The sequence below is a fragment of the Thioprofundum lithotrophicum genome, assembly GCF_055387065.1.
In genome coordinates, this window is record NZ_AP042379.1 from 400,767 (window position 1) to 457,310 (window position 56,544).

General features: G+C 67.9%; 51 protein-coding genes, 1 tRNA gene and 1 other RNA gene (2 of these 53 running past the window's edge). 15 read left to right on the forward strand and 38 right to left on the reverse strand.

Going from position 1 to position 56,544, the window contains the following annotated elements:
- Together ACZ5BH_RS01815 and ACZ5BH_RS01820 are read left to right on the forward strand one after the other, a co-directional pair.
- Window positions 1-69, forward strand: partial view of a hypothetical protein gene (locus ACZ5BH_RS01815; RefSeq protein WP_464890216.1) — the end only. Its footprint begins 546 nt before the window's first position; only the last 69 of its 615 coding nucleotides appear in the window; its start codon lies off the left edge, out of view; the stop codon is at window positions 67-69.
- A 13-nt stretch (window positions 70-82) separates the two neighbouring features.
- A complete protein-coding gene (locus ACZ5BH_RS01820) occupies window positions 83-1,696 on the forward strand; it encodes a sensor histidine kinase (protein ID WP_464890217.1) in 1,614 nt (537 codons plus the stop codon).
- A gap of 405 nt (window positions 1,697-2,101) precedes the next feature.
- Here ACZ5BH_RS01820 and ACZ5BH_RS01825 read toward each other — a convergent pair.
- The 9 genes from ACZ5BH_RS01825 to rluD form a co-directional block, all read right to left on the reverse strand.
- Window positions 2,102-2,177, reverse strand: a tRNA-Asn gene (locus ACZ5BH_RS01825).
- Window positions 2,178-2,535: 358 nt separating this feature from the next.
- Window positions 2,536-5,133: an ATP-dependent chaperone ClpB gene (gene clpB, locus ACZ5BH_RS01830; protein WP_464890218.1), complete on the reverse strand. Its 2,598-nt coding sequence runs from the start codon at window positions 5,131-5,133 to the stop codon at window positions 2,536-2,538.
- Window positions 5,134-5,550: 417 nt separating this feature from the next.
- Entirely contained in the window at window positions 5,551-7,041 is a 1,491-nt protein-coding gene (locus ACZ5BH_RS01835) for an FMN-binding glutamate synthase family protein (protein WP_464890219.1), read from the reverse strand.
- A 57-nt stretch (window positions 7,042-7,098) separates the two neighbouring features.
- A complete protein-coding gene (locus ACZ5BH_RS01840; protein WP_464890220.1) occupies window positions 7,099-7,833 on the reverse strand; it encodes a lysophospholipid acyltransferase family protein in 735 nt (244 codons plus the stop codon).
- On the reverse strand, window positions 7,830-8,333 hold the full coding sequence (def, locus tag ACZ5BH_RS01845) for a peptide deformylase (RefSeq protein WP_464890221.1): 504 nt from the start codon (window positions 8,331-8,333) through the stop codon (window positions 7,830-7,832). Before def ends, ACZ5BH_RS01840 begins: the two co-directional genes overlap by 4 nt.
- A gap of 4 nt (window positions 8,334-8,337) precedes the next feature.
- The gene (locus ACZ5BH_RS01850) at window positions 8,338-8,868 is read right to left on the reverse strand and encodes a glycine cleavage system transcriptional repressor (protein WP_464890222.1); all 531 of its coding nucleotides are present in this window, start codon (window positions 8,866-8,868) and stop codon (window positions 8,338-8,340) included.
- An 18-nt stretch (window positions 8,869-8,886) separates the two neighbouring features.
- Window positions 8,887-9,651: a ZIP family metal transporter gene (locus ACZ5BH_RS01855; RefSeq protein ID WP_464890223.1), complete on the reverse strand. Its 765-nt coding sequence runs from the start codon at window positions 9,649-9,651 to the stop codon at window positions 8,887-8,889.
- A gap of 217 nt (window positions 9,652-9,868) precedes the next feature.
- Window positions 9,869-10,687 carry a peptidoglycan editing factor PgeF gene (pgeF, locus tag ACZ5BH_RS01860; protein ID WP_464890224.1) on the reverse strand — a complete coding sequence of 273 codons (819 nt, stop codon included), beginning with the start codon at window positions 10,685-10,687 and terminating at the stop codon, window positions 9,869-9,871.
- The gene (gene rluD, locus ACZ5BH_RS01865; protein WP_464890225.1) at window positions 10,684-11,724 is read right to left on the reverse strand and encodes a 23S rRNA pseudouridine(1911/1915/1917) synthase RluD; all 1,041 of its coding nucleotides are present in this window, start codon (window positions 11,722-11,724) and stop codon (window positions 10,684-10,686) included. The genes pgeF and rluD overlap by 4 nt, the downstream gene beginning before the upstream one ends.
- 82 nt (window positions 11,725-11,806) lie before the next feature.
- On the opposite strand from rluD, the gene ACZ5BH_RS01870 reads away from it, so the two are divergent.
- Entirely contained in the window at window positions 11,807-12,607 is an 801-nt protein-coding gene (locus ACZ5BH_RS01870; RefSeq protein ID WP_464890226.1) for an outer membrane protein assembly factor BamD, read from the forward strand.
- Window positions 12,608-12,713: 106 nt separating this feature from the next.
- On the opposite strand, the gene ACZ5BH_RS01875 is transcribed toward ACZ5BH_RS01870, so the two are convergent.
- The 4 genes from ACZ5BH_RS01875 to sucC form a co-directional block, all read right to left on the reverse strand.
- On the reverse strand, window positions 12,714-13,052 hold the full coding sequence (locus ACZ5BH_RS01875) for a P-II family nitrogen regulator (protein ID WP_464890227.1): 339 nt from the start codon (window positions 13,050-13,052) through the stop codon (window positions 12,714-12,716).
- An 83-nt stretch (window positions 13,053-13,135) separates the two neighbouring features.
- Window positions 13,136-14,779, reverse strand: coding sequence for an NAD+ synthase (locus ACZ5BH_RS01880; RefSeq protein ID WP_464890228.1), 1,644 nt, complete (start codon window positions 14,777-14,779; stop codon window positions 13,136-13,138).
- A gap of 4 nt (window positions 14,780-14,783) precedes the next feature.
- Complete coding sequence (sucD, locus tag ACZ5BH_RS01885; RefSeq protein WP_464890229.1) at window positions 14,784-15,653, reverse strand: succinate--CoA ligase subunit alpha; 870 nt, start codon at window positions 15,651-15,653, stop codon at window positions 14,784-14,786.
- Entirely contained in the window at window positions 15,653-16,819 is a 1,167-nt protein-coding gene (sucC, locus tag ACZ5BH_RS01890) for an ADP-forming succinate--CoA ligase subunit beta (protein WP_464890230.1), read from the reverse strand. The genes sucD and sucC overlap by 1 nt, the downstream gene beginning before the upstream one ends.
- A gap of 113 nt (window positions 16,820-16,932) precedes the next feature.
- Here sucC and ACZ5BH_RS01895 point away from each other — a divergent pair, with 113 nt between their 5' ends.
- From ACZ5BH_RS01895 to yacG, 11 genes are all read left to right on the forward strand, one after another.
- The gene (locus tag ACZ5BH_RS01895) at window positions 16,933-17,187 is read left to right on the forward strand and encodes a PP0621 family protein (protein WP_464890231.1); all 255 of its coding nucleotides are present in this window, start codon (window positions 16,933-16,935) and stop codon (window positions 17,185-17,187) included.
- A gap of 30 nt (window positions 17,188-17,217) precedes the next feature.
- Window positions 17,218-18,870: a sensor histidine kinase gene (locus tag ACZ5BH_RS01900; RefSeq protein ID WP_464890232.1), complete on the forward strand. Its 1,653-nt coding sequence runs from the start codon at window positions 17,218-17,220 to the stop codon at window positions 18,868-18,870.
- A complete protein-coding gene (locus tag ACZ5BH_RS01905; protein WP_464890233.1) occupies window positions 18,867-20,216 on the forward strand; it encodes a sigma-54-dependent transcriptional regulator in 1,350 nt (449 codons plus the stop codon). Before ACZ5BH_RS01900 ends, ACZ5BH_RS01905 begins: the two co-directional genes overlap by 4 nt.
- A gap of 256 nt (window positions 20,217-20,472) precedes the next feature.
- Window positions 20,473-20,934, forward strand: coding sequence for a prepilin-type N-terminal cleavage/methylation domain-containing protein (locus tag ACZ5BH_RS01910; protein WP_464890234.1), 462 nt, complete (start codon window positions 20,473-20,475; stop codon window positions 20,932-20,934).
- A 155-nt stretch (window positions 20,935-21,089) separates the two neighbouring features.
- Window positions 21,090-21,449, forward strand: a complete 360-nt coding sequence (locus ACZ5BH_RS01915; protein WP_464890235.1) for a type IV pilin protein — start codon at window positions 21,090-21,092, stop codon at window positions 21,447-21,449.
- Window positions 21,450-21,692: 243 nt separating this feature from the next.
- Complete coding sequence (gene pilB, locus ACZ5BH_RS01920; protein ID WP_464890236.1) at window positions 21,693-23,411, forward strand: type IV-A pilus assembly ATPase PilB; 1,719 nt, start codon at window positions 21,693-21,695, stop codon at window positions 23,409-23,411.
- A 3-nt stretch (window positions 23,412-23,414) separates the two neighbouring features.
- On the forward strand, window positions 23,415-24,638 hold the full coding sequence (locus ACZ5BH_RS01925; protein WP_464890237.1) for a type II secretion system F family protein: 1,224 nt from the start codon (window positions 23,415-23,417) through the stop codon (window positions 24,636-24,638).
- A 9-nt stretch (window positions 24,639-24,647) separates the two neighbouring features.
- The gene (locus tag ACZ5BH_RS01930) at window positions 24,648-25,517 is read left to right on the forward strand and encodes a prepilin peptidase (protein WP_464890238.1); all 870 of its coding nucleotides are present in this window, start codon (window positions 24,648-24,650) and stop codon (window positions 25,515-25,517) included.
- Window positions 25,469-26,128 (forward strand): dephospho-CoA kinase, encoded by a 660-nt coding sequence (gene coaE / locus ACZ5BH_RS01935; RefSeq protein WP_464890239.1) that lies wholly within the window; start codon window positions 25,469-25,471, stop codon window positions 26,126-26,128. The genes ACZ5BH_RS01930 and coaE overlap by 49 nt, the downstream gene beginning before the upstream one ends.
- A 379-nt stretch (window positions 26,129-26,507) precedes the next feature.
- Window positions 26,508-27,299, forward strand: coding sequence for a cell division protein ZapD (gene zapD, locus ACZ5BH_RS01940; protein WP_464890240.1), 792 nt, complete (start codon window positions 26,508-26,510; stop codon window positions 27,297-27,299).
- Entirely contained in the window at window positions 27,296-27,490 is a 195-nt protein-coding gene (yacG, locus tag ACZ5BH_RS01945; RefSeq protein WP_464890241.1) for a DNA gyrase inhibitor YacG, read from the forward strand. Before zapD ends, yacG begins: the two co-directional genes overlap by 4 nt.
- An 82-nt stretch (window positions 27,491-27,572) precedes the next feature.
- Here yacG and ACZ5BH_RS01950 read toward each other — a convergent pair whose 3' ends face one another.
- The 6 genes from ACZ5BH_RS01950 to ACZ5BH_RS01975 form a co-directional block, all read right to left on the reverse strand.
- Window positions 27,573-28,010: a hypothetical protein gene (locus tag ACZ5BH_RS01950; protein ID WP_464890242.1), complete on the reverse strand. Its 438-nt coding sequence runs from the start codon at window positions 28,008-28,010 to the stop codon at window positions 27,573-27,575.
- On the reverse strand, window positions 28,007-28,918 hold the full coding sequence (locus ACZ5BH_RS01955; protein WP_464890243.1) for a Nudix family hydrolase: 912 nt from the start codon (window positions 28,916-28,918) through the stop codon (window positions 28,007-28,009). The genes ACZ5BH_RS01950 and ACZ5BH_RS01955 overlap by 4 nt, the downstream gene beginning before the upstream one ends.
- Window positions 28,919-28,934: 16 nt before the next feature.
- The gene (gene argJ / locus ACZ5BH_RS01960) at window positions 28,935-30,143 is read right to left on the reverse strand and encodes a bifunctional glutamate N-acetyltransferase/amino-acid acetyltransferase ArgJ (RefSeq protein ID WP_464890244.1); all 1,209 of its coding nucleotides are present in this window, start codon (window positions 30,141-30,143) and stop codon (window positions 28,935-28,937) included.
- Between the two features lie 464 nt (window positions 30,144-30,607).
- A complete protein-coding gene (gene secA / locus ACZ5BH_RS01965; RefSeq protein ID WP_464890245.1) occupies window positions 30,608-33,313 on the reverse strand; it encodes a preprotein translocase subunit SecA in 2,706 nt (901 codons plus the stop codon).
- A gap of 114 nt (window positions 33,314-33,427) precedes the next feature.
- A complete protein-coding gene (locus ACZ5BH_RS01970) occupies window positions 33,428-34,570 on the reverse strand; it encodes a CapA family protein (protein WP_464890246.1) in 1,143 nt (380 codons plus the stop codon).
- A gap of 85 nt (window positions 34,571-34,655) precedes the next feature.
- Window positions 34,656-35,588 (reverse strand): M23 family metallopeptidase, encoded by a 933-nt coding sequence (locus ACZ5BH_RS01975; RefSeq protein ID WP_464890247.1) that lies wholly within the window; start codon window positions 35,586-35,588, stop codon window positions 34,656-34,658.
- A gap of 86 nt (window positions 35,589-35,674) precedes the next feature.
- On the opposite strand from ACZ5BH_RS01975, the gene ACZ5BH_RS01980 reads away from it, so the two are divergent.
- Complete coding sequence (locus ACZ5BH_RS01980; protein WP_464890248.1) at window positions 35,675-36,130, forward strand: DciA family protein; 456 nt, start codon at window positions 35,675-35,677, stop codon at window positions 36,128-36,130.
- Between the two features lie 66 nt (window positions 36,131-36,196).
- Here the strand turns inward: ACZ5BH_RS01980 and lpxC are convergent, their stop codons facing one another.
- The 19 genes from lpxC to rsmI all read right to left on the reverse strand — a co-directional run.
- Complete coding sequence (gene lpxC / locus ACZ5BH_RS01985; protein ID WP_464890249.1) at window positions 36,197-37,105, reverse strand: UDP-3-O-acyl-N-acetylglucosamine deacetylase; 909 nt, start codon at window positions 37,103-37,105, stop codon at window positions 36,197-36,199.
- 240 nt (window positions 37,106-37,345) lie between these two features.
- Window positions 37,346-38,491, reverse strand: coding sequence for a cell division protein FtsZ (gene ftsZ, locus ACZ5BH_RS01990; RefSeq protein ID WP_464890250.1), 1,146 nt, complete (start codon window positions 38,489-38,491; stop codon window positions 37,346-37,348).
- 114 nt (window positions 38,492-38,605) lie between these two features.
- The gene (ftsA, locus tag ACZ5BH_RS01995) at window positions 38,606-39,841 is read right to left on the reverse strand and encodes a cell division protein FtsA (protein ID WP_464890251.1); all 1,236 of its coding nucleotides are present in this window, start codon (window positions 39,839-39,841) and stop codon (window positions 38,606-38,608) included.
- A gap of 7 nt (window positions 39,842-39,848) precedes the next feature.
- The gene (locus tag ACZ5BH_RS02000) at window positions 39,849-40,628 is read right to left on the reverse strand and encodes a cell division protein FtsQ/DivIB (RefSeq protein ID WP_464890252.1); all 780 of its coding nucleotides are present in this window, start codon (window positions 40,626-40,628) and stop codon (window positions 39,849-39,851) included.
- A complete protein-coding gene (locus ACZ5BH_RS02005) occupies window positions 40,612-41,583 on the reverse strand; it encodes a D-alanine--D-alanine ligase (protein WP_464890253.1) in 972 nt (323 codons plus the stop codon). Before ACZ5BH_RS02005 ends, ACZ5BH_RS02000 begins: the two co-directional genes overlap by 17 nt.
- Window positions 41,573-42,484 carry a UDP-N-acetylmuramate dehydrogenase gene (murB, locus tag ACZ5BH_RS02010; RefSeq protein ID WP_464890254.1) on the reverse strand — a complete coding sequence of 304 codons (912 nt, stop codon included), beginning with the start codon at window positions 42,482-42,484 and terminating at the stop codon, window positions 41,573-41,575. Before murB ends, ACZ5BH_RS02005 begins: the two co-directional genes overlap by 11 nt.
- Window positions 42,481-43,923: a UDP-N-acetylmuramate--L-alanine ligase gene (gene murC, locus ACZ5BH_RS02015; protein WP_464890255.1), complete on the reverse strand. Its 1,443-nt coding sequence runs from the start codon at window positions 43,921-43,923 to the stop codon at window positions 42,481-42,483. The genes murB and murC overlap by 4 nt, the downstream gene beginning before the upstream one ends.
- On the reverse strand, window positions 43,916-44,998 hold the full coding sequence (gene murG, locus ACZ5BH_RS02020; protein ID WP_464890256.1) for an undecaprenyldiphospho-muramoylpentapeptide beta-N-acetylglucosaminyltransferase: 1,083 nt from the start codon (window positions 44,996-44,998) through the stop codon (window positions 43,916-43,918). Before murG ends, murC begins: the two co-directional genes overlap by 8 nt.
- Window positions 44,992-46,185 carry a putative lipid II flippase FtsW gene (gene ftsW, locus ACZ5BH_RS02025; RefSeq protein ID WP_464890257.1) on the reverse strand — a complete coding sequence of 398 codons (1,194 nt, stop codon included), beginning with the start codon at window positions 46,183-46,185 and terminating at the stop codon, window positions 44,992-44,994. Before ftsW ends, murG begins: the two co-directional genes overlap by 7 nt.
- Window positions 46,182-47,558 carry a UDP-N-acetylmuramoyl-L-alanine--D-glutamate ligase gene (gene murD, locus ACZ5BH_RS02030; protein ID WP_464890258.1) on the reverse strand — a complete coding sequence of 459 codons (1,377 nt, stop codon included), beginning with the start codon at window positions 47,556-47,558 and terminating at the stop codon, window positions 46,182-46,184. The genes ftsW and murD overlap by 4 nt, the downstream gene beginning before the upstream one ends.
- 131 nt (window positions 47,559-47,689) lie before the next feature.
- Entirely contained in the window at window positions 47,690-48,772 is a 1,083-nt protein-coding gene (gene mraY, locus ACZ5BH_RS02035; RefSeq protein WP_464890259.1) for a phospho-N-acetylmuramoyl-pentapeptide-transferase, read from the reverse strand.
- Between the two features lie 4 nt (window positions 48,773-48,776).
- Window positions 48,777-50,147: a UDP-N-acetylmuramoyl-tripeptide--D-alanyl-D-alanine ligase gene (locus tag ACZ5BH_RS02040; protein ID WP_464890260.1), complete on the reverse strand. Its 1,371-nt coding sequence runs from the start codon at window positions 50,145-50,147 to the stop codon at window positions 48,777-48,779.
- Window positions 50,144-51,664 carry a UDP-N-acetylmuramoyl-L-alanyl-D-glutamate--2,6-diaminopimelate ligase gene (locus tag ACZ5BH_RS02045; protein ID WP_464890261.1) on the reverse strand — a complete coding sequence of 507 codons (1,521 nt, stop codon included), beginning with the start codon at window positions 51,662-51,664 and terminating at the stop codon, window positions 50,144-50,146. The genes ACZ5BH_RS02040 and ACZ5BH_RS02045 overlap by 4 nt, the downstream gene beginning before the upstream one ends.
- Window positions 51,661-53,388, reverse strand: a complete 1,728-nt coding sequence (locus ACZ5BH_RS02050; RefSeq protein WP_464890262.1) for a peptidoglycan D,D-transpeptidase FtsI family protein — start codon at window positions 53,386-53,388, stop codon at window positions 51,661-51,663. Before ACZ5BH_RS02050 ends, ACZ5BH_RS02045 begins: the two co-directional genes overlap by 4 nt.
- Entirely contained in the window at window positions 53,385-53,651 is a 267-nt protein-coding gene (ftsL, locus tag ACZ5BH_RS02055; RefSeq protein ID WP_464890263.1) for a cell division protein FtsL, read from the reverse strand. The genes ACZ5BH_RS02050 and ftsL overlap by 4 nt, the downstream gene beginning before the upstream one ends.
- Entirely contained in the window at window positions 53,648-54,592 is a 945-nt protein-coding gene (rsmH, locus tag ACZ5BH_RS02060; RefSeq protein ID WP_464890264.1) for a 16S rRNA (cytosine(1402)-N(4))-methyltransferase RsmH, read from the reverse strand. Before rsmH ends, ftsL begins: the two co-directional genes overlap by 4 nt.
- Window positions 54,589-55,044, reverse strand: coding sequence for a division/cell wall cluster transcriptional repressor MraZ (gene mraZ, locus ACZ5BH_RS02065; protein ID WP_464890265.1), 456 nt, complete (start codon window positions 55,042-55,044; stop codon window positions 54,589-54,591). The genes rsmH and mraZ overlap by 4 nt, the downstream gene beginning before the upstream one ends.
- 405 nt (window positions 55,045-55,449) lie before the next feature.
- Window positions 55,450-55,795, reverse strand: an RNA gene (rnpB, locus tag ACZ5BH_RS02070) — RNase P RNA component class A.
- Between the two features lie 53 nt (window positions 55,796-55,848).
- Window positions 55,849-56,544 carry the 3' portion of a 16S rRNA (cytidine(1402)-2'-O)-methyltransferase gene (rsmI, locus tag ACZ5BH_RS02075; RefSeq protein WP_464890266.1) on the reverse strand. It continues 123 nt past the right edge of the window, so 696 of the gene's 819 nt are visible here — the last part of the coding sequence; its start codon lies off the right edge, out of view; its stop codon occupies window positions 55,849-55,851.

The following is a 56,544-nucleotide window of genomic DNA, read 5'->3' on the forward strand; positions in this document are numbered from 1 at the left end:
GACCAGGGCGTGATCGACGAAACCGCGCTGCGCAAGGCCCGGGATCGGGCCTTGCGCCTGCAGATCTGAACGGGGCGCCCGGGTGCGCAGTTATCCCCTGTTCCTGCTCGGCACGCTGGTGTTCTTCGCGATCCTGCTGGGCTGGATGGCCTGGGCCCGCTACGAGGATTTCGACCGCCACCATCGCACCGTGGCCCATCAGACCGTTTCGGGGCTGGCCGACGAACTGGCCCGCAACATCGCCAACCGCAAGCGGCTGGTACAACTGTTCGCCCGGGAACAGGCTCCCCTGCTGCGGCGGCTGATCCGGGAGCCCGAATCGGCCCGCCTCCAGCGGCGGGTGGCCGACAAACTGCAGGAATATTTTCCCGATCATTTCGCCTTCACCCTGGCCGATCCCCGGGGCGGGCTGTACATCGACGATTTCGGTGAGCAGATCGGTCCCCTGTGCCGAGAGGACATCGTCACCTACGCCCGCCGGCACACCAACCGCCCCCGGATTCATCCCGGCCCCGGCCGTCACCACTTCGACATCATGGCCCGCCTGGAGGTGGACGGCCAGCCGCAGATCCTGTTCGTGAGCTTCCCCGTGGATCTGCTGGCCAACCTGCTGGACAACGTGCAGCGGCCGGATCACGACCTCTATCTGATCCTGCCTGGCCCGGCGCCGCTGATCGAGGTCACGGCCCAGGGTGCTCGCCATCGCCTCCCCCGGGACGACTACCACCTCGATGGCGCGGAACGCCAGCGCCTGCTGGCCCGGCTGCCCGTTGCCGGCACCCGCTGGGAAGTGTTCGATCTCGCCCGCCCCCGTCTGTTCGCCGCCTTCTCCGGGGCCCTGCTCGCCCAGTCGCTGCTCATGTTCACGCCCTTCCTGCTCTTCACCCTGGCCATGTGGTGGCTGTTCCGCCGCCAGGAACGGCTGCGGCAGGAAGCGGAGATCGCCCGCGACGAGTTCCTTTCCACCGTCAGCCACGAATTGCGCACGCCGCTGACCGCCATCCACGGCGCCCTGGAACTGATCGCCAACGGCATCACCGGCCCCGTGGGCGAACGCACCCGCGAGATGCTGCAAATCGCCTGCAAGAACAGCGACCGGCTGATCCTGCTGGTCAACGATCTGCTGGACATGCGCCGGCTGGAATCGGGCAACCTGGAACTGGACATGCAGGACATCGACCTGGTGAGCGTGATTCGCCGCGCCATCGAGGAAAACAGCAGCTACCTGGAGCAGTTCCAGGTGCGGTGCCAGTTCGACCCGGATCGGGCCTCCATCCCCGTCCACGGCGATCGCAACCGCCTGATCCAGGTCCTGACCAACCTGCTCTCCAACGCCGCCAAGTACGGCCCCGACAACGAAACGGTGCGGATCCGCACCCGCTGCGCCAACGGCGTGGCGCGGGTCTCGGTGATCGACCGCGGCGAGGGCGTGCCGCCGGAATTCCGCCCCCGCCTGTTCGAGAAGTTCACCCGCCACGACGCCTCCGACAGCCGCACCGTCTCCGGCACTGGCCTCGGCCTGTCCATCGCCCGCGCCATCGTCGAAGCCCACGGCGGCCGGATCGGCTTCTTCTCCTACCGCTCGGTGGGCACCACCTTCTATTTCGAGCTGCCCCTCAGGGAGAGGGACGAGGGCCGAGGGACGAGTGGCGAGGGGAGGCAACGAGCAAATCGGGCGGAAGGGAAAAATCGGTAGGAGCGGCGCGAGCCGCGACCTTGCGGTGGCGGGTGGCCGGGAACAGCATGGTTTTCCCAACTGCCCGTCCCCAACCACCCGCCATGACCTATCGCGGCTCGCGCCGCTCCTACCCACCTCGTCCCTCGCCACTCGTCCCTCGGCCCTTGCTCTGGTGAGAGCCCGGCCCCTGGCAACAAGGTGCAATAAAAAACCGGCACTTGGCCGGTTGCGGATCATCTGTGTATGGCTCCCCGGGACGGGCTTGACGATTTCGCCCGGAGCGAAATCGGCCGCGCGTCAGCGCGCCCGAAGGGGGCGGCCCAGGGAGGGGCCGCCGCCACCGCCGCGGCGGTGAGAGCCCGGCCCCTGGCAACAAGGTGCAATAAAAAACCGGCACGAGGCCGGTTGCGAATCATCTGTGTATGGCTCCCCGGGACGGGCTCGAACCGCCGACCCGGTGATTAACAGTCACCTGCTCTACCTGCTGAGCTACCGGGGAATAGGGGCGTGGATGATACTGATGACGGCCCCGCAGGTCAACAATTCCCCCACTCGGCGGAAAAGGGGTGCTCCCCGTGGCGGCCTCCATCCCGGTTCCCTGCATTGCGCGCACGTCCCTGAATCCTTCTCGACCACCACCACGGGGAACCTCGAACGGAGACGTCCCTGTCTACCCCCCACTTCCCTGTTGGCAGTCAAGGTACCCAATCCGGCCCGCCGGCACAGTCGGCGGTTGTTGACACGTCGTGTAGGACGATTCCGATCCGGCCTGTCGGATTTCTTCCCGGCGCCAGGGGACGGCCGGAACGCAAAAACCCCGCCACAAGGCGGGGTTTTTGCGTCGAGTGCCGTCGGGCTCAGGCCGCGGAGGCCTTCTGCGCCGACTTGGTGAAGACGAACTCGCTGCCCTGCACGTCGACGGTGATGACGTCGCCGGGCAGGAACTTGCCGGCCAGGATCTCCTGGGCCAGCGGGTTTTCGATCTCGTGCTGGATGGCCCGCTTGAGGGGACGGGCACCGTACACGGGATCGAAACCGGCTTCGCCGATCTTGTCGAGGGCCGCGTCGGTGACCACCAGATCGATGTTGCGATCGGCCAGGCGCCGGCGCAGGTATTCGAACTGGATGTTGGCGATGCGGCGGATCTCCTCGCGATCCAGCGGATGGAAGACCACCACCTCGTCCACCCGGTTGATGAACTCGGGGCGGAAGTGCTGGCCGACGATTTCCATCACCGCGGTCTTCATGGCCTCGTAGTCCCCGGTGTGCGCCATCTCCTGGATGAGCTGCGAACCGAGGTTGGAGGTCATCACGATAACCGTGTTGCGGAAGTCCACCGTGCGGCCCTGGCCGTCGGTGAGCCGCCCGTCGTCGAGCACCTGCAGGAGGATGTTGAAGACATCCGGATGGGCCTTCTCCACCTCGTCGAGCAGGATCACCGAGTAGGGCTTGCGGCGCACGGCCTCGGTCAGGTAGCCGCCCTCCTCGTAGCCCACGTAGCCGGGCGGCGCGCCGATCAGGCGGGCCACCGAGTGCTTCTCCATGAACTCGGACATGTCGAGCCGCACCATGGCGTCTTCCGTGTCGAACAGGAATTCGGCCAGGGCCTTGGTCAGCTCGGTCTTGCCCACGCCGGTGGGGCCGAGGAACAGGAACGAGCCGTTGGGCCGGTTGGGATCCGACAGCCCGGCGCGGGAGCGGCGGATGGCGTCGGCCACCGCGCGCACCGCCTCGTCCTGGCCGACCACGCGCTTGTGCAGGCCCGCTTCCATGTGCAGCAGCTTCTCGCGCTCGCCCTCGAGCATCTTGGAGACGGGGATGCCGGTCCACTTGGAAACGATCTCGGCGATCTCTTCCTCGGTGACCTTGTTGCGCAGCAGGCGGGTCTCCTGCATCTCGGCCTGGGTGGCCATGTCGAGCTGCTTCTCCAGTTCCGGGATCTTGCCGTACTGCAGCTCGGACATGCGCGCCAGATCACCGGCCCGGCGGGCGGTCTCCAGCTCCTGACGGGCCCGTTCCAGCTCTTCCTTGATGTGGGTGGTGCCCTGCACCGCAGCCTTCTCCGACTTCCAGATCTCCTCGAGTTCGGAATACTCGCGCTCGAGGTTCTCGATCTCCTCTTCCAGCTTCTTCAGGCGCTCGCGGCTGGCCTCGTCGGTTTCCTTGGCCAGTGCCTCGCGCTCGATCTTGAGCTGGATGAGCCGGCGCTCGAGCTTGTCGAGGGCCTCGGGCTTGGAATCGATCTCCATGCGGATCCGCGAGGCGGCCTCGTCGATGAGATCGATGGCCTTGTCCGGCAGCTTGCGATCGGTGATGTAGCGGTGCGACAGGGTGGCCGCGGCGATGATCGCCGAATCGGTGATCTCCACGCCGTGGTGCACCTCGTACTTCTCCTTCAGGCCGCGCAGGATGGCGATGGTGTCCTCCACCGTGGGCTCGTCCACCAGCACCTTCTGGAAGCGCCGCTCCAGGGCGGCGTCCTTCTCGATGTACTGGCGGTATTCGTCCAGGGTGGTGGCGCCGATGCAGTGCAGCTCGCCACGGGCCAGGGCCGGCTTGAGCATGTTGCCGGCGTCCATGGCGCCTTCGGCCTTGCCGGCACCGACCATGGTGTGGATCTCGTCGATAAACAGGATGATCTGCCCTTCCTGCTTGGCCAGATCGGTGAGCACGGCCTTCAGGCGTTCCTCGAACTCGCCGCGGAACTTGGCCCCGGCGAGCAGCGCGCCCATGTCGAGCGAGAGCACCCGCTTGTTCTTCAGGCCTTCCGGCACCTCGGCATTGATGATCCGCTGGGCCAGGCCCTCGACGATGGCGGTCTTGCCCACGCCGGGCTCGCCGATGAGCACCGGGTTGTTCTTGGTGCGCCGCTGCAGGATCTGGATCACCCGGCGGATCTCGTCGTCACGGCCGATGACCGGATCGAGCTTGCCCTGCTCGGCCCGCTCGGTGAGATCGATGGTGTATTTCTCCAGCGCCTGGCGCTGTTCCTCGGCGTTGGGATCCTGCACGTTCTGGCCGCCGCGGATGTTCTCGATGGCCTTCTCGATGGCGCCCTTGCTGGCGCCCGCCTTGCGCAGGATGTCACCGAGCTGACCCTTGTCCTCCACGGCGGCGAGCACGAACAGCTCGCTGGAGATGTACTTGTCGCCGCGCTGCTGGGCCAGCTTGTCGGTAAGATTGAGCAGCCGGTTGAGATCGCTGGAAAGATGCACCTCGCCCGTGGGCTGGCCCAGGGTGGGCAGGTGATCCAGCGCCTCGCCGAGCTGCGAGCGCAGCAGGTTCACGTTGACGCCGGCCTGGGTCAACAGGTGGGAGACGGTGCTCCCCTCCTGATCCAGCAGGGCGGCCATCAGGTGCACGGGCTCCATGTACTGGTGATCCCGGCCCACGGCCAGGCTCTGGGCATCGGCCAGCGCCATCTGGAACTTGCTCGTCAGTTTGTCCATTCGCATGTCGTTTCGTCCCCTTTCAGGTTGGATTTGGGTCAGGTCCGGCCCGGCCGCCGGACCGTGCGAGCGGACCGAAACGCCGGGGACCCGAATTTCTGTTGCAGGGGAGATGGGGGAAAACTCCCCGGGTTTCAAGCGGAAAGGGAGGAAAAAGCGGGCGGGACGTCTCTGGGACGGAGGGCCGTTCCGAATTACGTGAAATCCGGTTGTTTGCAGGCACAAAGCCATCGAGGCCGGGAAGCCGTTTCGGGACCGTCGGCCGCAGGGATGCGGCCGTCGAGCCTACAGGGACGTATTCACGGCGTGTCCCGAAACGGCTTCCCGGCCTCGATGGCGTGCCAGATGCTGGCCCAACTACGGTGGAAAGTGCACAGAAATTCAGAACGGGGGGTTCAGGCCAGAATCGGTTCCGCCCAAGTCTCAACCTGCCTCGCTGCGCCGCATGGCGGCCCGCGTCTGCGGCGGGGGATGCAGCTCGTCGAGGCCCACGCTGTGGCCGGGGGCCTGCACGATGCGCACGTGTTCGCGGGCGAACTGGCGGGCATTGGCCAGCCCGCAGGCATGGGCCAGCACGTTCACCTCGTGATTCACCCAGTGGGCGTAGCGGGCCACCCGCTCGGCCTTGTCGGCCACCACCAGCCCCCGCTGGCGGCGCGGATCGTGGGTGGTGATGCCGGTGGGGCAGGTGTCCCGGTGGCACTGCAGGGACTGCACGCAGCCCAGGGCGAACATGAAGCCCCGGGCGCTGACCACGAAATCGGCGCCCACGCACAGGGCCCAGGCCACCTTCGCCGAGGTGACCAGCTTGCCCGAGGCCACCACCCGGACGCGCTCGCGCAGGCCCGCCTCGAGCAGGGTGTCCACGAGGATGGGCAGGGCCTCGGTGAGGGGCAGGCCCACGTGATCGGCCAGCACCTGGGGCGCGGCGCCGGAGCCGCCCTCGCCGCCGTCCACGGTGATGAAATCGGGTGCCGAGTCCGGGCCGCGGCGCAGGATGGTCTCGCACAGATCGCGGGGGAAGCGTTCCGAGCCGACCACCGTCTTGATCCCCACCGGCCGGCCGGTGACCTCGCGCACCCGGGCGATCATGTCCAGCAGATCGTCCGAGTTGCGGATCTCCCGGTGGCGGTTGGGGCTGCTCGAGACCCGGCCGGGGGGGATCCCCCGGATGCGGGCGATCTCCTCGGTGACCTTGTTCGCCGGCAGCACCCCGCCCCGGCCGGGCTTGGCACCCTGGGAGAGCTTGATCTCGAAGGCCCGCACCGACTCGGCCACCTCGCGCAGGCGGGCATCGCAAAGACGGCCCGCGGCGTCGCGCACGCCATACTTGGCGGTACCGATCTGGAAGATCAGATCGCAGCCGGCCTCCACGTGCCAGGGGGTGAGCCCGCCCTCGCCCGTGTTCATCCAGATCCCGGCCTTCGCCGCGCCCCGGGCGAGGGCCTGCACCGCCGGCCTCGAGAGAGCGCCATAGCTCATGCCGGAGATGTTGAACAGGGATGGCGCCACGAAGGGGTGGGCACAATGGGGGCCGATCACCAGCGGCGGCGCCGGGGCCACTTCCTCTTCCAGCAGCGGATAGGAGGCATTGACGAAGACGATGGAACCCGGCTCGCGCAGATCGTTGGTGGAGCCGAACCCCAGCAGGCCGCCCAGATCCTTGGCGGTGCGATAGACCCAACTGCGGGTGGCGCGGTTGAAGGGCAGCTCTTCCCGATCCAGGGCGAAGAAATACTGGCGCAGATATTCCCCCAGCCGCTCGAGAAAGTAGCGGAAACGGCCGATGACCGGAAAGTTGCGGCGAATGGCGTGATGGGTCTGGAACACGTCCACCACGTACATCCAGACGAGCGAAACCAGCAGGGCACCCAGCAGCGCCACCAGCAGCCACCCGCCATTGAATCCGTCCATCCGCCGCCTCCCGCGAGGGTTTTCCTGAAGACATTGGCGGCCGGCGGGGCGAAAAGTTTATGCCTCGTCCCCCGTCCCTCGTCCCTCGCCACTGTGTGCATTGATGACGGGATCCAGCCTGTCCAGGCATTCCCGCTCCTTGAGGTGGGGACAGTCCACCGGCGGAAAGGCGCGCAACCGGGCGCGGCTGGGGATCAGCACCGCGGGCAGGACATGGCCGGGCAGGCGCACGCCGTCGATGCGGCAGGGGAAGACCGGGGCGCCGGAGAGGCGGGAAAGGCGGGCCACGCCCCGGCGCAGGCGGGCCGGGCCTTCTTCCGGCAGGTGGATGCGGCCGGAGGGAAACAGGGCCACCACCTTGCCGGCGGCCAGGGCATCCAGGGCGGCGCGAAAGGCGCTGTCGTCGCGGCTGGAACGATCCACGGGGATGCATTCCCCCAGGCGAAACAGCCAGGTGAGACCGAAACGCTCGTACTCCTCGCGGGCGATGATGAAGTGCACGGGCCGGCGGCAGGCGGCGAGAATGAGCAGCGGATCCAGCCCCGAGATGTGGTTGGCCACCACCAGGGCCGGGCCGTCGGGCGGCAGCGACACGGTCTGGATGTCGCAGCGGTGCCAGGTGCGCAGGAAGACCCGGTTGAGACCGTCGATGACGTTGGTCAGCGGATGCCCCCAGTCGCACCCCGCCGCGCGGTTGACTTCACGGCCGATGCGGATCAGGGCGCCGAAGGCGGCCGTCAGCAGCAGGCCACCCGCCAGCCACAGGAGCGTGGCCACCGCGTCGGCACTCATTTGGCGTACACCTTGCGCCGGAACAGGTCGTGGCGCTTGCTCACCAGCCGGTCGAGAAACAGCAGGCCGTCCAGGTGATCGATCTCGTGCTGCACGGCGCGGGCCTCGTAGCCTTCCATCTCGTACTCCCGCGCCTCGCCGTGCTCGTCCTGGGCGCGCAGGCGGATCCGCGCGGCGCGGATCACGTTGCCGGTGAAGTCGGGCACCGAGAGGCAGCCCTCGCGGCCCTTGACCATGCCGTCCCATTCCAGGATTTCCGGGTTCACCAGCACCAGCCGGCCGTGATTCGGGGTTTTGGGCTTCGCCGACACGTCGACGATGGCGATGCGCCGGAACTCGCCCACCTGGGGCGCAGCGATGCCCACGCCGCCGGGACCGGCGCGCATGGTCTCCTCCAGATCCGCAATGAAGGCCCGCAGCGCCGCGTCGAAGTCGGTGACCGGTGCCGAGATCTGCTTGAGACGGGGATCGGGGTAGGTGAGGATGTCGAGGACCGCCATGCGCTCAGCCCACCAGCGTCTCCACCGGTTCGAGGTGGGCGTCCACGCCCTCGGCGCGCACGATCTCCAGGGCCGATGCCAGGGCCGGGATCCCCTCGCGGGCCCGCCCCTCGATCTGCATGACGTAGATGGGCGCCTCGGCGGTGCCGGCCACGTCCGATTCCAGATCCAGGATGTCCAGCCCCGCTTCGGCCAGCACGCCGGTCACCCTGGCCACGATGCCGGCACGATCCGCGCCGTAGACGGTGATCCGCACGTCGGGCTCGTGATGCGCGTGCAGATGCGCCTCGATGGGATCGATGTGCGCGGCCAGATCCAGCGAGTCGGTTTCGGTGGCGATGGCCTGTTCCAGTTCCCGGCGGCGGCCGGGGAACTGAACCATCATCATGATGGTGAAATTGCCGCCCAGGCGCATCATGGCCGTCTCGCCCAGGTTGGCGCCGGCCTCGAAGAGCGCGGCGGTCACGTGCGCGACGATGCCGGGCCGATCCTTGCCGACCAGGGTCAGCATGTACCACTTGGCTTGCTTCGTCATGGCCGTCTCTCCTTGCGATCAGTGGAGGGTGGAATGGGCCAGCCAGATCACCAGCACCCCGGCGCTGATCAGGCCAAGCTGCTGCAAGGTGGCCGACAGGTGCACCTTGCGATGCAGCCCCGGGATGAGATCCGCCACCGCGATGTAGATGAAACTGGAGGCGGCTACCGCCAGAACATAGGGCAGGATCGACTGCATGCCGCCCAGGCTCCAGTAGGCTCCCAGGGCCCCGATCAGGGTGGTGAGGCTGGAGAGGACGTTGTACACCAGCGCCTTGCGGCGGCTGAACCCGCTGTGCAGAAGCACCGCGAAATCCCCCACCTCCTGGGGAATCTCGTGGGCCGCCACCGCCAGCGCAGTGACCACGCCCAGGTGGATATCGACCAGGAAGGCGGCACCGATGAGCACCCCGTCCACCAGGTTGTGCATGCCGTCGCCGATCAGGATCAGGGTACCGGCCGCATGGCCGCCATGGGCCAGGGTGTGGGTCTCGCATTCCCCCGAATGACAGTGGCGCCAGAGCACCATCTTCTCCAGCAGGAAGAATCCGAGCAGGCCCAGCAGCACGGCCATGCCGATGCGGTGGGGATCGGTCCCGCTCAGCGCATGGGGCAGCAACGCCAGGAAGGCGGCGCCCAGCAGGGCACCGATGGCAAAGCTGATCAGATGGGGCAACAGACGGCTGCGCTGGCGCGCCGGCAACAGCAGGAAAACGCCCGCCGCCAGCACGCTGAGCACGCCGCCGATCAGGCTGAAAACGACGATCCAGACAAGCAGACTCATGAAAGACTCCCCGGAGAAACGGCGTGCATCATACCCGAAAACGGGCATCTACCTGACTCACTGCAAATAACGCAGAGACCGCAGAGACGCAGAGAGCGCTGAGAAAATGGTTTGGCCAACGCCTCGAGCTCAACGGTCATGTCCACCTCCCGGCCTCTTTATCAATCCACTCGCAGGCTGTTGAAAAAGCCCATCCATGGGCTTTTTCAACAGCCTGCTAATCGACATTCTCTGCGACCTCGGCGTCTCTGCGGCCTCTGCGTTTTTTTCCAGAGTTCCCGACCGAAGCCCCTTCGAGCCAGATGACGCTGGCCATGCGCCCCGTACGGCCGTCGCGGCGGTAGGAGAAGAAGCGGTCGGTCTCGGTGAAGGTGCAGTGTTCGCCGCCGAAGACCGGCACGCCCAGGGCCTCGAGGCGGCGGCGGGCCAGGGCGGGGAGGTCGAGGCGCCAGTGGCCGGGACGGGTGGCGGTGAAGGCGGAGGCGGCACCGGGATCGGTGGCGAGAAAGGCGTCGCGCACCGTGGCGTCCACCTCGTAGGCATCGGGGCCGATGGCCGGGCCGAGCCAGGCCAGCAGTTCGGAGGCGGGCACGGCGAGGGCGGCGACGGTGGCCTCGAGCACGCCGGCGGCGAGGCCCCGCCAGCCGGCATGGGCCGCGGCCACCCGGCTGCCGGCGCGGTGGCAGAACAGCACCGGCAGGCAGTCGGCGGTGAGCACCGCGCAAATCACGCCGGGGCGGTCGGTCCAGGCGGCATCGGCCCGGGGCGTGGCGCCGGGGGCGACGGCATGGGCCGCCACCACGGACGTCCCGTGCACCTGCTCAAGCCAGACCGGTTCGGCGGGCAGGCCGAGGCGGCGGCGGTTCTCGGCCACTCGCCGCGGATCGTCCTCCACGTGCAGAGCCAGATTGAGGCTCGCCCACGGGGCCGGGCTGACGCCACCACTGCGCCGACTGATGGCCGCATGCACCCCGAGCGGCGCCGGCCAGTCGGCCGGGAGCCAGAATTCGTTGAAGGGAGAGGCAGCCGTCCTCATTCGTCCACGTACTCCCATTCCCAGCCGCCTTCGTCCTCGTCCGTGTCGGTGCCGGCTCGGGCCTCGTCCTCGCGCAACTCGTCGAGCAGATGGCGCATGTCCTCAGGCAGCGGCGAATGCCATTCCATCTCCTCACCGCTTTCGGGATGCACCAGGCCGAGGCGGCCGGCATGCAGGGCCTGACGGCGGAAGCCGCGCAGGGTCTCGGCCAGGGATTCGCTGCAGCCCGGCGGCAGGCGCAGGCGCCCGCCATAGACCGGATCGCCCACCAGGGGATGCTGGAGATGTGCCATGTGTACCCGGATCTGGTGGGTGCGACCGGTCTCCAGGCGGCAGCGGATCCAGGTGTGGGCGCGGTAGCGCTCCACCACCCGGTAATGGGTGACCGCCGGCTTGCCGCCGGGGGTGACGGCCATGCGCTTGCGCTGCATGGGATGCCGGCCCACGGGCGCATCCACCGTGCCACCGGCCACCAGCACCCCGCTGACCACCGCCTGATACTCGCGCAGCAGGCTGCGCGCCTGAAGCTGGTTGACCAGGGCGGTCTGGGCCGGAAGCGTGCGGGCCACCACCAGCAGGCCCGTGGTGTCCTTGTCCAGGCGATGGACGATCCCGGCCCGAGGCAGTTTCGCCAGGGCCGGATCGTGGTGCAGCAGGGCATTGAGCAGGGTGCCGGTGGGGTTGCCCGCGGCGGGATGGACCACCAGCCCGGCCGGCTTGTCGATGACCAGCAGCGCCGCATCCTCGTGGACGACCGTCAGGGGGATGGGCTCGGGGCGCCAGTCGCCTTCCGCCTCCAGCACCACCGCGAGCGACACCCGTTCGCCGCCAAGGACCTTGTCCCGGGCCCGCCAGAGGGCCCCGTCCACGCGCACCCGGCCGGCCTTGAGCCAGGCAGCCAGCCGGGAACGGGAATAGTCGGGAAACAGGCGGGCCAGGGCCTGATCCAGGCGCAGGCCGGCCAGTTCGTCAGGGACGGTCTGCTCGAGCCGGGTTTCGGAGTCTTCGTGCATGGCGGCGAGGCGGCAAAAGCCCATGATACCCCGTCCGGGCCGGGGATTTCGCAATCTGCGGTGGGCGGGTATACTGCGCACCCGTCTTCGCTCCGGTCCACCCGTCATGGTTCTGCGCCCTGCCTTCCTGTTCCTGCTGCTCGCCGCCCTGCTCGCCGGTTGCGCCACCACCGGCGAGGATGAGGACGAGACCGCCGGCATGAGCGCGGCGGAGATCTATGCCCGGGCCCACGAGAAGCTGGAAGATCAGGACTACGAAACCGCGGCCCAGTGGTTCGAGAAGCTGGAGGCCCGCTATCCCTACGGCCCGTATGCCGAGCAGGCGCAACTGGAAGTGGCCTACGCCTACTACAAGGCCAACGAGCCCGAATCGGCCATCCTCTCGGCCGAACGCTTCATCAAGCTGCACCCCAATCACCCCAAGGTGGACTACGCCTATTACCTGCGGGGTCTGGCCGCCTACGACGCGGATCAGTCCTTCATCAACAAGGTCTTCCGCCAGGATCCCACCGAACGGGATCCCAGGTCGGCGCGCCGAGCCTTCCGCTTCTTCAGCGAGCTGGTCAAGCGCTTTCCCGACAGCCGCTATGCCGAGGACGCCATCGCGCGCATGTACCGGATCCGGGAGGGGCTGGCGCAATACGAACTGCACGTGATCGACTACTACACCCGGCGCAGCGCCTTCGTGGCCGTGGCCAACCGGGCCAAATACGTGGTGGAGAACTACCAGGGGACGGCGGCCGTGCCCCAGGCGCTGGCGGCGATGGTCAACGCCTACGTGCAGCTGGGGCTGCCCGACTTGGCGCGGGACGCGCTGAAGGTGCTGGAACTGAACTATCCCGAGTATCGGGACATCGCAGGACTGCGCAAACAGGTGGCGGAGGCCGAAAAGGACACGGCGGGGTGAATTCGCAGCCCGTCTGCCGGATCCGCCGCTGCGCGGCTTGATCCGGCCTACGTCCCTGTTTCCTCGTCCCTTGCTCCTGTCCGCGAACCGCGAAGCGATTCGCGGACTAGATAGCGTCTTCCCCTTCTTCTCCGGTACGGATCCGGATCACCCGTTGCACGTCGGAGACGAAGATCTTGCCATCACCGATCTTGCCGGTGCGGGCGGCGTTGGTGATGGCTTCGAGAGCCTGATCCACCAATTCGTCGGCGATGACGATTTCGATCTTGACTTTGGGCAGGAAGTCGATGACGTATTCGGCGCCGCGATAGAGTTCGGTGTGGCCCTTCTGGCGGCCGAAGCCCTTGACCTCGGTGGCGGTCATGCCGGTGATGCCGATGTCGGAGAGGGCCTGGCGCACGTCGTCCAGCTTGAAGGGCTTGATGATGGCTTCGACTTTTTTCATGGATGGTGTCCTTCAGGTGGCGTTCTCGTTATTCTGCTGCGGTTTTTATACCCGATTTTCCGCCCCGGCGCACCGGGCACGGATCATTCGGACCGGGACTGCCGGTAACCGGAGGTAATGGGATAGCGCCGATCCCGGCCGAAAGCCCGCGGCGTGATGCGGATCCCGGGCGGGGCCTGGCGGCGCTTGTACTCGTTGCGATCCACCATGCGGATGACCCGCCAGACCGTGTCCGGATCGTAACCGGCGGCCACGATCTCCTCCATGCCCTGATCCCGTTCCACGTAGCGCTCGAGAATGCCGTCGAGGATCTCGTAGGGCGGCAGACTGTCCGTATCCTTCTGATCCGGCGCCAGTTCCGCCGAGGGCGGCCGTTCGAGCACCCGCTCGGGAATCACCGGGGCGATGGCGTTGCGGTGGCGCGCCAGGCGGTACACCAGGGTCTTGGGCACGTCCTTGAGCACATCGTAGCCGCCGGCCATGTCGCCGTAGAGGGTGGCGTAACCCACGGCCAGCTCGCTCTTGTTGCCGGTGGTGAGCACCATGCGGCCCTTCTTGTTGGAGATGGCCATGAGGATCACGCCCCGGCAGCGGGCCTGGATGTTCTCCTCGGTGGTGTCCGCCGGCAGGTCGTCGAATTCGGGATGCAGGACATCGAGAAACGCCCGAAAGGGCGTTTCGATGGAGATCACCGAATACGCCACGCCCAGGGCGCGGGCCTCGGCGGCGGCATCCTCGAGGCTCATGTCGGAGGTGTAACGGGAGGGCATCATCACCGCCTCCACCCGCTCGGCGCCGAGGGCGTCCACCGCCACGGCCAGGGTCAGGGCCGAGTCGATGCCGCCGGAGAGGCCGATGACCACGCCGGGAAAGCCGTTCTTGGTCACGTAGTCGCGCACGCCGAGCACCAGCGCCGAATAGACGCTGGCCTCGAGGGAAAGCGGCTCGGCCAGCGGCCCCGGGCGGGGCGCGGCGCGCTGCCCGTCGTCGTCGATGGCCACCGGCGCCAGGGTTTCCTCGAAGGCCGGCAGGCGCTGGCGGATTTCGCCGCCGGCATCCATGACGAAGGAATCGCCGTCGAACACCAGCTCGTCCTGTCCGCCCACCAGGTTGGCATAGATCACCGGCAGGCCGGTCTCCCGCACCCGATCGCGCACCGCGGTCTCCCGCTCGCCGGCCTTGTCCTTGTGAAAGGGCGAGGCATTGAGGGTGAGGATCAGCCGGGCGCCGGCGTCCCGGCAGTCGGCGGCCGGATCCGGATACCAGATGTCCTCGCAGATGGTGATCCCCACCGGCAGGCCTTCCAGTTCCACCACGCAAGGTTCGTGGCCGGGGACGAAATAGCGCTTCTCGTCGAACACCGCGTAATTGGGCAGGTAGCGCTTGCGGGCATTGGCCAGAATCCGCCCGTCGCGCAGCACCAGGGCGGCGTTGTACACGCCGTGAGGGGTCTTCTCGGGATAGCCGAGGATCAGGGTGATGCCGTGCACCGCCTTGCGCAGGCGGGTGAGTTCCTCGTCCACCCATTCGTACAGATCCGGGCGCAGCAGCAGATCCTCCGGCGGATAGCCGGTGACGGCCAGCTCGGGGAAGAGCACGACCGCGGCGCCGAGTTCGTCCCGCGCCCGTTCGGCCTCGGCGATCATGCGCGAGACGTTGCCGGCGATGTCGCCCACCAGAAAATCGACCTGGGCGATGGCCAGGCGCAGGGACGGTTCGGCCGTCATGAACCTAGCCCAGGCGCTCGCGCATGCGCGCGCCCATCTCGGCCGGCGAGCGGGTGACCGTGACCCCGGCGGCCTCCAGTGCCGCAAACTTGCTCTCGGCAGTGCCCTTGCCGCCGGAGATGATGGCGCCGGCATGGCCCATGCGCTTGCCGGGGGGCGCGGTGACGCCGGCGATGTAGGCCACGACCGGCTTGCTCACGTGGTCCCGGATGTATTCGGCGGCCGCCTCTTCGGCGCTGCCGCCGATCTCCCCCACCAGGATGATGCCCTCGGTGCCCGGATCGGCCTCGAAGCGTTCCAGGCAGTCGATGAAGTCGAGGCCGTGGAGGGGATCGCCGCCGATCCCCACGCAGGTGCTCTGGCCGAGGCCGGCAGTGGTGGTCTGATGCACCGCCTCGTAGGTGAGGGTGCCGGAACGGGAGACGATGCCCACCCGTCCCGGCCGGTGGATGGCCCCGGGCATGATACCGATCTTGCACTGTCCCGGGGTGATCACCCCCGGGCAATTGGGGCCCACCAGCAGGGCGCCGGTTTCGGCCAGCACCGGCTTGACCCGCAGCATGTCCTGCACCGGGATGCCCTCGGTGATGCAGACGATGAGCCGGATGCCGGCGTCGGCCGCCTCGAGGATGGCGTCGGCGGCGAAGGCCGCCGGCACGTAGATCATGCTGGCGTCGGCGCCGGTTTCGGCCACCGCCTCGTGCACCGTGTCGAACACCGGCCGATCCAGGTGGGTCTGCCCGCCCTTGCCGGGGGTCACGCCACCGACCAGGTTGGTGCCGTAGTCGATGGCCTGCTGTGAATGGAAGGTGCCCTGCTTGCCGGTAAAGCCCTGGCAGATCACCCGGGTGTCGCGATCGATGAGGATGGCCATCAGCCTCGCCCTCCGGCGGCCGCCACCGCCCGTTGCGCCGCCTCGGTGAGATCCGCGGCGGTTTCCAGATCCAGGTCGCTTTCGGCCAGCAGGCGGCGGCCGGCCTCGGCGTTGGTGCCCTCCAGGCGCACCACCACGGGCACCGTGAGTTCCACTTCCCGGGCCGCCTGGAGGATGCCCTCGGCAATGAGATCGCAACGCACGATGCCGCCGAAGATGTTGACCAGAATGGCCCGCACGTTGGGATCGGAGAGGATCAGCTTGAAGGCCTCGGCCACCTTCTCGGCGCTGGTGCCGCCGCCCACGTCGAGGAAGTTGGCCGGCTCGCCGCCGTGCAGCTTGATGAGATCCATGGTGGCCATGGCCAGGCCCGCGCCGTTGACCATGCAGGCGATGTTGCCGTCGAGGCGGATGTAGTTGAGCCCGTGCAGGCTGGCCTGGTACTCCCGCGCGTCTTCCTGGCTGGGATCGCGCAGGGCGGCCAGATCGGGATGGCGGTAGAGGGCGTTGTCGTCGAGATTGATCTTGGCATCGATGGCCAGCAGGCCGCCCTCGGCGGTCACCACCAGGGGGTTGATCTCCACCAGCGACAGATCCTTTTCCGTGAACAGCCGGTACAGCCCCTGCAGGATGGGGCCGAGGGCCCTGAGCTGTCCGCCGAGCCCCAGGGCGAAACCCGCTCGCCGCACCTGGAAGGCCGAAAGGCCCGTGACCGGATGGATGGGCAGGGCGAGGATCTTCTCCGGCGTCTTGCGGGCCACTTCCTCGATGTCCATGCCGCCGGCTTCGGAGGCCATGAGCACCACGCGCTCGCGTTCCCGATCCACCAGCATGCCGAGATAGAGTTCCCGGGCGATGGCCGTCGGCCGTTCGATCAGCACCCGCGCCACCGGCTGGCCCTCGGGGCCACTCTGGGCGGTCACCAGGCGGCTGCCGAGCAAGGCGCCCACCGCCGCTTCCAGCGCCGCTTCGCCCTCGACCTTCTTCACGCCGCCGGCCTTGCCCCGCCCGCCGGCATGCACCTGGGCCTTGACCATCCAGCTCTCGCCCCCCAGCCGGCGGGCCGCGGCCAAAGCCGCCTCGACCGAGTCGGCCACCTCGCCCTCCGGCACCGGGATGCCGTGTTCCCGGAACAGGGCCTTGGCCTGGTATTCGTGCAGATTCATCGGCGTCTCGCCTGTGCTCGCAAAGGGCCGCTATTTTGGGCCAAAGCCGAAGCGGACGCAAAACCGCCGCCCCGCGTCGCGCCCACAACGGGCATTTGGGTTATGATGGCCAGATGGCCTCCCTGCTGCGTCTCGTCATTCTCGTCCTGCTCGTCTGGCTCGCCTGGCGACTCATCCGGCGCTGGCTGGACGGGACCGGGACGCGCGCGACCCCCTCCCGGCGCGCCTCGCCCGGCAAGGTGGCGCGCATGGTCCGTTGCCGCTACTGTGATCTGCACATTCCCGAAGGCGAGGCGGTGCACGACGGGCGGGACTGGTACTGCAGCGAAGCCCACCGCCTGGCCGATCACCGCCACCGCGACGGCTGATCCGTCCATCCGGGAGCGCGCATCGCATCCATGGCTGTTCAGGATCCGTACGATTTCCGCTATCCCACCGAGCTGCTCGCCGGCAGCGACGAATACGCCTATACCTGGAAACCCCTCGAGTTCCTCAACGCCTACCGCTTCCTGATCAGCGTGGTGCTGAGCGCCCTGTTCTATGTGGACGCCCTGTTTCCGCCGCTGGCCAGCCGGGCGCCGCTGCTGTTCTTCGGCACCAGCATCGCCTATCTGGGCCTGAGCGTGGTCTTCGCCCTGATGCTGCGCTGGCATCAGCCCGGGTTCCGCATCCAGGTCTACCTGCAACTGCTCACCGACATCGCCGCCACGGTCCTCCTGATGCACGCCAGCGGGGGCGTCAGCAGCGGCATGGGCAACCTGCTCATCATCGCGGTGGCCGGCGGCAGCGTGGTGCTGCCGGGCCGCCAGGCGCTGCTGCTGGCGGCCCTGGCCAGTTTTGCGGTGCTCGGCGAACAGCTCTACACCGAAACCCGGGGGCTGGACACCACCAGCACCTACACCCAGGCCGGCCTGCTGGGCATGACCCTGTTCATCACCGCCGCCGCGGCCCACCTGTTCGCCAGGCGGATCCGCGAATCGGAGGCCCTGGCCAAACGGCGCGGCGTGGATCTGGCCAACATGGCCGAACTGACCGAGCACGTCATCCAGCGCATGCAGACCGGCATCGTGGTGGTGGACGGCGAGGATCGCATCCGCCTGATCAACGAATCGGCCTGGAAGATGCTGGGCATGCCCTCCACCGCCGGCGGCCCGCCCCTGGGCCAGGTCTCGCCCCGCCTGGATCAGCGGCTGCAGGAATGGCGCCGCGATCCCGACCGTCCGATCCGGGTCATTCAGCCCGCCCCGCTGCAGCCCAAGGTGCGGCCCCGCTTCGCCCGCCTCAGCCAGGAAGAACGGCCCGCCACCCTGATCTTCCTCGAGGACACCTCGGCCATGGCCCAGCAGGCCCAGCAGATGCAGCTCGCCTCGCTGGGCCGCCTGACCGCCTCCATCGCCCACGAAATCCGCAACCCCCTGGGCGCCATCAGCCACGCCGGCCAGCTCCTCTCCGAGTCCCCCAATCTCGACCACCACGACGCCCGGCTGACCGAAATCATCACCGAGCAGTCGCGGCGCATGAACACCATCATCGAGAGCGTGCTGCAGCTCGGCCGGCGCACCCGCACCCAGCCGGAACTCCTCGATCTGGGCGCCTTCCTGCGCACCTTCGCCCGGGATTTCGTCACCGGCCACAAGCTCGAGCCCGACAGCGTCCAGGTCACTCTGGAGCAACCGGACATGGCAGTGCGTTTCGATCCGGTCCACCTGCACCAGATCCTCAGCAACCTGTGCGAAAACGCCCTGCGCTACAGCCGGCGCGAGGCCCCGGGCCCGCGCATCGCCCTGCGCGCCGGCCTCAGCCCCGATCACCACCGCCCCTACCTGGACGTGGTGGACAACGGCCCCGGCATCCCGCCCGAGGATGCCCGTCACATCTTCGAGCCCTTCTTCACCACCTCCAACAGCGGCAGCGGTCTCGGCCTGTTCATCTCCCGGGAGCTGGCCGAAGCCAACCAGGCCCATTTAGACTATATTCCCCTGTCGGGCGGGAGCTGTTTCCGGATCAGCTTCCAGGATCCCCGCCGGCAAATCACCCAGGAAGCCCCGTGAGCCAGAGTTACCGCGCCCTCATCGTCGACGACGAACCGGATATCCGCGAACTGCTGGAGATCACCCTCGCGCGCATGGACATCGCCTGCCGCAGCGCCGCCGATCTGCAGGCGGCCCGGGACTGGCTCAAACGCGAGGCCTTCGATCTCTGCCTCACCGACATGCGCCTGCCCGACGGCAACGGCATCGATCTGGTGCGCCACATCCAGGCCACCAGCCCGGAACTGCCGGTGGCCGTGATCACCGCCCACGGCAACATGGAATCGGCCATCGAGGCGCTCAAGGCCGGCGCCTTCGATTTCGTCTCCAAGCCGGTGGATCTGCACATGCTGCGGGATCTGGTCAGCACCGCCCTCAAGGTGGACCGCCGGCCCGCCCCGGAGAAACCGGCAGACCGCACCGCCTCCCTGCTGGGAGTCTCCGCCGCGATCCGCCAGACCCGGCAGACCATCAGCAAGCTGGCCCGCAGCCAGGCCCCGGTCTACATCAGCGGCGAATCGGGGGCCGGCAAGGAACTGGCCGCCCGCCTGATCCACGAAAACGGGCCGCGCGCCGACAAGCCCTTCGTGCCCGTCAACTGCGGCGCGATTCCCGCCGAACTGGTGGAGAGCGAATTCTTCGGCCACGTCAAGGGCAGCTTCACCGGCGCCACCCGCGACAAGCAGGGCCTGTTCCAGGCCGCCGACGGCGGCACCCTGTTCCTCGACGAGGTAGCCGATCTGCCCCTGGACATGCAGGTCAAGCTGCTGCGCGCCATCCAGGAAAAGGCCGTGCGGCCGGTGGGCAGCCACCAGGAGATTCCGGTCAACGTGCGCATCCTCAGCGCCACCCACAAGAACCTCCACCAGCTCGTGGAAGCCGGCCAGTTCCGCCAGGATCTGTACTTCCGCATCAACGTCATCGAACTGCACATGCCGGCCCTGCGCGAGCGCCCCGAGGACATCCCCCTGCTGGTGGAACACTTCCTGCGCAAGATCGCCCGCGACTGGGGCACCGACGTGCCCCGCCTCGACGCCGCCGCCCTGGGCGCCCTCAAGGCCTATTCCTTCCCAGGCAACGTGCGCGAGCTGGAAAACATCCTCGAACGGGCCATGACCCTGTGCGAAAACAACCGGATCACCGAAGCCGATCTGCGTCTCACCCGGGGCGGCGAACTGGCCTCCGGCGAATTTCCTCAGCCCGACCTCGCCGGCCGCGATTTGGAAACCGCCCTCTGCCACACCGAAAAGGAAGCCATCCTCCGCGCCTTGGAACAGACCCGTTACAACAAGACCGCCGCCGCGCGCCTGCTGGGCCTGACCTTCCGCCAGCTCCGCTACCGGATCAAGAAATACGGCATCGAATGAGAGCCGCGTCACGGAGTGACAATTTTTGTCACTTCCCGACACGCTGTGCCTAGTCCGAAGGTTTATATCCTTTTTCCGATGTCATACGCCCACCGCCTCGGCCGGCAAAAATGTGACCCAAGCCCTTGCTGGCAAAAGACTTTCCGGTTTCAATCCGGCTGACCTGAAAACCTTGGCACGCTCCCTGCAGTGCTATCCCCACACGCGGCCAGGACCGCACGTTTTCCCGACAACCACAAACCGGAGAGTCATCCTCATGAAACGCACACAAGGCTTTACCCTCATCGAACTCATGATCGTGGTCGCGATCATCGGCATCCTCGCCGCCATTGCGATCCCGGCATACCAAGGCTACATCAGCCGCTCCCAAATCAACTCGCATCTGGACAACAAAGACATCGCTGTCCGTTTCATCCGCAACGAATTCGCCAAAGGTCAGGCGGGTGGCACTTGCGGTTATTCGGATCTTGCCGGGTTGGTGGCAGAACTTAACGAAGGAGGCAAGCGAGCCATCAATAATGCTGCAAATCCGGCTTTTGAGGCAACTGCCCTGAATGCCGATCCGGCACAAACCGGCGCAGTAGGTGTCTTCGTTCAGAACTTCAATGCCACATCCGGTTGTCCAGACAACGGCAACGCTTCGGTATCCATGCTGGAAGTATCAGGGCTGACATACCCAACCAATTCTGCCAATACCGTTTCGTTTACTCTGGAGTGACAGTTCTGCCAAAGACGCAACCGAACCGGCTTCTTGCCGAAGCCGGTTCGGTTGTATTCATGGTGAACAAAAATCCTCACATCTTCTGATGATGGAGATAATGAATGATGATAAATGGAACGCGTCAAACCGGTGTAACACTAATAGAACTTTTAATGGCAATCGCCATTATTGCTGTGATTACCTCTATTGCTATCCCAATGTACTCGAACTACATCACTACCGCCCGTATGACAGATGCCGACAACGAGCTGTCCGCCATTCGACTGGCCCAGGAAGAGTTCTATCTCGAGAACAACACCTACTTCGGCCCCATCGCCAATGACGCCACCGGCGCCAACATCCAGGCGGCGAGCAACAATCTCTACACCCCTTCAACCCAGGGATATACCAACTTCTCCTACAGCATTGCGGCCGGGGCTTGCGGCGACATCGCCAATTGCTATACGCTGACGGCCACCGGCAAGGCCGGCACCCCTGTTGACGGAAAAACCCGCACACTCAGTGGGCCTTGAACACCCCCGCATTTCTTCCCTTCCTGCCCTGCCGAAAACCCGACCCAATCGGCATTTTTCCGAGAAAATCGGATTTTTTTCTTTGTTCTTCAACCAATTAACTTGTTTTTTGTTAAAAAACCATTTACAAGTTAAAGTTGTTCTACCCTGGTTTCACTCACGTCCCCTGGGGCCCCTGGTGAGTTCGGGAAACCTTCTCATGGAACAGGAAAAGTTATTCACCAATCGGCCGATACAGTAGCCATGGTCCAAGCGAGCAGCACACTCCGATTCAGCGGTCTGGCCCGGCGCCTGGTACAGGACGGGCTGATCACCGACCAGCAGGCTCAGGAAGCCCATGCGGCCGCCACCAAGCAGAAAAAACCCTTCGTTTCCTACCTCGTCGAAAACAACATCATCGACAGCCACGCCATCGCCCATTCGGCCGCCGAGGAATTCGGCGTGCCCCTGCTGGATATCGATGTCATCGACATCGAGGCCGATACCGTCAAGCTGGTGAAGGAAAACCTGATCCGCAAGCATCACAGCCTGCCCCTCTACAAGCGGGGAAACCGGCTGTTCGTTGCCGTCTCCGATCCGACCAACCTGCAGGCTCTGGACGAAATCAAGTTTCACGTGGGCATGACCACGGAACCGATCCTGGTGCTCGACGACAAACTCTCCCGGGCCATCGATCGGGCGCTGGAGGCCGCCGATACCAGTCTTTCTGAGCTGGCCGATGCCGATCTGGACGACGTGGAATTCGTCGACGAGGATGCCGTGACGGCGGCCAACGAAGTCAGTGAAGCCGATGTCGACGACACGCCGGTGGTCCGTTTCATCAACAAGGTGCTCCTCGACGCCATCAACAAGGGCGCCTCGGACATCCATTTCGAGCCTTACGAGAAGAGCTACCGCGTGCGCTTCCGCCAGGACGGCATCCTGCGGGAAGTGGCCGCACCACCGGTAACCATGGCGCCGCGCCTGGCGGCACGGCTCAAGGTCATGTCGCGGCTCGACATCTCCGAGCGGCGCGTCCCTCAGGACGGGCGCATCAAGCTCAACCTGTCCAAGAACCGGGCCATCGACTTCCGTGTCAACACCTGTCCGACCCTGTTTGGCGAGAAGATCGTCCTGCGTATCCTCGACCCCAACAGCGCCAAGCTCGGCGTGGATGCCCTGGGTTTCGAGCCGGAGCAGAAAGAATTGTTTCTGGAGGCCCTGCACAAGCCCTACGGCATGCTGCTGGTCACCGGCCCCACCGGCAGCGGCAAGACCGTCACGCTGTATACCGGCGTGAACATCCTCAACCAGCCCGACATCAACATCTCCACCGCCGAGGATCCGGTGGAAATCAACCTGCCCGGCATCAACCAGGTGAATATCAATCCCAAGGTCGGGCTGGACTTCCCCGCGGCCCTGCGCGCCTTCCTGCGCCAGGACCCGGACGTGATTCTGGTGGGCGAGATCCGGGATCTGGAGACCGCCGAGATCGCCATCAAGGCCGCCCAGACCGGGCACATGGTACTCTCCACCCTGCACACCAACGACGCGCCCCAGACCCTGACCCGAATGGTGAACATGGGCGTGCCGCCCTACAACATTGCCAGCTCCGTGAACCTGATCATCGCCCAGCGCCTGGCGCGGCGGCTGTGCAACCACTGCAAGCAGGAACTCGAAATTCCTGCCGAAGCCCTGCGGGCAGAGGGCTTCAGCGACGAGGACATCAAGGCCGGCATCACCATCTATGGTCCCAAGGGTTGTGACCAGTGCAATGGCGGTTACAAGGGACGGGTGGGCATCTACCAGGTCATGCCCGTCTCCGAGGAGATGGGCCGGATCATCATGGAAGGGGGCAACGCCATGCAACTGGCCGAGCAGGCACGCAAGGAAGGCATCCCCGATCTGCGCGAATCGGGCCTCAAGAAGGTCCGTGACGGCATCACCAGTCTCGATGAACTGAACCGCGTCACCAAGGAATAAACCATGGCAGAACAGGCACTCAAGCAGAGCACCTTCGTCTGGGAAGGCAAGGACAGCAAGGGACAGAAAATCAAGGGCGAGACCACTGGCGCCAACGTGGCGCTGGTCAAGGCCAGCCTGCGCCGCCAGGGCATCGTGCCCTCAAAAGTTCGCAAGAAATCCAAGCCCCTGTTCGGCGGCAAGGGCAAGGTCAAGCCTGCCGACATCGCCATCTTCAGCCGCCAGCTGGCCACCATGATGAACTCGGGCGTACCGCTGGTGCAGTCCTTCGAGATCATCGGCCGTGGCCACGAGAACAAGGCCATGCAGGAACTGCTGCTGGGTATCAAGGCCGACATCGAGGGCGGCAGCAATCTCTCCGACGCCCTGGCCAAGTATCCCCTGGTCTTCGACGATCTGTACTGCAACCTGGTCCGGGCCGGCGAACACGCCGGGATCCTCGACAGCATCCTCGACAAGGTGGCCACCTACAAGGAAAAGACCGAGGCCATCAAGGCCAAGATAAAGAAGGCCCTGTTCTATCCCACTGCCGTCATGATCATGGCTTTCGTCATCACTTCGATCCTGCTGATCTTCGTCATTCCCGAGTTCCAGAGTCTGTTCGCCGGGTTCGGCGCCGATCTGCCAGCCATTACCAAATTCGTCATCCACCTCTCGGAAATCTTCCAGGCCTGGTGGTGGGCCATTTTTGGTGGCATCGGCCTGTCCATCTATGGACTCCTGCAATTCAAGAAGCGCTCGAAGAAATTCCAGACCTTCCTAGATAAAACCCTCCTGCACGTGCCGATCATCGGCCCCATCATGACCAAGGCCGCCATCGCCCGCTATGCGCGCACCCTGTCCACCATGTTCGCCGCCGGCGTGCCGCTGGTGGAAGCCATGGAATCGGTGGCCGGCGCCGTGGGCAACGTGGTCTATGGCGACGCGGTGATGCGCATGCGGGACGAAGTCGCCTCCGGCACCCAGCTCAACGTGGCCATGAAGCAGGCCAACCTGTTCCCCAACATGGTGGTGCAGATGACCGCCATCGGCGAGGAGGCCGGCTCGGTGGACGCCATGCTGGCCAAGGTGGCCGACTTCTATGAAGAGGAAGTGGACAACGCCGTGGACGGGCTGAGCAGCCTGCTGGAGCCCATCATCATGGCCGTGCTGGGCGTGCTGATTGGCGGCCTGGTGATTGCCATGTACATGCCCATCTTCCAGATGGGGCAGGTCGTCGGCGGCTGATCCGCCTGCATGCCCCTGCTTTCCCTGTTGCAGCAGAACACGGCGCTCTTTCTCGGCGCCGTGTTCGTACTGGGCCTGCTGGTGGGCAGCTTTCTCAACGTGGTGATCCTGCGCCTGCCGGTGATGATGGAACGGCGCTGGCGACGGGAATGCGCCGAATTCACCGGCACGCCGTCCGCCGGGGCGGACGCGCCGTTCAATCTCGTCACTCCCCGCTCCCGCTGTCCGAATTGTGGCCATCTCATTACGGCCCTGGAGAACATTCCCGTCCTCAGTTATCTGTGGCTGCGCGGCCGCTGCCGCCACTGCGGCACGACCATTCCGACCCGCTATCCCCTGGTGGAAATCCTCAGCGCCCTGCTGGCCATCACCGTAGCCTGGCATTTCGGCCTCGGTCTGCCGTTGCTGTTCGCCCTGCTGCTCACCTGGGTCCTGCTGGCCCTGACCTTCATCGATCTGGATCGGCAATGGCTGCCCGATGACCTCACCCTCCCCTTTCTCTGGCTGGGGCTGCTGGTCAACATTCGCGGGGTGTTCACCGATCTCGAATCGGCCGTCATCGGCGCCGCGGCCGGTTACCTGACCCTGTGGTTCGTCTATCACGTGTTCCGCAAGCTCACCGGCAAGGAGGGCATGGGCTACGGCGACTTCAAGCTGCTGGCGATGCTCGGCGCCTGGCTGGGCTGGCAGGCCATTCCCCTGATCGTGATCCTCTCCTCGCTGGTGGGCACGGTCTTTGGCGTGAGCTTTCTTCTTTTGCGCCGCCTGGGCCGGGAACAGCCCATTCCCTTCGGTCCGTACCTGGCCATCGCAGGCTGGATCGCCCTGATGTGGGGGGATCGCATCACCGCCGCGTATCTGGACTGGGCGCTCGGCTGATCATGCTGGTGGTGGGGCTCACCGGCGGGATCGGCAGCGGCAAGAGCACCGTGGCGGGGCTGTTCGCCGAGCGAGGCGTTCCGATCATCGATACCGATGAACTGGCCCGGGAGGTCGTGGCTCCCGGCACGCCAGGACTCCATCAACTGGTGGCCCGCTTCGGCACAGCGATTCTCGCGCCGGACGGTCAACTGGACCGGCGCCAGCTGCGCGAGCGGATCTTCCAGGACGAGGCTGCCCGCCGGGACGTCGAGGCCATTCTCCATCCCCGCATCGAGGCGCGGGTCCGCGACCGGCTCGCTGCGCTGGAGGCGCCCTACGCCCTGGTGGTCATTCCCCTGCTGGCGGAAACGGGCGGCTATCCCTTCATCGAGCACGTGCTGGTGGTGGATGCGTCGCGGGAGACGCAGATCCGCCGGGTGATGGAACGGGACGGCATCGATCGCACCGCGGTCGAACGGATCCTGGCCGCCCAGGCCGATCGCCAGCACCGCCTGGCCCTGGCCGACGACGTGATCGACGGCGAGCTGCCCCTGCCCGCACTGCGCGAACGGGTCGCCCAGCTCGATCAGCGCTACCGGGAAATGGCCCGCGAACTCGAGGGACGATAGACGCTAGCCCGGATATTGCACCATGGGCGCCGGATGATTGCGGTCTTTGCAGCCGCGCTCGCGCCGCGCTGGAGCGAAAAGCGTAGCCATGGCTACGGCTTTCGTGAAGCGCAAGCGAGCGCGCGAGCGACCGTTTCGTCTGGAACGAAACGGGTCGCGCAAAGCGCGCCCGCAGGGGGCAGACCAGGGAAGGTCTGCCACCAAAGCCGCAAGGGCCGGCGCAGAGGGCGGGCAGGAACGAAATGTGTCTGCCAAAACAAGCCGATAACTCTCAATATGCCATTGCTCTTCAATCGCTTGAGTCACCGCCCGCCCTCGACATGGTGCAATATCCGGGCTAGCAGTTGCCAAAACCGCCCGCCTGGCACAGAATCCCGCTTTGCCTCAGCGAACCGTCTTCCCCGTGGAAAACCCCATTCTCTACGAACAGCCCCTGAACGAGCGGATGCGCACCTTCCTGCGCCTGGAACAGCTCTTCCGGCAGACCCGCTATTCGCTGGGGGGCTTCTCCATGTGGGACAGCCGGCACAGCGTCAACGGCCTCATCCAGATCCTCGAGCTGCTGGCCCGGGGCGATCTGAAGAACGAAATCCTCAAGGAGCTGGAGCGCCTGCAGGCCTCCCTCATGGCCCTGCAGGATCGGCCGGGCGTGGATCAGGCCCAGCTGGGCAGCGTGCTGCACCAGTTGCAGCAGGCCGAGACGGAAGTCCATGGCCAGTCGGGCCAGTTCGGCCAAAGCCTGCGCGACAACGAGCTGCTCAGCAGCATCCGCCAGCGCACCAGCATCGTCGGCGGCGACTGCAACTTCGACCTGCCGGCCTATCATCACTGGCTGAGCCGCGATCCCGAACAACGGATCGCGGATCTGGAGAACTGGCTCGCCAGCCTGGATCCGGTCATCCAGCCCATTTCCATGATCCTCGCCATCCTGCGCGAAAGCGCGGACGCCCGGGCCCAGCGGGCCGAAGGCGGCTTCCACCAGCAGAACCTCGATCCCGGGCAACCGGTGCAGCTGCTGCGCATCCAGCTCCCCCAGGCGATGGAGGTGTTTCCCGAAATCAGCGCCGGCAAGCACCGCTTTTCGATTCGCTTTCTCGAACCCCGTGGCGGCGAGCGGCCGGTACAGACCAATCAGGACGTCGATTTCCTGCTGAGCCTGTGCGCCCTGTGAGCAAGACCGTCAAATGCCCGACCTGCGGCAAGGCCGTGACCTGGGGCCCGGAATCGCCCTGGCGCCCCTTCTGCAGCGAACGCTGCAAGCTCATCGATCTGGGGGAATGGGCCGCCGAAGGGCACCGGATCCCCGGCGAGGAAATCCTGCCCGAGGAGATGCTGGATCCGGAGCGCCGCCACCGGCATTGACCTCCATCCCCTCCTCACCCTGGCCCACTCGGCTCGGGCGTCCCGCTTCGCGCTACCGTGGCGTCGTCCGCCGACTGGCCGTTCAATCTCCGACACGAAAGACGAAACGGGCTTCCCGGATCGCCTCCGTGCCTTCCACGCTCACCACGGCCCGCCAGTCGTGACGGCCGGTGGTGCACACGGGCAACACGGCGCGACCGGTGAACCGGCCGGCACCAGCGGCTTCCAGGCGATAGCGGTTCAGGCCCATCTCCATGTCCGGCATCTCGAAACGCACGCGGACCACCGGCGGCGGATCGGCGGGAAAGCCCCTCAGGCGGACTTCGAAGGGAAAGGCCTTCAGGGGGCTGGGCGGCGCGAGAAAGCGCAGGGTGATGCCGCGGCCGTCCCGGCGGCTCTGACAAACGCCGGCGGCATCACAGGCCGCGTCCGGAAACGAGACGACCTCGGGCGTCGGCGGCTGGCAGGCGACCAGGGCCAGCAGCAGCGGCCACGCCCGAAGCCCGGCGGTCCGGCTCATGGCCACCACGCCCGGATGGCCGCCACCCCTTGCCCGCCGGCCTCCCAGGCCCGTTCCCGCTCGACCTCGCCGAGCCCGCCCAGGGCATAGACCGGATGGGCGGCCAGCCTCACCAGTTCGGCAAAGCCCCTCCAGCCCAGCGGCCGGACGCCGGGATGGGAGGCGGTGGGCGCCACTGGCGAGAGGACGCTGAAATCCACGCCCATGGCCTGCGCCTGGCGCAGCTCCTGCGCATCATGGGTGGAGGCGGCCACCAGCCGGTTGGCGGGGAGCGGCCGGGAGGTCAGCGACCGCAGCCGGTGACGGGTGAGATGCACGCCATCGGCGCCGGTGGCCGCCACCCAGTCGGGCGGGCCGTTGATCAGCAGGCGCGCGCCGGCCGCGTGGCACAGGGCCACCGCTTCCCGTGCCAGGGCCAGGTATTCGCCGGCATCGAGATGATGGGCCCGAAACTGAACGAGACGGATGCCCCGGGCAAGGGCGGCCTGCAACCGGCGCCGGAAATCGGCCGCGTCCACGAAGGGCCCGGTGATCAGGTAGCGGGAAGGCAGCCGCACGGCAGTGACGATGGGCCGGTTGGCAGCGGGCAGGGGAAGGGTGTGCAGATCCGCCACCGCCACCCAGCGCAGCGGCTGCCCTTCCCGTCCGTGGGGCTCGCCCCGCCAGCGATCCACCTGCCACACGTCCAGCTCCACCGCCCTGTCGGCATAGGCATGGCGCAATCGGATCAGGGGCCGCAGGTGCTCGGCGCGGATCCCCAGTTCCTCGTCCAGTTCCCGGATCAGGGCGCTGCGGCGATCCTCGCCCGGTTCGCGCTTGCCGCCCGGAAACTCCCACAGCCCGCCCTGATGAACATGTGCCGGACGCCGCGCAAGCAGCACCCGATCGCCGCGGCGGATCACACCCACCGCCACCGGCAGCGCGTCAGGTGCGGTATTCGGCGTTGATGCGCACGTAGTCATAGGAGAAGTCGCAGGTCCATACCCGCGCCCGGGCCGCGCCCCGTGCCAGATCGATGCGCACGGTGATCTCGTTGCGGTCCATCACTGCCTGCCCCCGTTCCTCACGGTAGTCCGGGTCGCGCCCGCCCGCGGTCACGATCCGCACTTCGTCGAGCCAGATCTGCACGGCCTGAACGTCGAGATCGGGAACGGGCGCGCGACCCACGGCGGCGAGGATGCGCCCCCAGTTGGGATCGGCGGCGAAGAAGGCCGTCTTGACCAGCGGCGAGTGGGCTACCGTCCAGGCCACTTCGAGGCATTCCGTCTCGCTGCCGCCCCCCGTGACCTCCACATGGATCAGCTTGGTGGCCCCTTCGCCGTCGCGCACCAGTCCCTTGGCCAGTTCCTCGCACAGCTCGGTCAGGGCCGCCTGCCAGGCGGCCAGGGCCGGCGTGTCCGCCTCGAGAACCACGCCGCTTCTGCCCGTGGCCATCAGCACGCAGGCATCGTTGGTGGAGGTATCGCCGTCCACCGTGATCCGGTTGAAGGAGACGTCCACCGCCGCCTGCAGGCTGGCCTGCAGCAATTCGGGAGCGAGGGCGGCGTCGGTGGCGAGGTAGGCCAGCATGGTGGCCATGTTCGGGCGGATCATGCCGGCCCCCTTGGCCATGCCCGTGAGGGTCACGCTCCGCCCGTCGATCTCGAGCGTGCGCGACAGCCGCTTGGGCCGAGTGTCGGTGGTGAGGATCCCCCAGGAGGCCTCGTCCCAGCCGTTGACGTCGAGCGCCTTGAGCGCCGCCGGCAGGGCCGCGGTGATCCGCGCCACCGGCAGATCCTCGCCGATGACGCCCGTGGAGAACGGCAAGACCTGCTCCGCCTCGCACCCCCCGTGGCCAGCCAGCGCCGCGCAGCATTCCCGCGCCGCGCGCAGCCCCGCCTCGCCGGTGCCGGCGTTGGCATTGCCGGTGTTGACGAGCAGGTAGCGCGGCGCGCCCTGTGCCAGATGTTCCCGGGCCACGATCACCGGCGCGGCGCAGAAGGCATTGCGGGTGAACACCGCCGCCGTGGTGGTCCCCTCGGCCAGTTCGATCACCACCAGATCACGGTGATCCGGTTTCTTGATGCCGGCCCGGGCGGTGCCCAGGCGGATGCCGGGAACGGGAAGGGCAGCGGGGAGATCGTCAGAGGTCATGGATTGGAGGATTCCTGTCGGGCTGAAGAACGGTTTGGCCTGTAGGAGCGGCGCAAGCCGCGATTACGCTCTGGCAGGCGCCAGGGCCTCGGAAAATGTTCGGATCAAGTGCGGTTAGAACGCTGTTCCGAAATATGTGTCATTTTATTGCTGGTTATCTAACCCGGACGACCGCCCTCATGGCCGGAAAGGGGTTGCGTGACACGCCGTAAATACGTCCATGTAGGCTCTGCGGCCGCAGTCGCTTCGGGCATCCTGCCCTCTCACGACACTTGTCCGTCCTGGATATCGTCCCTGCGGCCGAAGGTCACGCAACCCCTTTCAGGCCATGAGGGCTTCGTGCCCGTAGCGAAGATTGATCGATATTTCGGAACAGCCAACTAATCGCGGCTTGCGCCGCTCCCACCCTGGGACACCCTTCTCCCTGGGCGTCCTTTGCGCCTTTGCGTTGAAAACACAACCGGTCAGTTCAGCTTGCCGTGGCAGTGCTTGTACTTCTTGCCGGAACCGCAGGGGCAGGGTTCGTTGCGGCCCACCTTGCGGCCTTCGCGCACGAAGGGCTTGTGGGGCTCTTCGGCGTCGGGCGCCGCCTCGCTCTCGCCCTGCATGGCCGAGACGTTGGCGTGCTGGAACTCCATCTGCTGCTCCAGCGCCCGGCGCTGGGCCTCGAGGGCGGCGATCTCTTCCTCGCTGTGGATCTGCACCCGGCTCAGGAGCGTGATCACGTCGTGCTTGATGCGTTCGAGCATGGCCGCGAACAGCTCGAAGGATTCGCGCTTGTATTCCTGCTTGGGGTTCTTCTGCGCATAGCCGCGCAGGTGAATGCCCTGACGCAACTGATCCATCAGTGCCAGGTGATCCCGCCACTGGCTGTCGAGCACTTCGAGGAATACCGCCTTCTCGATCTGGCGCATCACCTCGGCGCCGTACTGTTCCTCCTTCTCCCGGTAGGCCTGTTCCACCGCCTCGATGATGCGCTGGCGCAGGCCTTCCTCGTCCAGGCGTTCCTCGGCATCGAGCCAGCCCTGCACGTCCAGCGTCAGGCCGAACTCGGCCTTGAGGGCCTCCTGCAGGCCCGGAATGTCCCACTGTTCCTCGATGCTCTGCGGCGGCACGTAGTCGCTGATGATGTCGTTGACCACGTCGGCGCGGATCGCGCTGATGGTTTCCGAAAGATCCTCGCTGGCGAGGATTTCGTTGCGCTGGTTGTAGATCACCTTGCGCTGATCGTTGGCCACGTCGTCGTATTCGAGCAACTGCTTGCGCATGTCGAAGTTGTGACCTTCCACCTTGCGCTGGGCGTTCTCGATGGCCCGGCTCACCCAGGGATGCTCGATGGCCTCGCCTTCCTGCATGCCCAGGCGCTGCATGATGGCGCTGACCCGATCCGAGGCGAAGATCCGCATCAGGTTGTCTTCCAGGGAGAGGTAGAAGCGGGAAGAGCCGGGATCGCCCTGGCGCCCGGAACGGCCGCGCAACTGGTTGTCCACGCGCCGCGATTCGTGGCGCTCGGTGCCGATGATGTGCAGGCCGCCGGCCTCGAGCACCGTCTGGTGGCGCTTCTCCCAGTCGGCGCGCAGCTTCTCGATCTGTTCGTGGGTGGGATCCTTGAGCTTGTCGATCTCCGCCTCGAGATTGCCGCCGAGCACGATGTCGGTACCGCGGCCGGCCATGTTGGTGGCAATGGTCACCGCCCCCGGCATGCCGGCCTGGGCCACGATCTCCGCCTCGCGCTCGTGCTGCTTGGCGTTGAGCACCTCGTGCCGGATCCCGGCCTTCTTCAGCAGGCCCGAGAGGTATTCGGAGACCTCGATGGAGGTGGTGCCCACCAGCACCGGCTGCTGGCGCGCATGGCAGTCCTTGATGTCCTCGATCACCGCATCGAACTTCTCGCGCTGGGTGAGGTAGACGAGATCGTTCATGTCCTTGCGGATCATCGGCCGGTGGGTGGGAATCACCACCACTTCCAGACCGTAGATCTGCTGGAACTCGTAGGCCTCGGTGTCGGCGGTACCGGTCATGCCCGAGAGCTTGTCGTAGAGGCGGAAATAGTTCTGGAAGGTGATGGAGGCGACCGTCTGGTTCTCCTGCTGCACGGGCACGCCTTCCTTGGCCTCGATGGCCTGGTGCAGGCCGTCGGACCAGCGCCGGCCGGGCATGGTGCGGCCGGTGAACTCGTCGACGATGATCACCTCGTTGTTCTGCACGATGTAGTCCACGTCCTTCTGGAACAGACTGTGGGCGCGCAGGGCGGCGATCACGTGGTGCAGCAGGCCGATGTTGGAGACGTCGTACAGTGATTCCCCCTCCTTGAGCAGGCCGGCTTCGAGCAGCAGGCGTTCCACCTTCTCGTGGCCTTCCTCGGTCAGGTGCACCTGCTTGGTCTTCTCGTCCACCGAGAAGTCGCCGGGGCCCTCTTCCTCCTCCTGCTTCACCAGTTGCGGGATCAGTTCGTTGACCTTGTAGTACAGCTCCGAGCTGCCCTCGGCCGGGCCGGAGATGATCAGCGGGGTACGGGCCTCGTCGATGAGGATGGAGTCCACCTCGTCGACGATGGCGAAATGGTGCCCGCGCTGGAACTGCTCCTCCTTGCTGAAGGCCATGTTGTCGCGCAGGTAGTCGAAGCCGAACTCGTTGTTGGTGCCGTAGGTGATGTCGGCGGCGTAGGCGGCCTGCTTGTCCTCGAAGGGCATGTTGGAGAGGATCACCCCCACCTTCAGCCCCAGGAATTCGTAGATCTTGCCCATCCAGGCGGCATCGCGGGAAGCCAGGTAGTCGTTGACGGTGACCACGTGCACGCCCTTGCCGGGCAGGGCGTTGAGGTAGGCGGCCAGGGTGGCCACCAGGGTCTTGCCCTCGCCGGTGCGCATCTCGGCGATCTTGCCCTCGTGCAGCACCATGCCGCCGATGAGCTGCACGTCGTAATGGCGCATGGACAGCACCCGCTTGCCGGCCTCGCGCACGGTGGCGAAGGCCTCCACCAGCAGATCATCCAGCGGCGTGCCATCGGCCAGGCGCTGGCGAAACTCGGCCGTCTTGGCCTGCAGCTGTTCGTCGGACAGGGCCTCGAACTCCGGCTCCAGGGCATTGATCTGCGCCACCGTCTTGCGCATGCGTTTGATCAGCCGGTCGTTGCGGCTGCCGAAGATTTTCTGCAACAGTTTTGCCATGTTCTGCCTGGATTCCGTCGAATTTGGAGGGGCCCGGTGCGGGGCAAGGTTGAAAGCGCGTATTTTACAGGGCAGCGGGGGGTTTGTCCGCCGCCAAAGCGGGGAAAACGCGGATCAGTAGAGCGCCGGCTGCCAATCCGTACGGCGGATTTCGCCATCGGCCGCGATGGCCAGGGCGGTGCCGGGAAAATCGTCCTGCGTCAGCCGGGCCATCCGGCGGGCGGCGGCGTGCGCCGGATCGGGAACCGGGCCGCCAGGCCGGATCTGGCGGGCCGAGACGATCCGTCCGCCCACGAACCGCCCCTCGCCATCCAGGCGGGCTTCCAACAGGGGCGCAAGCCCCTTGGGACCGGCCACGCTGATGCCGTACCAGGTGCAGAAGTTGCCGAGGCTGTAGGCCACCAGCCGGCCCCGGTAGAGTTCCAGCGCCCGAGGCACGTGGGGGCCATGGCCGACCACGAGATCGGCGCCCGCATCGATCAGCGCGTGGGCGAAGGCCACCACGTCGCCCCGGTTCTCGCCGTAGTAGAACTCCTCGGCGAAGGGGACGTGCTGCACGTCGATCCCTTCCCCGCCGGCATGCATGGAGACCATCACGATGTCATTTTCGACTGCCAGGCGGCGGATCCGTTCCACCGCCGCCGGGATATCCAGCAGATCATGGGCGTTGCGAAAGGGCGCGAAGGCGATGATCGCCACCTGGCGGCCCTTCACCTGCAAGCGCGCCACGTCCCCTTCCCGGCCGGTATGCCGGATCCCCTGGGCGGCCAGCGCCGCCATGGAGGCCTCCCGCCCGGTCTCGCCGAAATCCCGGGCATGGTTGTTGGCCAGGCTCAGCACGTCGAAACCGGCCTCGGCCAGCGTGCGGGCATAACGGGGGGGCGAGCGGAACAGCCAGCAGTGGGCGGGATCGCGGCAACGCTTGGCCGGCTCTCCGCCTTCCATCAGCGTCCCCTCGAGGTTGCCGAAGGCCAGATCGGCCCGGCGCAGATAGGGTTTCATGGCCGCCAGCAGGCTCGCGCCATCGTCGTCGGGCAGGCGGTTTTCCGGGAAGTCGGTGCCGAGCATGATGTCGCCGACCGCGGCGATGGTGATGACGACGGGCGGCGACGCGGGCGGCGCCGTTTCGGGGGGCGTCGTCACCGCCTTCACGGCCGCTGCCGGCGCAGGCGCCGCGGGCGGCGTCTGCTCGAGCGCGCAGGCCACAAGCCACAGGGGCAGAATCAGAAAGACGAGGCGACGCAGGCGAAACGGCATGGGAGGGGCATCGGGGGACAATCTTCCGGCACGGCAGGATACGCCCCTTCCGGCCCTTCAGCCACCCCGCGCAGGCCGCCTGGCGTCAGCGCGAGGCGTGGATGTACTTGATGGGATTGACCTGCCGGCCGTTGTAGAGCACTTCGAAGTGCACGTGCGGGCCGGTGGAGCGGCCGGTGCTGCCCATGCGGGCGATGACCTGCCCCTTCTTCACGGTCTGGCCCACTTCCACGAGGATTTCCTTCGTGTGGCCATAACGGGTGGCGTAGCCCTTGCCGTGATTGATCTCCACCAGATTGCCGTAACCGGAGCGCTTGCCCGCATAGGTCACCACGCCGGCGGCCACGGCCACGATGTCGGAGCCCAGCTTGCCGGCAAAGTCGATCCCGGCATGGTGGGCCCGGCGGCCGGTGAAGGGATCGGTGCGCATGCCGAAGTAGGACGAAAGCCAGCCGCGGGTGATGGGCCGGCCGGCGGGCACCACCTCCTCGTCCAGCTTGCGGTTCATCATCATCTCTTCGAGCACCGCCAGTTGCTGGCTGCGATCCTCGAGCTGTTCGGAAAGATCCTCCAGGGCCTTGAGGAAGTCCGGCACGGCCATGGGGCCGGCATTGCCGTCCCGGCTCTCTTCCGGCCCGCCCTGGGCCGGCGGGCTGTCGAAGTCGAATTCGCCCTTGTCGAGCTTGGCCATGGTGGTGAGCCGCTGGCCGAGGGCGTCGAGCCGCATCACGTGCGCCTGCAGCTTGCCCAGGCGCAGGGCCAGGGCGTCCATGTTCTCCTCGGCGGTGCGGGTGGCCTCCTCGATGCGCAGGCGCTGGGCTTCCAGCTCCATCTGCAGGGCGAGGCCGAGGTTGTCGGGAGTGTTGCGGGCGTTGTGGACGCCGAGATAGTAACCGGTGGTGATGAAGCCGGCGGGCAGGAGCAGGAACAGAAGCACGGCCAGGGCGATCAGCTTGTCACGTCCCAGCGAAACCAGCCGCGAACACCCCTTTGTTCTTTTTAGTATGACGATATTCATGGTGCAGCAAAGCCCCTCCAAGCGGTTCGTCCTGGACTCTGTATCGGCTTCCTGCCGCAACTCATTAATACGAGTATAATTTTAGTATGAATATTCCGGGGCCATTGTACAAGTTTCTGCACGGAAAAAAAGGTGATGTTGCGCAGCTCGTCACACATGCGCGGTTTCTGCAGCACCTGACCCGGCAGGTCCGCCGCCGCCTCGACGCGCCGCTGGCCCCTCACGTACAGGTTTCCGACTACACCCCCTTCCGCCTGGCGCTCGCTGTCGACTCGCCCGCCTGGGCCACCCGCCTGCGCTTCCAGAAATCCGCCCTGTTGCGCGAACTGAAACGTTTTTGCAAGGAATTTCAGTCACTTGAAAAAATCGACCTGATCATTCTTCCCGCCCGCCAGGCCCCGCCTCCGCCCCGGCCGGCCCGCCGCGAGATCAGCCCGCGCGCCGCCGGGACCATTCGCGCCATGGCCGAGGGGATGGAGGAAGGGCCGTTGCGGGCGGCCCTGATGCGTCTGGCGTCGAGGGAGGGGAAAAGAGAAAGGTAGTCGGGCTCGGCATGCCCCTTAGGTATTGGCCCGACATGTCGGCCTGAAGGCCGACCTACGGCAGGCTCAGGCCTTCACTGGCTGGACGAAGGAAATCGGGGCGTCTGCCGGATCGTCGAAGGTGACTTCTTCCCAGGCGTCCCGTTCGGCCAGCAGGGTGCGCAGCAGCTTGTTGTTGAGGGCGTGGCCCGACTTGTAGCCCGAGAAGGCACCGATCAGGCTGTGGCCGAGCAGGTAGAGATCGCCGATGGAGTCGAGGATCTTGTGCTTGACGAACTCGTCCACGTAGCGCAGGCCGTCCTCGTTGAGGATGCGATAGTCGTCCACCACCACGGCGTTGTCGAGCGAGCCGCCGAGGGCAAGGTTGTTGGCGCGCAGGGTCTCGATCTGGCTCATGAAGCCGAAGGTGCGGGCCCGGCTGACCTCCTTGACGAAGGAGGTGGTGGAGAAATCCACTTCCGCGGTCTGGTGATCCGCCTTGAAGGCCGGGTGATCGAACTCGATGCTGAAGGAGACCTTGAAGCCGTCGAAGGGCTCGAACTTCACCCACTTGTCGCCGTCCTCGACCCGGATCTCGCGGCGGATGCGGATGAAGCGCTTGGGCACGTTCTGCTCCTGGATGCCGGCCGACTGGATCAGGAACACGAAGGGGCCGGCGCTGCCGTCCATGATCGGCACCTCGGGGGCGTTGAGATCGATGTAGGCGTTGTCGATCCCCATGCCGGCCATGGCCGAGAGCAGGTGCTCGACGGTGGAGACCCGCACCTCGCCGTTGACCAGGGTGGTGGAGAGGGTGGTGTCGCCCACGTTCTCCGCCTTGGCCTCGATCTCCACGGGCTGCTCCAGATCCACACGCCGGAAGACGATGCCGGTGTCCGGCGCGGCGGGGCGCAGGGTGAGATAGACCTTTTCACCGGTGTGCAGACCGACGCCGGTGGCGCGGATGATGTTCTTCAGCGTGCGTTGTTGGATCACGGAGCGTTTCCCTGTTTTTCGTATGGTTCATGGATGCCGGTTTACGATGCAAGAATCGGGCCCAACCGGCACCAGCGCATCCGACTGCGGTAATTTACACGTGTTTTAATCGGGCATCTTAAATCAGTATCACATTTTTCAGCAAATCCTTATGGTTTATCGTCCACGCACGGCAAAACTTGACCGCAAATCAGTCACCTGGGTTTTCCGCTGCCGTCCGGCGGCGCCGGCAGACCGACGCTAGTCGGCTTGCCGGCGCAGGAAGGCCGGAATATCGAGATATTCCATGTCGTCGCCCGCGGCGGGCGCCACGGTTTCCGAGCGCTTCCTGCGCACCACCGTGGGGTGATCGAGCTCTTTGTAGTCGGGCGTGCCGTCGGCGGTCTTGTTCACCACCAGCTTGGGCTTGGCCGCCTCGGCCTGGACCGGCTGACCGAGGCCGGTGGCCACCACCGTGACCCGCAGCTCGCCTTCCATCTCCGGATCAATGACCGTGCCCACCACCACGGTGGCGTTGTCGGAAGCGAAGCCGCGCACCGTCTCGCCCACCTGCTCGAATTCGCCGATGGACATGTCCATGCCGGCGGTGACGTTGACCAGGATGCCGCGGGCGCCCGAGAGGTTCACGTCCTCGAGCAGCGGGCTGGCGATGGCCGACTCGGCGGCCTCCACGGCCCGGTTCTCGCCCACCGCGCGGCCGGTGCCCATCATGGCCATGCCCATCTCCGACATCACCGTGCGCACGTCGGCGAAGTCCACGTTGATGAGGCCCGGGCGGGTGATGAGTTCGGCGATGCCCTGCACGGCGCCCAGCAGCACGTCGTTGGCGGCCTTGAAGGCGTCCAGCAGGCTGATGTTCTTGCCCAGCACCGAGAGCAGCTTCTCGTTGGGAATGGTGATCAGCGAATCGACGAAGCTCTTGAGCTCGTCGATGCCGTCGGTGGCCACCGCCATGCGCTTCTTGCCCTCGAAGGGGAACGGCTTGGTGACCACCGCCACGGTGAGAATGCCCATCTCCCGCGCCACCTGGGCGACGATGGGCGCCCCGCCGGTGCCGGTGCCGCCACCCATGCCGGCGGTGATGAACACCATGTCGGCGCCGTCGAGCACTTCCTGGATGCGCTCCCGATCCTCCATCGCCGCCTGGCGGCCGATCTCGGGGTTGGCCCCGGCGCCCAGCCCCTTGGTGATGTTGCCGCCCAGCTGCAGCACGGTGCGTGCCGAGCTGTTCTTCAGCGCCTGGGAATCGGTGTTGGCGACGATGAACTCCACCCCTTCTAGGTTCTGCATCACCATGTGTTCCACGGCGTTGCCGCCGCCCCCGCCGACACCGATCACCTTGATGACGGCACTCTGCCCGTAGGTATCCATCAGTTCGAATGGCATGATTCACCCCTCCTCGTTGAAAAACGTTGTTGCCTTCGGCCTCCTGGCCGGTTCTTCTTCCCGATCCGGCGGGCTGGCAAGCCCCCCCGGATGCCGGACGCCCCGTGCGTCCGGTCAGAAATTGCCCTGGAACCAGCTCTTCATGCGCTGCAGCACGCTGCGCAGCCCGCCCCCCATCTGCAAGGCGGTTTCCCGCTGTTCCCGGTTCTGCTGCCCGAACAGCAGCAGGCCCACGCCGGTGGAGTAGATGGGATTGCGCACCACGTCCACCAGCCCGGTGACGTACTGGGGCACGCCCAGGCGCACCGGCATGTGGAAGATCTCCTCGGCCAGCTCCACCGCCCCTTCCATCTTGGCGCTGCCGCCGGTGAGCACCACGCCCGCCGCGCACAGATCCTCGAAACCGGAACGGCGCAGCTCGGCCTGGATGAGCGTGAACAGTTCCTCGTAGCGCGGCTCCACCACCTCGGCCAGGGTCTGGCGGGCCAGGCGGCGGTCGGGCCGGTCGCCCACGCTCGGCACCTCGATGGTCTCCTCCACGGAGGCCAGCTGGGTGAGCGCGCAGGCGTACTTGATCTTGATTTCCTCGGCATGCTGGGTGGGCGTGCGCAGGGCCACGGCGATGTCGTTGGTCACCTGGTCGCCGGCGATGGGGATCACCGCCGTGTGGCGGATGGCGCCCTCGGTGAACACGGCGATGTCGGTGGTGCCGCCGCCGATGTCCACCAGCGCCACGCCCAGCTCCTTCTCGTCGTCGGTCAGCACCGCGTGGCTGGAGGCGAGCTGCTCGAGGATGATGTCGTCCACTTCCAGGCCGCAGCGGCGCACGCACTTGATGATGTTCTGGGCCGCGCTCACCGCCCCGGTGACCATGTGCACCTTGGCCTCCAGGCGCACCCCGGACATGCCGATGGGCTCGCGGATCGATTCCTGATCGTCGATCAGGAACTCCTGGGGCAGGATGTGCAGGATCTTCTGATCCGCCGGGATGGCCACCGCGCGGGCCGCGTCGATGACCCGCTCCACGTCGTAGGGGGTCACCTCCTTGTCGCGGATGGCGACGATGCCGTGGGAGTTGAGGCTGCGCACGTGGCTGCCGGCGATGCCGGCATACACCGACTGGATCTGGCAGCCGGCCATCAGCTCGGCCTCCTCCACCGCCCGCTGGATGGACTGCACCGTGGACTCGATGTTGACCACCACCCCCTTCTTCAGGCCGCGGGAGGGATGGGAGCCGAGGCCGATGATCTCGATCCCGTCCTCCTCGGTCACCTCGCCGACGATGGCCACCACCTTCGAGGTGCCGATATCCAGCCCGACGATCAGGTTCTTGTCCGTTTTCTTCGTCATCGTGACCTCACCCCTCGTGCCTGGTCTGTGTCCCGTTGGGTTTCCATTGCACCGCCAGACCGCTGCCATAGCGCAGATCCACCCGGGCGATGCGGGCGGCCTCGGCCGCCAGTGCCTTGCGCCAGACCCGGACGAAGCGGGCCAGCCGCGCGCTGCGCGCCTCGCGGCCGAGCACCACCTCGATGCCGTTGGCCAGGCGCAGGCGCACGGCCCCGCGGGCGTCCACGCGCAGCGCCGCGATCCCGAGGCCGGCCGGTTGCAGGATGGCCGCGAACTCGCGGTAGCGGCCCGCCAGCCAGGCGCTGCGGCCCGCCGGGCCATGGAAGCGCGGCAGATCCGCCGGCCAGGTGGCGGCCTGGGGCCGGAACACGCCGCCGCGGCGGTTCACCAGGCCCGTGTCGTTCCAGATCGCCAGCGGCACCTGTTCGGTGACGCGGATCTGCAGGGTGTCCGGCCAGATCCGCCGCACCCGGGCCCGATCCACCCAGGGCAGCGCCTCCACCGCCGCGCGCACTGCCGCCACGTCCACGCCGAAGAAGCCGCCCTGCACCCGGCCGGCGACGGCGCGGCGCAGCATCGCCTCGTCGAGATGGGCGATGCGCCCTTCCACCCGGATCCGGGTGATGGGCAGAGTGCCGGGATCGGTCAGCCTTGCCAGCAGGCCGGCCAGCAGGGCCGTGATCAGCAGGGCCAGCAGGCCCGCCGCCAGCCAGCGCCAGGGCAGGCGCGGCCAGGCGCGACGGGCACCGGGGACCACCGCCTGGGCCTGGCTAGCGCGCGCGAACATCGCCCACCTCCCGGGTCAGGGTCTGCGCCAGGATGCGCACCACCAGTTCGTCGAAGCCGATGCCGGCGGCCTGCGCCGCCATCGGCACCAGGCTGTGATCGGTCATCCCCGGCACCGTGTTCAGTTCGATGACGTAGGGCGTGCCGTCGGGCTCGCAGAGGATGTCCACCCGGCCCCAGCCTTCGGCGCCCACCGCCTCGAAGGCCGCCAGGGCCAGGCGCTGCAGGCGCCGCTCCTCCTCGGCCGGCAGGCCGCAGGGGCACAGGTAGCGGGTGTCGTCGGCCTCGTACTTGGCGGCGTAGTCGTAGAAGGCGCGCGGCGTCTCCAGGGCGATCACCGGCAGGGGCGTGCGGCCGAGGATGGCCACGGTGTATTCGCGTCCGCCGATCCAGCGCTCGGCCAGCACCTCGCCGCCGCAGGCCGCCGCGGTTTGCCAGGCGCCGGCCAGGGCCTCGGCCTCGGTCACCTTGCTCATGCCGATGCTCGAGCCTTCCAGCGCCGGCTTGACCATCACCGGCAGCCCCAGGGTGGCCTCCACCAGCCCCGGAGGCGTGTCGGCCTCGAGCACCATCCACGGCGGCGTGGGGATGCCGCAGCCTTCCCACAGTTCCTTGCAGCGCAGCTTGTCCATGGCCAGGGCCGAGGCCAGCACGCCGGAGCCGGTGCAGGGCAGTTCCAGGCATGCCAGCAGTCCCTGGATCACGCCATCCTCCCCGCCCGGCCCGTGCAGGATGTTGAAGGCCCGGTCGAAACCGCCGGCCTGCAGCTCGGCCACCACCTCGGGACGGCGCACGTCCACGCCGTGGGCATCCACGCCCTGCCGGCGCAGCGCGGCGAGCACCGCCCGGCCGGAGCGCAGCGAGACCTCGCGCTCGGCCGACCAGCCGCCCATCAGCACGGCCACCTTGCCGAACAGGCGGGGATCGAGCGGCCAGGGACGGGCGTCAACGGCCATGCGGGTCCCCTCCCTCGCCCACGATGCACACCTCGCGGACCAGTTCCACGCCCTGCTCCCTGGCCACCGTCTCGCCCACCCGGGCGATCAGCGCCTCGATGTCGCCGGCGGTGGCGGTGCCGGTGTTGACGATGAAATTGGCGTGTTTCTCGGACACGCAGGCGCCCCCCACGCAGTGGCCCTTGAGGCCGCAGGCCTCGATGAGCCGGGCGGCGTAATCGCCCGGCGGATTGCGGAACACCGAGCCGGCATTGGGCAGGCGGGTGGGCTGGGTGGCGGCGCGGCGCGCCAGGTTGGCGCGGATCTTCTCCTGGCTTTCCCGCGCCTCGCCCGGCTGCAGGCGGAAGGTGGCGCCCGTGAACCATTCGTCCGGCGGCCCCTGCACCGAGCGGTAGCCGATGGCGAAATCCTCGGGGGCGCGGGTGCGCCGCACGCCGCGGCGGTCGATGGTCTCCACCGTCTCGACGAATTCCCAGGTCTCGCTGCCCAGGGCGCCGGCGTTCATGGCCAGCGCGCCGCCCACGGTGCCGGGCACGCCGCACAGGAACTCGAGGCCGGTCAGGCCCGCGCGGGCCGTGCGGCGAGCCAGCTGCGGGCTGGGCAGGCCGGCCCCGGCGCGCACCCGGCCGTCGGCCTCGATGGCCAGCGCCGCGAGCGTGCCGGCGAGCAGGATCACGGTGCCCGGCCACCCGCCGTCGCGCACCAGGAGGTTGCTGCCCAGCCCCACGAACAGCAGCGGCTCGTCGGCCGGCAGGCCGGCCAGGAAAGCGCCCAGGTCATCGGCATCGGCCGGCATGTAGAGCCGGCGGGCGGGGCCGCCGGCGCGCCAGGAGACGTGCCGGGCCATCGGCTCGTCATGCCGCAGCTCGCCGCGCAGGCTGTTGCGGGTGGCCGCCATCATGCGTCGCCCTCCAGCGCTGCGCGCAGCCGCCCCGCCTCGGCGCCGATGCTGCCGGCCCCCAGGGTCAGGAGAATGTCGCCCTCGCGCAGCATGCCGCGCAGCACCGGAGCCAGTTCCTCCAGGCCGGCCACGAACACCGGCTCCACCTGGCCGCGGGCGCGAATGGCCCGGGTCAGGGCGCGGCCGTCGGCGCCGGCGATGGGCGCCTCGCCGGCGGGATAGACCTCCAGCAGCGCCAGGGCGTCCACCTCCGAGAGCACCCGGGTGAAGTCTTCGAACAGATCCCGGGTACGGGTGTAGCGATGGGGCTGGAAGGCCAGCACCAGGCGCCGTCCGGGCCAGCCCTGGCGGATGGCCTCGATGGTGGCCGCCACCTCCCGGGGATGGTGGCCGTAGTCGTCCACGTGCAGCACCGTGCCCTGGGGGGTGGCATATTCGCCGTAGATCTGGAAGCGGCGGCCGATGCCCTGGAAGCCGGCCAGGGCGCGGGCGATGGCCTCGTGCCCGATGCCGATCTCGCGGGCCACGGCGATCGCCGCCAGGGCGTTCTGCACGTTGTGCCGGCCCGGCAGGTTGAGGGTGATGTCCAGCGACTCGCCGTCGGCCAGGCGCACGGTGAAATGGGTGCGAGTGCCCGCCTGACGCAGATCCGTGGCACGCACGTCGGCGCCCTCGGCGAAGCCGTAGGTGGTCACCGGGCGGTTGATCTCGGGCAGGATGCGGCGCACTTCCGGATCGTCCAGGCAGAGGATGGCCTGGCCGTAGAAGGGCAGATGGTGCAGGAACTCGACGAAGGTGGCGCGCAGGCGCTCGAAGTCGCCGCCGTAGGTTTCCATGTGATCGGCGTCGATGTTGGTGACCACCGCCATCATCGGCTGCAGGTGCATGAAGGAGGCGTCGGACTCGTCGGCCTCGGCCACCAGGTAGCGGCCGGTGCCCAGGCGGGCGTTGCTGCCGGCGCTGTTGAGCCGCCCGCCGATGACGAAGGTGGGATCCACCCCGCCCTCGGCGAGGGTGCTGGCCACCAGCGAGGTGGTGGTGGTCTTGCCGTGGGTGCCGGCCACCGCGATGCCGTAGCGGAAGCGCATCAGCTCGGCGAGCATCTCGGCCCGCGGCACCACCGGGATGCGCCGCTCGTGGGCGGCCACCACTTCCGGGTTGTCGGCCCACACGGCGCTGGAGGTCACCACCACGCTGGCCCCGGCGATGTTTTCCTCGGCATGGCCGATGTGGATCTCGGCGCCCAGTTCGGCGAGGCGGCGGGTGACCGGGTTCTCGCGCAGATCCGAGCCGCTGATCTCGTAGCCCAGGTTGAGCAGCACCTCGGCGATGCCGCTCATGCCCACCCCGCCGATGCCGACGAAATGGATGCGCCGCAGGCGGCCCAGGCCCGGCTCACCGCGAACCGTGTCGGTGGCCCGGCGTCCGTAACTAGCCATGCTGCACCTCCAGACAGGCGGCGGCCACCTTGCGCGTGGCCTCGGGCCGGGCCAGGCGGCGGGCCGACTCGGCCATCGCCTGCAGGCCCTCGCGGCCCCTGGCGAACAGATCCTCGAGCAGCCCGGCCAGATGGTCGGCGCTCATCTCCGCCTGCAGCAGCAGGCGGGCCGCCCCGGCCTCGCTCAGGTACAGGGCGTTGCGGGTCTGGTGATCGTCCACCGCGTGGGGATAGGGCACCAGCACCGCGCCCAGGCCCGCGGCGGCCAGTTCGGAGACGGTCAGCGCGCCGGCGCGGCAGATCACGATGTCGGCCCAGCCGAAGGCTTCGGCCATGTCGTCGATGAACTCGCCCACCTCGGCCTCGAGCCCGGCCCGGGCATAGGCCGCGCGGGCCGGCGCCGCCTTGCCGCGACCGGCCTGGTGGCGGATCTGCAGGTTGTAGGTGCCGGCCACTTTCGTCAGCGCCGCAGGCACCGTCTCGTTGAGGGCGGCGGCGCCCAGGCTGCCGCCGACAATCAGCACCCGCAGCGGCCCCGTGCGCCCGGCGAAGCGCTCGGCCGGAGACGGCAGGGCAACGATCTCCTCGCGCACCGGATTGCCCACGGTCTCGGCGGCCACCCCCGCCGGGAAACTGCCGGGGAAGGCTTCCAGCACCCGCCGGGCCAGGCGCGCCAGCAGGCGGTTGGTGAGGCCGGCCACCGCATTCTGTTCGTGGATCACCAGCGGCCGGCGCAGCAGCCAGGCGGCCACCCCGCCGGGGCCGGTGACGAAACCGCCCAGGCCCAGCACCGCGCCGGCGCGGCTGCGGCGGCAGACGCCGAGCGCCTGCCAGGTGGCGCGGATCAGGCGCCACGGCGCCAGCAGCCAGCCCAGCGCGCCCTTGCCGCGCAGGCCGGCCACGTCGATGAATTCGATGGGGAAGCCGGCCGCGGGCACGACCCGCGCCTCAAGCCCGCGGCGGGTGCCCAGCCAGGTGACCTCCACGCCCTGCTCGCGCAGCAGCCGGGCCACGGCCAGGGCCGGGAACACGTGGCCGCCGGTGCCGCCGGCCATGATCAGCACCCGCGCTACCATGGCCGCCCCCCCTGCCCCGCCTGGCGGGTTTCCCGATCCACCCGCAGCAGCAGGGCCACGGCGATGCCCATCACCACCAGGGAGCTGCCGCCATAGCTCATCAGCGGCAGGGTCAGCCCCTTGGTGGGCAGCACGCCCATGTTCACGCCCAGGTTGATGAAGGCCTGCAGGCCGATCCAGATCCCGATGCCGTAGGCGACGAAGGCCTGGAAGGGCAAATCCCGCTCCTCGGCGCGCCGGCCGATGGCCATGGCCCGCAGCACGATGAAGCCGAACAGGCCGATCACCGCCAGCACCGCCACCAGCCCCAGTTCCTCGGCCAGCACCGCGAACAGGAAGTCGGTGTGGGCCTCCGGCAGGTAGAAGAGTTTCTGCACCGAGGCGCCGAGGCCGACGCCGAACCACTCGCCGCGGCCGAAGGCGATCAGTGCCTGGGTGAGCTGGAAGCCGCTGTCGAAGGGATCGGCCCAGGGATTGAGGAAGGCGGTGAGCCGTTCCATGCGATAGGGCGAGACCCAGGCCAGCAGGGCCAGGGAGCCGGCCAGGCCGGCCAAAAGCAGCAGGAACTGGAACAGCCGCGCGCCACCCAGCCACATCATGCCCATGGCGGTCATCAGCATCACCGCGGCGGCGCCGTAGTCGGGCTGCAGGAGCAGGAGCATGGCGAAGATCAGCAGCAGGGCCAGGGGACGCAGGAAGCCCCCCAGACTGGTGCGCACCGCCGCCTGGTGGCGCACAAGATAGCCGGCCAGGTAGAGGATCACGAACAGCTTGACGAATTCGGAGACCTGCAGGTTGACCGGCCCCAGGTGCACCCAGCGCTGGCTGCCGTTGACCTCCCGGCCGAGGCCCGGCACGAACACCAGCAGCAGCAGGAACACGCCCAGCGGCATCAGCCAGGGGCCGGCCTGCTGCCAGAGACGCAGCGGCAGGTGCCAGACGCCAAGCGCCAACAGCGCACCGAAGCCGGCGAAGGCGAGCTGGCGCCACAGATAGAAGAAGGGATCGCCGGCATGGCGTTCGGCGATGGCAGTGGAGGCCGAGGCGACCATCACCAGCCCCAGCCCCACCAGCACCAGCACCGCCAGCAGCAGGGCCCGATCGGGCCCGGCGGCCGGGCGGCGGCGCTCGGCGGCGCTCTTGCGCCGGCTGCGGGAGACGGCGGCGGGGACGGCCTGGGCGTTCATGACAGATCCTCCACCGCGGCGGCGAAGCGCTCGCCCCGCTCGGCGAAACCGGCGAACTGATCGAAGCTGGCGCAGGCCGGCGAGAGCAGCACCGCATCGCCGGGCCGGGCCAGTTCGGCGGCGCGGCGCACTGCCGCCGCGAGATCCGGCAGGGTCTCGAGCGGCACGCTGCCTTCGAGCGCCGCGGCCAGCTTCGGGGCGTCTTCGCCGATCAGCAGGACGGCGCGGCAGCGCCGGGCCACCGCCTCGCGCAGGGGCGTGAAGTCCTGACCCTTGCCCTGCCCGCCGGCGATGAGCACGAGGCGCTGCGCGGCCAGGCCCTCGATGGCCGCCAGCGCGGCGCCCACGTTGGTGGCCTTGGAATCGTTGACGAAGGTGACCCCGTTCCGCTCGGCCACCCACTGGGTGCGATGGGGCAGGCCCGGAAACTCGCGCAGCGCCGCCAGCATGGCCGGCAGCTTGAGACCGGCGGCGTGGCCCAGGGCCAGGGCCGCCAGGGCGTTGGCCAGGTTGTGGCGGCCGGCCAGCTTGAGCGCCGCGGCGGGCAGCAGGTTCTCCCTGCCCCGGCACAGCCAGGACTCGCCGTCCACCTCGCGCAGCCCGAAGCCGTTGTCCTCCGGCTCACCGAGGCCGAAGGTGATCACCGCCTGGCCGTGATCCACCGCCTCGAGGGTGGCCATCACGCGGGGATCGTCGCGGTTGACCACCAAGGTCTCGGCGCCGTGGTAGATCCGGGTCTTGGCGGCGGTGTAGTCGGCCAGGCCGGCATAGCGATCCAGGTGATCGGCGCTGAGATTGAGCAGCGCGGCGGCCACCGGGCGCAGGCTGTCGGTGGTCTCGAGCTGGAAGCTGGACAGCTCCAGCACCTGCAGTTCCTTCGGCTCGCCTTCCAGCAGTTCCAGGGCCGGCGTGCCGATGTTGCCGCCGAGTCCGGTGATCAGCCCGGAGGCCTCGGCCATGCGCGCCACCAGGGTGGTGACGGTGGACTTGCCGTTGGAGCCGGTGATGGCCACCACCGGGGCGGTGTTCTCGCGGGCGAACAGCTCGATGTCGCCGAGCACCTCGGCGCCGCGGGCCCGGGCCTCGGCAATCAGCGGCGCCTGCACGCTGACCCCGGGGCTGACCACCAGGGTCTCGGCCCGGGCGAAGGCCTCGGCGTCGAAGCCGCCGGCCGCCACCGGCACCTGCGGCAGCTCGGCGCGCAGGGCGGCGAGGCCCGGCGGGTTGGCGCGGGTGTCGGTGACCGCCACCTCGGCGCCGCGGGCGGCCAGGTAGCGGGCCGCCGACAGGCCGCTGGCCCCGAGGCCCACCACCAGCACCCGGCGGCCTGCCCAGGGGCAATCATGCGCAGACTGTGATTTGCGAATCGTCACGTGCATCGCCCTACACAACTCTCTCCGATTCCCGGCCGGCCTCGGGCAGAGAACATCCATCTGATCCGCCCTCGAGGTCGGAGAACTCCGTGCGCGCATTGAGCGAATGACCGGAAAATCGCGACATGACTTCAGCGCACCTTCAACGTGGCCAGCCCCACCAGCACCAGGATCACGGTGATGATCCAGAAGCGCACGATGACCCGGGGCTCGGGCCAGCCCTTGAGTTCGAAATGGTGATGCAGGGGCGCCATGCGGAAGATCCGCTTGCCGGTGAGCTTGTAGGAGCCCACCTGCAGGATCACCGAGACGGTCTCCATCACGAACACCCCGCCCATGATGAACAGCACCAGTTCCTGGCGCACCAGCACCGCCACGGTGCCGAGCGCCGCGCCCAGCGCCAGCGCGCCCACGTCGCCCATGAACACCTGGGCGGGATAGGTGTTGAACCACAGAAAGCCGAGGCCGGCACCCACCAGGGCGCCGCAGAAGATCACCAGTTCGCCCACGCCCGGGATGTAGGGAATGGCCAGGTAGCCGGCGAACACCGAGTGGCCCGAGAGATAGGCGAACACGCCGAGGGCGCCGCCCACCATCACCGTGGGCAGGATCGCCAGCCCGTCGAGGCCGTCGGTGAGGTTCACCGCGTTGGAGGTGCCGACGATCACGAAATAGGTCAGCAGGACATAGGCGACCGGACCGAGCTGGATCACCAGGTTCTTGAACACCGGCACGATGAGCTGGGTCTCCACGGCCGAGGCGCTCTGGTACAGATAGATCGCCACCACCAGCGCCACCACCGACTGGGCGGCGTACTTGTAGCGGGCGATGAGCCCCTTCGGATCGCGCTTGACCAGTTTCTTGTAGTCGTCGATCCAGCCGATCACGCCGAAGGCGAAGGTCACCGCCAGCACCACCCAGGTGTAGCGGTTGGTGAGGTCGGACCACAGAAGAGTGGAGACGCCGATGGCCACCAGGATCAGGGCCCCGCCCATGGTCGGCGTGCCGGCCTTGCTGAAGTGGGTCTCGGGGCCGTCGTCGCGCACCGTCTGGCCGATGTTGTACTGGGTCAGCTTGCGGATCATCCGCGGGCCGATGAGCAGGGAGATGAGCAGGGCGGTGAGCACGCCGAGGATGGCCCGGAACGTCAGGTAGTTGAAGACGTTGAAGCCGCTGTAGAAGTCCTGCAGGAGCTGGGCGAGATGGTAGAGCATCGGTTCAGGCCTCCCCGTCCAGCGCGCTGATCACTTCGTCCATGCCGCTGGTCCGCGAACCCTTGACCAGCAGCACGTCGTCGCGGCCCAGTTCCTCGCGCAGCAGCGCCACGGCCTGGGCCCGATCGGCACAGCATTCCGCCCCCGGGCCGAAGGCCGCGGCGGCCGCCGCGGCCATGGGGCCCACCGTCACCAGCCGGGCGACGCCCGCCTCGCGGGCCAGGCGGCCGGCCTCGGCGTGCAGGGCCTCGGCCTCCGGACCCAGCTCGCCCATGTCGCCCAGGGCCAGCAGATGCCGGCCCGGAAACGTCTGCAGCACCCGCAGGGCCGCCGCGAGAGACGCCGGGTTGGCGTTGTAGGTGTCGTCGATCAGGGTGCTGCCCGCCGGGCCGGGCCGGATCTGCAGCCGCCCCGGCGCGGCGCGCACCCCGACCAGCCCCCGGGCCACGTTCTGCAGGGAGACGCCGGCGGCCAGGGCGGCGGCGGTGGCGGCCAGGGCGTTCATCACGTTGTGCTCGCCGGGCAGGGGCAGATCGGTCTCGAAGTCGCCTGCGGGGGTGTGCACCCGCAGCCGGCTGCCGCGACCGGTGGCCTGCCACTCGGCGCTCACGTCGGCCGGCTGGCGCAGACCGAAGGTGACGATGCGGCGCGCGCCCGCCAGCTCCCGCCACAGGGGGGCGTAATCGTCGTCGGCGTTGATCACGGCGGTGCCGTCCGCCGGCAGGCCGGCGAAGATCTCGCCCTTGGCCCGGGCCACGCCCTCGAGGCTGCCGAAGCCTTCCAGGTGGGCCGGCCCGGCGTTGGTCACCAGGGCCACGCCGGGCCGGGCCAGGGAGACCAGCCAGGCGATCTCGCCCGGATGGTTGGCGCCCATCTCCACCACGGCTGCGCGGTGGGCCCCGTCCAGCTCGAACAGGGTCAGGGGCACGCCGATGTCGTTGTTCAGGTTGCCGCGGGTGGCCAGGGTCGGGCCACCGGTGGCGAGGATCGCGGCCAGCATCTCCTTGACGGTGGTCTTGCCGTTGCTGCCGGTGACGGCGATCAGCGGCAGGGAGAAGCGCTGGCGCCAGGCCCGGGCCAGCTCGCCCAGGGCGCGGCGGGTGTCTTCCACCACGATGGCCGGGCTGGCCACCGGCCGGCTCACCAGGCAGGCGGCGGCCCCCGCCTCGAGGGCGGCGGGCACGAAGTCGTGGCCGTCGAAGTTGGGCCCCTGCAGGGCGACGAAGAGCTGGCCCGGCTGCAGGCGGCGGGTGTCGGTGCACACGCCGCGCAGCGCCACGTCGGCGCCCTCGCGCCGCGCGCCGAGCGCCTCGGCCGCCTCGGCCAGGGCCATGGCGAAACCGTTTGCCGGGGCGATCTGTCCGGCCACGTTCATCGCCAGGCCTCCAGGGCGGCACGCACCTCGTCGGCATCGCTGAAGGGGATCCGGCCCGCTTCCAGGATCTGCCAGTTCTCGTGTCCCTTGCCGGCCACCAGCACGAGATCGTCGGCCCCGGCTTCGGCCACCGCGCGATGGATGGCCGCCCGCCGGTCGCCGATGGTGGCCACCGCCTCGGGGCGGGCCATGCCGGCCAGGATCTCGGCCCGGATGCGGGCCGGATCCTCGCTGCGCGGATTGTCGTCGGTGACGATCACCCGATCGGCCAGGCGCTCGGCCACCTCGCCCATGAGCGGGCGCTTGCCCCGGTCCCGATCGCCGCCGCAGCCGAACACGCAGACAAGGCGCGCCGGACGATGCTCGCGCAGGGCCGTGAGCACCTGGGCAAGCGCATCGGGGGTATGGGCGTAATCCACCACCACCTGCGGCCGGCCTGCTCCGCCGAAGCGCTCCATGCGCCCCGGCACCGGCGGCACCGTGGCCAGGCGCGCCAGGGCGGTTTCCAGGGGCAGTTCGTGCATCAGCAGCACGCCGAGGGTCGCCAGCAGGTTGGCCACGTTGAAACGGCCGAGCAGGGGCGCCGTCAGGCGCCCCTCCCCCGCCGGGGTGAGCACCTCGGCCTGCAGGCCTTGCGGGGTGAGCGTCACGTGGCGGGCGAGCAGATCCGGCGCGCGGGCGGGATCGAGGCCGTAGCGCAGGACCGGCAGCGCCGGCGGCAGGGCCGCGGCGATCTCGCGCCCGGCCGGATCGTCCACATTGATCACGGCGCCCCGCAGTTCCGGCCAGTGGAACAGGCGGCGCTTGGCCGCGGCATAGCTGGCCATGTCGCCGTGGTAGTCGAGATGGTCGCGGCTGAGGTTGGTGAACACGGCGAAGTCGAAACGCACCCGGTCCACCCGGTGCTGATCCAGGGCGTGGGAGCTGACCTCCATGGCCACCCCGGCCGCACCCGACTCGCGCAGCTCGGCCAGGGCGCGGTGCAGGCGGATCACGTCGGGCGTGGTGTGGGTGGCCGGCGTCAGCTCGCCCGCCAGGCCCGTGCCGAGGGTGCCGATCACGCCCCAGGGCGTCTCGCCCGAGAGGGCATGGGCCAGGAAATGGCTCACCGAGGTCTTGCCATTGGTGCCGGTGATCCCGGTGATGGTGAGGGCGCGGGAGGGGTTGGCATAGAAGCGGTCGGCGATCTCGCCGAGCCTTTCGGCCAGATCGGGCATGGCCAGCACCGGCACCGGCGTGCCGCTGGCCGGATGCCGCCAGGCCACCGGCACCGCTGCCACGCCCGGCTGCGGCTCCCACAGGGCGGCCACCGCGCCGCGCTCGAGGGCCTTGTCGATGAAGTCGGCCCCGTCCACCCGCAGGCCGCGGCGGGCGATGAACAGATCCCCCGGCTGGACCTCGCGGCTGTCGGCGCACAGGCCGGTGACGGGCCGATCGGCCGCCTCGGGCACCGGCAGCAGGTCCTGCAGCAGGGCGCCGAGACTGAAACGGTAACGGGTATGGATGCCGGCCATCATGGCGTGACCTCCGTGTCGGGCCGGCCGAGGGCGGCCAGGCGCACGGGATGGGCCGGCGCCGCGTCGGGCGCCACGCCCAGCAGGCGCAGGGCGCCGGCCATCACCCGGGAGAAGACCGGGGCGGCCACCTGGCCACCGTAATAGACGCCGTCCCGCGGCTCGTTGACGGTGACCACCATCGCCAGGCGCGGCCGGCTCGCGGGCGCGAAACCGGCGAACACGGCGATGTAGCGATCCTCGCTGTAACCCCCGGCGGCCGCCTTCTTCACGGTACCCGTCTTGCCGGCCACCCGGTAGCCGGCGATCCGGGCCCGGGTGCCGGTGCCGCCCTTGGCCACCACGGCTTCGAGCATGTGCCGGATCTGGCGGGCGATTCGCACCGGCACCACCTGGCGGGCCGCCTCCGGCTTCTCGAGCCGCAGAAAGCGCACCGGGTGCAGGCGGCCGTCGTCGGCCAGGGCCGCGTAGGCCCGCGCCAGTTGCAGGGCGGTCACCGACATGCCGTAACCGTAGGCCAGGGTCGCCTTCTCGATCCGCCGCCAGTGGCCGGCGTCGTTGAGCAGGCCGCCCACCTCGCCCGGAAAACCGCTGCCGGTGTCGGCACCGAAACCGAAGCGGGTATGCACGCGGTAGAGCAGCGCATCGGGCAGGGAGAGGGCGATCTTGCTGGCGCCCACGTTGCTCGATTTCTGGATCACGGTGGTCAGGGTGATGCGCCCGTAGTCGCGGCTGTCGCGGATCACGGCCCGGCCCAGGCGATAGTGCCCGGGCGAGGTGTCGACGCGGCTGTCGGGACGGTAGCGGCCCGAGAGCAGGGCCGCGGCGATGGTGAAGGGCTTGATGGTGGAGCCCGGCTCGAAGACGTCGGTGACGGCGCGGTTGCGGGTCTGGGCCGGCCGGAACTGGCCCCGGTCGTTGGGGTTGAAGGCCGGCTGGTTGACCATGGCCAGCACCTCGCCGCTGTGCACGTCGAGGATCACCAGCGAGCCGGAGCGGGCCCGGTGACGGAACACCGCCCGCTTGAGTTCGCGGTAGGCCAGGTACTGGATGCGCCGGTCCAGGCTCAGGGCCAGGTTGCGGCCCGGCTCGGGCTTGCGGATCTGCTCCACGTTGCGCACCACCCGGCCGAGGCGGTCCCGCAGCACCCGCTTGCTGCCGGGGTTGCCCCGCAACCATTCGTCGTAGGCCAGCTCCAGGCCTTCCTGGCCACGGTCGTCGATGTCGGTGAAGCCCACGACGTGAGCGGTCACCTCGCCGGCGGGATAGTAGCGGCGGTATTCCCGTTGCAGATTGACGCCGGGCAGGCCGAGGGCCATGACCCGTTCGGCGAGCTGCGGGCTGACGTGGCGTTTGAGATAGACGAATTCCCGATCCTGGCGGGCCAGCACGAGGCGCTGCAGGCGCTCCGGGTCCAGTTTCAGCAGCCGGGCCAGCTCCGGCCAGCGGTCGTGGGCCGTGGCGAAGACCTTCGGCTGCACCCAGACCGAGTCCACCGGGGTGGAGATGGCCAGCGGCTCGCCGTTGCGGTCGGTGATCATGCCCCGGTGGGCGGCCACCGGCACCACCCGCAGGGTGCGGGCATCGCCCTGGTTCTTGAGGAAGTCGCGGTTGAAGACATGCAGATCCACGGCCCGCCACACCAGCACGGCACCGGCCAGCAGCACCACGCCGCCCACCACCGCGAGGCGGAAGGCCGAAACCGGCTTGTGCAGGGGCTTGCTCATGGGCGCATCATCACCACGTCGTCGAAATCCACGTTCTTCATGCGCAGCCGACGCCGCGCGATCTGTTCAATCCGGCTCTGGGCGGCCCAGGTGCTCAGTTCGAGCTGCAACTGACCCCACTCCACGTTCATCGCATCCCGCCGCTGCTGCAGGGCGTCGAGCTCCACGAACAGCGTGCGGCTGCGATGCTTGGCGTACACCACGCCCAGGGCGCTGGCCAGCACCGCCACGGCGAGCAGCGCCACGGGCAGATGGCGCCTCACGCCGCCTCCCCGGCCAGCCGCTCGGCCACCCGCAGGATGGCGCTGCGTGCCCGGGGGTTGTCCTGCACTTCCGCCTCGGTGGGCCGCACCGGCTTGCCCACGGCGCGCAGCTTCGGCTGCAGCTGGGCCACCGTCACCGGCATGTCCGGGGGGAAGCGGTCGCCCTTCTCCTGTTCCCGGATGAAGCGCTTCACCAGCCGGTCCTCCAGCGAGTGGAAACTGATCACGGCCAGCCGCCCCCCCGGCGCCAGGACCGCCAGCACCTGGTCGAGAAAGGCCTGCAGGTCCTCCAGTTCCCGGTTGATGAAGATCCGGATCGCCTGAAAACTGCGGGTGGCCGGGTCCTTGCCCGGCTCCCGGGTCGGCACGGCCGCGGCGATGATCGCCGCCAGCCGGGCCGTGGTCTCGATGGGCGCCTCGGCCCGGGCCTGGACGATGGCGCGGGCGATGCGCCGGGCGAAGCGCTCCTCGCCGTATTCCTTCAATACCCGGGCAATCTCCTGCTCGCCGGCCCCGGCCAGCCAGTCGGCGGCGGACGGCCCCCATTCGGGATCCATGCGCATGTCCAGCGGACCGTCGTGGCGGAAGCTGAAGCCGCGGGACGCATCGTCGAGCTGGGGCGAGGAGACCCCGAGATCCAGCAGAATGCCGTCCACCTCGCCCAGCCAGCCCAGGGTGCGCGTCACCTCGCCAATCTCGGCGAAGGAGCCCTGACGAATGGCGAAACGCGGATCGCTGCCGAAGCGGCGCCCGCCCTCGGCCACCGCCTCCGGATCCTTGTCCAGCGCCAGCAGGCGGCCTTCGGGGCCCAGGCGTTCCAGAATGGCGCCACTGTGCCCCCCCCGGCCGAAGGTGCCGTCCACGTAACGCCCGTCCGCCCGGATGTTCAATGCCGTCAACGCCTCCTCCAGCAGGACCGGCCGGTGTGCGCCGCCGGTCACAGCGACAGGGACTCCAGCTGGGCCGAGAGTTCGCCGTCCTTCGCGCCCTCGGCGAGCCACTTCTGGCGCTCGTCGTTCCAGACCTGTTCGTCCCACAGTTCGAATTTCTTGCCCTGACCGATCAGCGCCACCTTCTTGTTCAGACCGGCGAACTCGCGCAGCGGCGGGGGCACCAGGATGCGGCCATTGCCGTCCAGTTCCGCTTCGGTGGCATGGCCGATCAGCAGCCGCTGCAGGCGCCGGGCGTTCGGATCGAGGTTGCCCAGGCGCACCAGCTTGCGCTCGATGTCTTCCCATTCGGGCTGGGGATAGATGAGGAGACAGGGATCGCGCAGATCGACGGTGACGACCAGCTGGCCGTCACAGGTCGCCGCCAGGCGCTCCCGGTACTTGCTGGGCATCGCCATGCGACCTTTCGCATCTAGGTTCAGGGTGTTTACGCCCCGGAACACCGATAGACCCCCACGCCAGAATCCCCCATTTATTCCCACATTGATCCACTCTGTCACACTATAGAAAGCCCATACCCCACCCGTCAAGCAAACCAGCGCACAAAAACGGGAAATCTTTCTTGTCAGACAGAGACTTACGAACGGCATAAGCGGGTGGATCACGGCCGCTAACCGGTCGAATCCGGGATCAGAGAATAAAAGAAAAACAACAACTTGAAGTCGGCAGCTAAAGTGCTTTCAGAAGGTTGGGGAGGGATTTTACAGTCAACTATTGTACACTTTTTAATCAAAAAAGGGGCCCGAAGGCCCCCATTGTTCAAAGTCGCATATCGACACGAGAACCGAGCCGCCAGTCGAGGTCCGGCCCCGACGCCGTTCCTCGCCACGCGTTCCTCGCCACTGAATTATTCGAGTCGGCCGATAAGCCGGGTTCTGTCGTGGACAGCCATTCATCTGGGATGTGTGTCACCACACACCTCGAGCGACCTACCCGGGAACCGTGCGGGCCACACGTTGTTCCCCTATTTGGTCTTGCTCCGGGTGGGGTTTGCCCTGCCACCACTGTTGCCAGTGGCGCGGTGCGCTCTTACCGCACCGTTTCACCCTTGCCTGTGCCCGAAGGCCATCGGCGGTCTGTTCTCTGTGGCACTTTCCGTAGGCTCGCGCCTCCCAGGCGTTACCTGGCACCCTGCCCTGTGGAGCCCGGACTTTCCTCCCCGCCCGCAGGCGGAGCGACTGTCTGGCCGACTCGCGGGGAATTGTACCAGAACCTCGAGGCCGCCACGGGGATGTGGCCCCGCATGACTACTTTCGCTGCAGTTCCAGCGCCCGCTGGTAGAGGCGGTTCTTCTTGCCACCGCTGAGGCGGGCGGCCAGCGCCGCGGCCTGCCTGACCGGCAGTTCCTCCAGCAGGATGGCCAGGAGCCGGTCTTCGTCGAGCGTGGCGGCGTTCCGGGCCTCGGCCTCGGCGCCCTGGATGAGCAGCACCATCTCTCCCCGGCGCTGATCGGGATCTGCCTGCACCTGCGCGCGCACCTCGGCCACGCTGCCGCGCAGGAAGGTTTCGAAGGTCTTGGTCAGCTCCCGGGCCAGCACCATGGGCCGCTCGGGGCCGAACACGGCCTGCAGATCCTCGAGGGTGTCGAGGATCCGGTGGGGGGATTCGTAGAAGACGAGCGTGGCGGTGGCCGAGCGCAGGCCTTCCAGGCGCTTGCGCCGGGCCGCCGCCTTCGCCGGCAGAAAGCCTTCGAAACAGAACCGGTCGGTGGGCAGGCCGGAAGCCGACAGCGCGGCGACGAGGGCGCTGGGGCCGGGCACGGGCACCACGCGGATCCCGGCGGCGATGGCCGCCCGCACCAGGTGATAGCCGGGGTCGCTGACCAGGGGGGTACCGGCGTCGGAAACCAGCGCGATGGACTCGCCCTGCCGCAGGCGTTCGATCAGTTTCGGCACGACCTCACGCTCGTTGTGTTCGTGCACGGCGACGCAGGGCGTATCGAT

Bases quoted from the DNA above. Each gene is read 5' to 3' on its own strand.
- ftsZ (WP_464890250.1), bottom strand. From the start codon at position 38,491: ATGCCATTCGAACTGATGGATACCTACGGGCAGAGTGCCGTCATCAAG.
- ACZ5BH_RS01970 (WP_464890246.1), bottom strand. From the start codon at position 34,570: ATGCCGTTTCGCCTGCGTCGCCTCGTCTTTCTGATTCTGCCCCTGTGG.
- ACZ5BH_RS01840 (WP_464890220.1), bottom strand. From the start codon at position 7,833: ATGAGTGCCGACGCGGTGGCCACGCTCCTGTGGCTGGCGGGTGGCCTG.
- murC (WP_464890255.1), bottom strand. From the start codon at position 43,923: ATGGCTAGTTACGGACGCCGGGCCACCGACACGGTTCGCGGTGAGCCG.
- ACZ5BH_RS01850 (WP_464890222.1), bottom strand. From the start codon at position 8,868: ATGACGAAGCAAGCCAAGTGGTACATGCTGACCCTGGTCGGCAAGGAT.
- ACZ5BH_RS01855 (WP_464890223.1), bottom strand. From the start codon at position 9,651: ATGAGTCTGCTTGTCTGGATCGTCGTTTTCAGCCTGATCGGCGGCGTG.
- ACZ5BH_RS02000 (WP_464890252.1), bottom strand. From the start codon at position 40,628: ATGTTCGCGCGCGCTAGCCAGGCCCAGGCGGTGGTCCCCGGTGCCCGT.
- ACZ5BH_RS01870 (WP_464890226.1), top strand. From the start codon at position 11,807: ATGGTTCTGCGCCCTGCCTTCCTGTTCCTGCTGCTCGCCGCCCTGCTC.
- ACZ5BH_RS02005 (WP_464890253.1), bottom strand. From the start codon at position 41,583: ATGGCCGTTGACGCCCGTCCCTGGCCGCTCGATCCCCGCCTGTTCGGC.
- ACZ5BH_RS01915 (WP_464890235.1), top strand. From the start codon at position 21,090: ATGGCAATCGCCATTATTGCTGTGATTACCTCTATTGCTATCCCAATG.
- ACZ5BH_RS01980 (WP_464890248.1), top strand. From the start codon at position 35,675: ATGAATATTCCGGGGCCATTGTACAAGTTTCTGCACGGAAAAAAAGGT.
- murG (WP_464890256.1), bottom strand. From the start codon at position 44,998: ATGGTAGCGCGGGTGCTGATCATGGCCGGCGGCACCGGCGGCCACGTG.
- mraY (WP_464890259.1), bottom strand. From the start codon at position 48,772: ATGCTCTACCATCTCGCCCAGCTCCTGCAGGACTTCTACAGCGGCTTC.
- sucD (WP_464890229.1), bottom strand. From the start codon at position 15,653: ATGGCCATCCTCATCGATCGCGACACCCGGGTGATCTGCCAGGGCTTT.
- ftsW (WP_464890257.1), bottom strand. From the start codon at position 46,185: ATGAACGCCCAGGCCGTCCCCGCCGCCGTCTCCCGCAGCCGGCGCAAG.
- ACZ5BH_RS01930 (WP_464890238.1), top strand. From the start codon at position 24,648: ATGCCCCTGCTTTCCCTGTTGCAGCAGAACACGGCGCTCTTTCTCGGC.
- ACZ5BH_RS01835 (WP_464890219.1), bottom strand. From the start codon at position 7,041: ATGGACGGATTCAATGGCGGGTGGCTGCTGGTGGCGCTGCTGGGTGCC.
- argJ (WP_464890244.1), bottom strand. From the start codon at position 30,143: ATGACCTCTGACGATCTCCCCGCTGCCCTTCCCGTTCCCGGCATCCGC.
- ACZ5BH_RS01900 (WP_464890232.1), top strand. From the start codon at position 17,218: ATGGCTGTTCAGGATCCGTACGATTTCCGCTATCCCACCGAGCTGCTC.
- murB (WP_464890254.1), bottom strand. From the start codon at position 42,484: ATGATGGCGGCCACCCGCAACAGCCTGCGCGGCGAGCTGCGGCATGAC.
- rluD (WP_464890225.1), bottom strand. From the start codon at position 11,724: ATGGGCTTTTGCCGCCTCGCCGCCATGCACGAAGACTCCGAAACCCGG.
- ACZ5BH_RS01875 (WP_464890227.1), bottom strand. From the start codon at position 13,052: ATGAAAAAAGTCGAAGCCATCATCAAGCCCTTCAAGCTGGACGACGTG.
- ftsA (WP_464890251.1), bottom strand. From the start codon at position 39,841: ATGACGAAGAAAACGGACAAGAACCTGATCGTCGGGCTGGATATCGGC.
- pilB (WP_464890236.1), top strand. From the start codon at position 21,693: ATGGTCCAAGCGAGCAGCACACTCCGATTCAGCGGTCTGGCCCGGCGC.
- secA (WP_464890245.1), bottom strand. From the start codon at position 33,313: ATGGCAAAACTGTTGCAGAAAATCTTCGGCAGCCGCAACGACCGGCTG.
- ACZ5BH_RS02040 (WP_464890260.1), bottom strand. From the start codon at position 50,147: ATGAACGTGGCCGGACAGATCGCCCCGGCAAACGGTTTCGCCATGGCC.
- pgeF (WP_464890224.1), bottom strand. From the start codon at position 10,687: ATGAGGACGGCTGCCTCTCCCTTCAACGAATTCTGGCTCCCGGCCGAC.
- ACZ5BH_RS01950 (WP_464890242.1), bottom strand. From the start codon at position 28,010: ATGAGCCGGACCGCCGGGCTTCGGGCGTGGCCGCTGCTGCTGGCCCTG.
- def (WP_464890221.1), bottom strand. From the start codon at position 8,333: ATGGCGGTCCTCGACATCCTCACCTACCCCGATCCCCGTCTCAAGCAG.
- ACZ5BH_RS02045 (WP_464890261.1), bottom strand. From the start codon at position 51,664: ATGATGGCCGGCATCCATACCCGTTACCGTTTCAGTCTCGGCGCCCTG.
- ACZ5BH_RS01975 (WP_464890247.1), bottom strand. From the start codon at position 35,588: ATGAATATCGTCATACTAAAAAGAACAAAGGGGTGTTCGCGGCTGGTT.
- clpB (WP_464890218.1), bottom strand. From the start codon at position 5,133: ATGCGAATGGACAAACTGACGAGCAAGTTCCAGATGGCGCTGGCCGAT.
- ACZ5BH_RS02050 (WP_464890262.1), bottom strand. From the start codon at position 53,388: ATGAGCAAGCCCCTGCACAAGCCGGTTTCGGCCTTCCGCCTCGCGGTG.
- ACZ5BH_RS01925 (WP_464890237.1), top strand. From the start codon at position 23,415: ATGGCAGAACAGGCACTCAAGCAGAGCACCTTCGTCTGGGAAGGCAAG.
- sucC (WP_464890230.1), bottom strand. From the start codon at position 16,819: ATGAATCTGCACGAATACCAGGCCAAGGCCCTGTTCCGGGAACACGGC.
- ACZ5BH_RS01895 (WP_464890231.1), top strand. From the start codon at position 16,933: ATGGCCTCCCTGCTGCGTCTCGTCATTCTCGTCCTGCTCGTCTGGCTC.
- ACZ5BH_RS01880 (WP_464890228.1), bottom strand. From the start codon at position 14,779: ATGACGGCCGAACCGTCCCTGCGCCTGGCCATCGCCCAGGTCGATTTT.
- ACZ5BH_RS01910 (WP_464890234.1), top strand. From the start codon at position 20,473: ATGAAACGCACACAAGGCTTTACCCTCATCGAACTCATGATCGTGGTC.